At 71.1% G+C, this 55,484-nt stretch carries 51 protein-coding genes and 1 riboswitch (2 of these 52 running past the window's edge); of the genes, 8 read left to right on the top strand and 43 right to left on the bottom strand.

Annotated features, from left to right (window positions below; all coding sequences use genetic code 11):
- The 6 genes from ACX938_RS08785 to petA form a co-directional block, all read right to left on the bottom strand.
- Positions 1-885, bottom strand: partial view of a calcium/sodium antiporter gene (locus ACX938_RS08785; RefSeq protein WP_459430771.1) — the 5' portion only. 84 nt of this gene lie to the left of the window's left edge; only the first 885 of its 969 coding nucleotides appear in the window; it begins with the start codon at positions 883-885; its stop codon lies beyond the left edge, outside the window.
- Between the two features lie 3 nt (positions 886-888).
- Positions 889-1,056 (bottom strand): hypothetical protein, encoded by a 168-nt coding sequence (locus tag ACX938_RS08780; protein WP_232753957.1) that lies wholly within the window; start codon positions 1,054-1,056, stop codon positions 889-891.
- 1 nt (position 1,057) lies between these two features.
- Positions 1,058-1,852 carry a S49 family peptidase gene (locus ACX938_RS08775; RefSeq protein WP_459430770.1) on the bottom strand — a complete coding sequence of 265 codons (795 nt, stop codon included), beginning with the start codon at positions 1,850-1,852 and terminating at the stop codon, positions 1,058-1,060.
- A gap of 394 nt (positions 1,853-2,246) precedes the next feature.
- Entirely contained in the window at positions 2,247-3,041 is a 795-nt protein-coding gene (locus ACX938_RS08770; RefSeq protein WP_232753959.1) for a cytochrome c1, read from the bottom strand.
- A 19-nt stretch (positions 3,042-3,060) separates the two neighbouring features.
- Entirely contained in the window at positions 3,061-4,407 is a 1,347-nt protein-coding gene (locus ACX938_RS08765; protein ID WP_232753960.1) for a cytochrome b, read from the bottom strand.
- Between the two features lie 11 nt (positions 4,408-4,418).
- A complete protein-coding gene (gene petA, locus ACX938_RS08760) occupies positions 4,419-4,982 on the bottom strand; it encodes a ubiquinol-cytochrome c reductase iron-sulfur subunit (RefSeq protein WP_232753961.1) in 564 nt (187 codons plus the stop codon).
- A gap of 223 nt (positions 4,983-5,205) precedes the next feature.
- Here petA and ACX938_RS08755 point away from each other — a divergent pair, with 223 nt between their 5' ends.
- Entirely contained in the window at positions 5,206-5,865 is a 660-nt protein-coding gene (locus tag ACX938_RS08755) for an outer membrane protein (RefSeq protein ID WP_459430769.1), read from the top strand.
- A 109-nt stretch (positions 5,866-5,974) separates the two neighbouring features.
- Here the strand turns inward: ACX938_RS08755 and pssA are convergent, their stop codons facing one another.
- The 8 genes from pssA to ACX938_RS08715 all read right to left on the bottom strand — a co-directional run bounded on the left by pssA (position 5,975) and on the right by ACX938_RS08715 (position 13,724).
- Positions 5,975-6,730 (bottom strand): CDP-diacylglycerol--serine O-phosphatidyltransferase, encoded by a 756-nt coding sequence (gene pssA / locus ACX938_RS08750; protein WP_232753963.1) that lies wholly within the window; start codon positions 6,728-6,730, stop codon positions 5,975-5,977.
- Positions 6,727-7,398, bottom strand: coding sequence for a phosphatidylserine decarboxylase (locus ACX938_RS08745; RefSeq protein ID WP_459430768.1), 672 nt, complete (start codon positions 7,396-7,398; stop codon positions 6,727-6,729). The genes pssA and ACX938_RS08745 overlap by 4 nt, the downstream gene beginning before the upstream one ends.
- Positions 7,399-7,621: 223 nt before the next feature.
- On the bottom strand, positions 7,622-8,227 hold the full coding sequence (locus ACX938_RS08740) for a glutathione S-transferase (protein ID WP_459430786.1): 606 nt from the start codon (positions 8,225-8,227) through the stop codon (positions 7,622-7,624).
- 563 nt (positions 8,228-8,790) lie between these two features.
- Complete coding sequence (locus ACX938_RS08735) at positions 8,791-9,720, bottom strand: tyrosine recombinase XerC (RefSeq protein ID WP_459430767.1); 930 nt, start codon at positions 9,718-9,720, stop codon at positions 8,791-8,793.
- On the bottom strand, positions 9,717-10,427 hold the full coding sequence (locus tag ACX938_RS08730; protein ID WP_232753966.1) for a DUF484 family protein: 711 nt from the start codon (positions 10,425-10,427) through the stop codon (positions 9,717-9,719). Before ACX938_RS08730 ends, ACX938_RS08735 begins: the two co-directional genes overlap by 4 nt.
- A gap of 126 nt (positions 10,428-10,553) precedes the next feature.
- Positions 10,554-11,261 (bottom strand): thiamine ABC transporter ATP-binding protein, encoded by a 708-nt coding sequence (locus ACX938_RS08725; RefSeq protein WP_459430766.1) that lies wholly within the window; start codon positions 11,259-11,261, stop codon positions 10,554-10,556.
- Entirely contained in the window at positions 11,254-12,765 is a 1,512-nt protein-coding gene (locus tag ACX938_RS08720; protein WP_459430765.1) for an ABC transporter permease family protein, read from the bottom strand. The genes ACX938_RS08725 and ACX938_RS08720 overlap by 8 nt, the downstream gene beginning before the upstream one ends.
- On the bottom strand, positions 12,741-13,724 hold the full coding sequence (locus ACX938_RS08715; RefSeq protein WP_459430764.1) for a thiamine ABC transporter substrate-binding protein: 984 nt from the start codon (positions 13,722-13,724) through the stop codon (positions 12,741-12,743). Before ACX938_RS08715 ends, ACX938_RS08720 begins: the two co-directional genes overlap by 25 nt.
- Positions 13,725-13,768: 44 nt before the next feature.
- A riboswitch (TPP riboswitch) is annotated at positions 13,769-13,870 on the bottom strand.
- A 98-nt stretch (positions 13,871-13,968) separates the two neighbouring features.
- Between ACX938_RS08715 and aroC the strand changes: the two genes are divergently transcribed.
- A complete protein-coding gene (gene aroC / locus ACX938_RS08710) occupies positions 13,969-15,069 on the top strand; it encodes a chorismate synthase (protein WP_459430763.1) in 1,101 nt (366 codons plus the stop codon).
- 381 nt (positions 15,070-15,450) lie between these two features.
- Here aroC and ureG read toward each other — a convergent pair whose 3' ends face one another.
- The 11 genes from ureG to ACX938_RS08655 form a co-directional block, all read right to left on the bottom strand.
- Positions 15,451-16,095: an urease accessory protein UreG gene (gene ureG / locus ACX938_RS08705; protein ID WP_459430762.1), complete on the bottom strand. Its 645-nt coding sequence runs from the start codon at positions 16,093-16,095 to the stop codon at positions 15,451-15,453.
- Between the two features lie 14 nt (positions 16,096-16,109).
- A complete protein-coding gene (locus ACX938_RS08700; protein ID WP_459430761.1) occupies positions 16,110-16,742 on the bottom strand; it encodes an urease accessory protein UreF in 633 nt (210 codons plus the stop codon).
- On the bottom strand, positions 16,735-17,214 hold the full coding sequence (locus ACX938_RS08695; protein ID WP_459430760.1) for an urease accessory protein UreE: 480 nt from the start codon (positions 17,212-17,214) through the stop codon (positions 16,735-16,737). Before ACX938_RS08695 ends, ACX938_RS08700 begins: the two co-directional genes overlap by 8 nt.
- 263 nt (positions 17,215-17,477) lie before the next feature.
- On the bottom strand, positions 17,478-19,190 hold the full coding sequence (gene ureC, locus ACX938_RS08690; RefSeq protein ID WP_459430759.1) for an urease subunit alpha: 1,713 nt from the start codon (positions 19,188-19,190) through the stop codon (positions 17,478-17,480).
- Positions 19,191-19,377: 187 nt separating this feature from the next.
- A complete protein-coding gene (locus ACX938_RS08685; protein WP_459430758.1) occupies positions 19,378-19,695 on the bottom strand; it encodes a hypothetical protein in 318 nt (105 codons plus the stop codon).
- Positions 19,696-19,790: 95 nt separating this feature from the next.
- Positions 19,791-20,195, bottom strand: a complete 405-nt coding sequence (locus ACX938_RS08680; RefSeq protein ID WP_459430757.1) for a lysozyme inhibitor LprI family protein — start codon at positions 20,193-20,195, stop codon at positions 19,791-19,793.
- Complete coding sequence (locus ACX938_RS08675) at positions 20,196-20,501, bottom strand: urease subunit beta (RefSeq protein ID WP_459430756.1); 306 nt, start codon at positions 20,499-20,501, stop codon at positions 20,196-20,198.
- The gene (locus tag ACX938_RS08670; protein ID WP_459430755.1) at positions 20,498-20,707 is read right to left on the bottom strand and encodes a hypothetical protein; all 210 of its coding nucleotides are present in this window, start codon (positions 20,705-20,707) and stop codon (positions 20,498-20,500) included. The genes ACX938_RS08675 and ACX938_RS08670 overlap by 4 nt, the downstream gene beginning before the upstream one ends.
- 22 nt (positions 20,708-20,729) lie before the next feature.
- Complete coding sequence (locus tag ACX938_RS08665) at positions 20,730-21,032, bottom strand: urease subunit gamma (protein ID WP_232753979.1); 303 nt, start codon at positions 21,030-21,032, stop codon at positions 20,730-20,732.
- A gap of 4 nt (positions 21,033-21,036) precedes the next feature.
- Complete coding sequence (locus tag ACX938_RS08660; protein WP_459430754.1) at positions 21,037-21,876, bottom strand: urease accessory protein UreD; 840 nt, start codon at positions 21,874-21,876, stop codon at positions 21,037-21,039.
- 162 nt (positions 21,877-22,038) lie between these two features.
- Positions 22,039-22,515, bottom strand: a complete 477-nt coding sequence (locus ACX938_RS08655; protein ID WP_459430753.1) for an SAM-dependent methyltransferase — start codon at positions 22,513-22,515, stop codon at positions 22,039-22,041.
- Positions 22,516-22,860: 345 nt separating this feature from the next.
- On the opposite strand from ACX938_RS08655, the gene ACX938_RS08650 reads away from it, so the two are divergent.
- Positions 22,861-23,727, top strand: a complete 867-nt coding sequence (locus ACX938_RS08650; RefSeq protein ID WP_459430752.1) for a substrate-binding domain-containing protein — start codon at positions 22,861-22,863, stop codon at positions 23,725-23,727.
- A gap of 117 nt (positions 23,728-23,844) precedes the next feature.
- On the opposite strand, the gene ACX938_RS08645 is transcribed toward ACX938_RS08650, so the two are convergent.
- Genes ACX938_RS08645 through ACX938_RS08630 form a run of 4 tightly spaced genes read right to left on the bottom strand, consistent with a single transcriptional unit; the run spans position 23,845 to position 28,383 of the window.
- Positions 23,845-24,546, bottom strand: a complete 702-nt coding sequence (locus ACX938_RS08645; protein ID WP_459430751.1) for an ABC transporter ATP-binding protein — start codon at positions 24,544-24,546, stop codon at positions 23,845-23,847.
- A complete protein-coding gene (locus tag ACX938_RS08640) occupies positions 24,539-25,309 on the bottom strand; it encodes an ABC transporter ATP-binding protein (RefSeq protein ID WP_459430750.1) in 771 nt (256 codons plus the stop codon). Before ACX938_RS08640 ends, ACX938_RS08645 begins: the two co-directional genes overlap by 8 nt.
- Positions 25,306-27,144, bottom strand: coding sequence for an ABC transporter permease (locus ACX938_RS08635; RefSeq protein WP_459430749.1), 1,839 nt, complete (start codon positions 27,142-27,144; stop codon positions 25,306-25,308). The genes ACX938_RS08640 and ACX938_RS08635 overlap by 4 nt, the downstream gene beginning before the upstream one ends.
- A 33-nt stretch (positions 27,145-27,177) precedes the next feature.
- Positions 27,178-28,383, bottom strand: a complete 1,206-nt coding sequence (locus ACX938_RS08630; protein ID WP_459430748.1) for an ABC transporter substrate-binding protein — start codon at positions 28,381-28,383, stop codon at positions 27,178-27,180.
- A 165-nt stretch (positions 28,384-28,548) separates the two neighbouring features.
- On the opposite strand from ACX938_RS08630, the gene ACX938_RS08625 reads away from it, so the two are divergent.
- Entirely contained in the window at positions 28,549-29,508 is a 960-nt protein-coding gene (locus ACX938_RS08625; RefSeq protein ID WP_459430747.1) for an aldose epimerase family protein, read from the top strand.
- A gap of 801 nt (positions 29,509-30,309) precedes the next feature.
- On the opposite strand, the gene ACX938_RS08620 is transcribed toward ACX938_RS08625, so the two are convergent.
- Together ACX938_RS08620 and ACX938_RS08615 are read right to left on the bottom strand one after the other, a co-directional pair.
- Positions 30,310-31,701, bottom strand: coding sequence for an FAD-binding oxidoreductase (locus tag ACX938_RS08620; RefSeq protein WP_459430746.1), 1,392 nt, complete (start codon positions 31,699-31,701; stop codon positions 30,310-30,312).
- Between the two features lie 67 nt (positions 31,702-31,768).
- Positions 31,769-32,071 carry an SH3 domain-containing protein gene (locus tag ACX938_RS08615; RefSeq protein WP_232753987.1) on the bottom strand — a complete coding sequence of 101 codons (303 nt, stop codon included), beginning with the start codon at positions 32,069-32,071 and terminating at the stop codon, positions 31,769-31,771.
- A gap of 449 nt (positions 32,072-32,520) precedes the next feature.
- Here ACX938_RS08615 and ACX938_RS08610 point away from each other — a divergent pair, with 449 nt between their 5' ends.
- The gene (locus ACX938_RS08610; RefSeq protein WP_459430745.1) at positions 32,521-36,255 is read left to right on the top strand and encodes an efflux RND transporter periplasmic adaptor subunit; all 3,735 of its coding nucleotides are present in this window, start codon (positions 32,521-32,523) and stop codon (positions 36,253-36,255) included.
- 374 nt (positions 36,256-36,629) lie between these two features.
- Here ACX938_RS08610 and ACX938_RS08605 read toward each other — a convergent pair whose 3' ends face one another.
- The 8 genes from ACX938_RS08605 to ACX938_RS08570 form a co-directional block, all read right to left on the bottom strand.
- Positions 36,630-36,923, bottom strand: a complete 294-nt coding sequence (locus ACX938_RS08605; RefSeq protein ID WP_232753988.1) for an acyl carrier protein — start codon at positions 36,921-36,923, stop codon at positions 36,630-36,632.
- A 68-nt stretch (positions 36,924-36,991) separates the two neighbouring features.
- The gene (locus ACX938_RS08600; protein WP_459430744.1) at positions 36,992-37,888 is read right to left on the bottom strand and encodes a class I SAM-dependent methyltransferase; all 897 of its coding nucleotides are present in this window, start codon (positions 37,886-37,888) and stop codon (positions 36,992-36,994) included.
- A gap of 14 nt (positions 37,889-37,902) precedes the next feature.
- The gene (locus ACX938_RS08595; protein ID WP_459430743.1) at positions 37,903-38,799 is read right to left on the bottom strand and encodes a CE1 family esterase; all 897 of its coding nucleotides are present in this window, start codon (positions 38,797-38,799) and stop codon (positions 37,903-37,905) included.
- Between the two features lie 4 nt (positions 38,800-38,803).
- Positions 38,804-40,324 carry a hypothetical protein gene (locus ACX938_RS08590; protein ID WP_459430742.1) on the bottom strand — a complete coding sequence of 507 codons (1,521 nt, stop codon included), beginning with the start codon at positions 40,322-40,324 and terminating at the stop codon, positions 38,804-38,806.
- Between the two features lie 5 nt (positions 40,325-40,329).
- Positions 40,330-41,076, bottom strand: coding sequence for an SDR family oxidoreductase (locus ACX938_RS08585; protein ID WP_459430741.1), 747 nt, complete (start codon positions 41,074-41,076; stop codon positions 40,330-40,332).
- Positions 41,073-41,843, bottom strand: a complete 771-nt coding sequence (locus ACX938_RS08580) for an SDR family NAD(P)-dependent oxidoreductase (RefSeq protein ID WP_459430740.1) — start codon at positions 41,841-41,843, stop codon at positions 41,073-41,075. The genes ACX938_RS08585 and ACX938_RS08580 overlap by 4 nt, the downstream gene beginning before the upstream one ends.
- On the bottom strand, positions 41,840-42,820 hold the full coding sequence (locus ACX938_RS08575) for an alpha/beta fold hydrolase (protein ID WP_459430739.1): 981 nt from the start codon (positions 42,818-42,820) through the stop codon (positions 41,840-41,842). The genes ACX938_RS08580 and ACX938_RS08575 overlap by 4 nt, the downstream gene beginning before the upstream one ends.
- 12 nt (positions 42,821-42,832) lie before the next feature.
- Complete coding sequence (locus ACX938_RS08570) at positions 42,833-44,416, bottom strand: alkaline phosphatase family protein (protein ID WP_459430738.1); 1,584 nt, start codon at positions 44,414-44,416, stop codon at positions 42,833-42,835.
- Positions 44,417-44,580: 164 nt separating this feature from the next.
- Here ACX938_RS08570 and ACX938_RS08565 point away from each other — a divergent pair, with 164 nt between their 5' ends.
- From ACX938_RS08565 to ACX938_RS08555, 3 genes are all read left to right on the top strand, one after another.
- Positions 44,581-44,934 carry a hypothetical protein gene (locus ACX938_RS08565; RefSeq protein WP_459430737.1) on the top strand — a complete coding sequence of 118 codons (354 nt, stop codon included), beginning with the start codon at positions 44,581-44,583 and terminating at the stop codon, positions 44,932-44,934.
- Positions 44,935-45,049: 115 nt separating this feature from the next.
- Positions 45,050-45,949, top strand: coding sequence for a sulfotransferase family protein (locus ACX938_RS08560; RefSeq protein ID WP_459430736.1), 900 nt, complete (start codon positions 45,050-45,052; stop codon positions 45,947-45,949).
- 4 nt (positions 45,950-45,953) lie between these two features.
- Positions 45,954-47,354: a hypothetical protein gene (locus ACX938_RS08555; protein WP_459430735.1), complete on the top strand. Its 1,401-nt coding sequence runs from the start codon at positions 45,954-45,956 to the stop codon at positions 47,352-47,354.
- A 161-nt stretch (positions 47,355-47,515) separates the two neighbouring features.
- On the opposite strand, the gene ACX938_RS08550 is transcribed toward ACX938_RS08555, so the two are convergent.
- The 4 genes from ACX938_RS08550 to ACX938_RS08535 all read right to left on the bottom strand — a co-directional run.
- On the bottom strand, positions 47,516-48,379 hold the full coding sequence (locus ACX938_RS08550) for a sulfotransferase (protein ID WP_459430734.1): 864 nt from the start codon (positions 48,377-48,379) through the stop codon (positions 47,516-47,518).
- Positions 48,376-49,374, bottom strand: a complete 999-nt coding sequence (locus ACX938_RS08545) for a CE1 family esterase (protein WP_459430733.1) — start codon at positions 49,372-49,374, stop codon at positions 48,376-48,378. Before ACX938_RS08545 ends, ACX938_RS08550 begins: the two co-directional genes overlap by 4 nt.
- Before the next feature lie 193 nt (positions 49,375-49,567).
- Positions 49,568-54,583, bottom strand: coding sequence for a type I polyketide synthase (locus tag ACX938_RS08540; protein WP_459430732.1), 5,016 nt, complete (start codon positions 54,581-54,583; stop codon positions 49,568-49,570).
- Positions 54,580-55,484: the final stretch of an SDR family NAD(P)-dependent oxidoreductase gene (locus ACX938_RS08535; protein ID WP_459430731.1), read on the bottom strand. It continues 6,550 nt past the right edge of the window; 905 of the gene's 7,455 nt are visible here — the last part of the coding sequence; its start codon lies off the right edge, out of view; the stop codon is at positions 54,580-54,582. The genes ACX938_RS08540 and ACX938_RS08535 overlap by 4 nt, the downstream gene beginning before the upstream one ends.

The following is a 55,484-nucleotide window of genomic DNA, read 5'->3' as shown; positions in this document are numbered from 1 at the left end:
GACGAAGGGCGCGAGCAGCAGCGAGGCCCCGAGCATGACCCAGAGGTCGAAGCGCAGGAACTCGGCGTCGACCTCCATGGGGGCGATCAGGCTCGCCACGCCGATGATGGCCAGGAGGTTGAACATGTTCGAGCCGATGACATTGCCGAGCGCCACATCCGCCTGCCGCCGCAGCGCCGCCGAGACCGTGGTCGCGAGCTCCGGCAGCGAGGTGCCGAGCGCCACCAGCGTCAGCCCGATCACCGTGTCCGAGACTCCGAACCGCTGGGCGATCTCGCGGGCGCTGTCGACCAGCAAGTCGGCGCCCAGCGGCAGCCCCGCGAGGCCGAGCGCGAGGTAGAGGATGACCTTCCACCAGCGCATGTCCGGGTCGGCCTCCTCCAGCGCCTCGTCGGCTGCCGCAGCGGGCGCCTCGGCGCTGGCCAGGGCGCCGTTGCGCCGATGCTTCAAGCTGTCGCGGAAGTTGTCGGCCAGGATCACCGCCAGCACCGCCAGCAGCATGGCGCCCGAGACCCAGTCGAAGACCCCGCGCATCGCCAGGAGGATGAACAGCCCCGAGGCTCCGAGCATGATCACGTAGCTCTTGCGGGTGTCACATTCGGCGGTGTGCATCACCGCCAGGATCGCCGGCACGCCCAGCACCAGGAGCACGTTGGCGGTGTTCGAGCCCACCACGTTGCCGAGCGCGATGCCCGGCGCCCCGTCCAGCGCGGCGTTGATCGAGATCAGCAGCTCCGGCGCCGAGGTGCCGAAGGCCACGATCGTGAGCGAGACGATCAGCGCCGGCACGCCCAGCCGCAGCGCCAGGTTGACCGCGCCCTTGACCAGCGCGTCGCCGGCCAGGAGCAGGATCGCCAGACCCAGGAGTGCGGTGAGATAGACCATGGTTCAGCCCGTTCCCTTGCGGCAGGGACAGGGCCCCTTGCCGATCCGGTAGCGGCCGCAGCGGCGGCACTTGCGGTTTTCCAGAGTGCGGCGCCCCGGCATCCGGAGCTTGCCGAACATCGCCATCACGCCCATGGCGATCAGGAAGAGGAAGACGATCTTGACGATCACGTCAGAGGCCGAAGCGCGCGTAGGAGGCGCGTTCCTCGATCTCGGCCAGGGCCTGGCCGGTGAACTGCGCCCCGAGCCGTCCGATCAAGCCCTTCTTCTGGCCGTAGCGGCGGAAGCGCACTTCCTTGCCGTAGCGCGCCTTCATCACCGCCTCGAGGTGGCCGATGCCATCGGCCAGCCCGACGTCGACGGCGCTCTGGCCGAGCCAGATCTCGCCGGTGAAAAGCTCCGGCTCCTCGGCCAGCTTGGCGCCGCGGCGGGCCTTCACATGGGCGATGAAATTGCCGTGCAGCTCTTCGAGGATGCGATTCAGCCGGGCCACGTCCTCCTCGCTCTCGGGCCGGAAGGGGTCGAGCATGGACTTCGACTTGCCGGCGGTATGCACGCGCCGCTCGATGCCCTGGCGCTGCAGGAAGACATGCGCCCCGAAGCCCGCCGAGATCACCCCGATCGAGCCCAGGATCGAGCTGTCGTCGGCGTAGATCTCGTCGGCGGCGCTGGCGATCCAGTAGCCGCCGGATGCAGCGACGTCCTCGACGAAGGCGAAGACCGGGATCTCCTTCTCCTCGGCGAGCCGCCGGATGCGCGCGCCGATCAGCGCCGATTGCACCGGCGAGCCGCCGGGCGAGTTGATCTCCAGCGCGACCGCCTTGGGCTTGCCGCGGCTGAAGGCCTTGCCGAGCATGTCCGAGAGGGCGCGCTCCGACAGGCTCGACCGGCCCATGCCGATGGTGCCCTGCAGCCGCACGATGGAGACCGTGGGCGTCTTGCGGAAAAGCTGACGCAGTGACTTCATGGCTCAGGACTTAGAGGGCCGGGCATGGACAAACAAGGGGCGCCCCCCGCGCATCGCGCCGCAGCCCCCGGACGCCGCCCCTGCCGCCGCCACGTCACCCCGGCACGCCCCCGCGCTGCCAGGCCCAGATCCTCGGCAGAAACACCAGCCCACCCCCTCACAATCTCCAGCACACCCGTATCAAAACCGCCCACCCCCAGCCCCTTCATCTTGGCCCAAATACCTCGGGGGTGAATGCGGGCCCCAAAGGCCCGCAGAGGGGGCAGAGCCCCCTACGGGTCCGGGACGCCAAAGGCGGCCCGGACCCCACTGACATGCCGCAAAGCCCGCCTCGCACAGCAAAAAGCCCCGCCGGCGGACCGGCGGGGCTCACAACTCTCGGGACAGAAAACCCTCAGCGCGTCTGGCGCGCCTTGATCGGCTTCCAGATCCGCTTGTTGGTCAGGTACAGCAGCACCGACAGGATGGTCAGGAAGACCACGCCGACGAAGCCAGCCTGCTTGCGCGCCATCATCTTCGGCTCGGCGGTCCACATCAGGAAGGCGGCTACGTCCTTGGCCTCCTGCTCGAGCGTGGGCGCCACGTCGGGGTTGGCGTAGGCCACGTCATCGCCGTAGAGCGGCGGCGCCATGGAGATCCAGCCGCCCGGGAAGGCGGTGTTCTCGTAGAGCACCGTGCCCGCCTGTTCCTTCTGCTCGCCGGTGTAGCCGGTCAGCAGCGAGGCGATGTATTCCGCGCCGCCCATGCCCTTGACCAGCTGGTTGATGCCGGTGCCGTAGGGGCCGTGGAAGCCGGCGCGGGCCTTGGCCATGAGCGACAGGTCCGGCGCGCCGACGGCCTCGTTGACCGGGAAGTTGTCGGTCGGCTTGGCGTCGCGGTAGTCGTCGATCTCCTCGTCGTAGACCTGGAAGTTCTGCGCCGCATAGGCGCGCACCTGGGCGTCCGAATAGCCCGGTCCCGACTCGTCGCTGAGCGAGCGGATCGGCACGTATTGCAGCCCGTGGCAGCCCGAGCAGACCTGGGTGTAAACCTGCAGGCCGCGCTGCAGCTGCGCTTGGTCATAGGTGCCGAAGGGCCCCTCGAAGGAGAAGTCGTAGTCGATGACCTTGCCGTCCCCTCCGGCGGCGAATGCGCCGGAGGCGGTGAAGGTCAGAGCCGCGAGGGCCGTGATGGCGAATTTCTTGATCATCACTTGTTCCGATCCTTTCTCATTCCGCCGGAGCGACGTTGCCGTCGGAGCTGCCGGCGCCGGCCTTCGCCTTGTGGGCGTCGAAGTCGGCCTCGATGGTGTCGGGACGCGGCAGCGGTTTCTCGATCACGCCGAGCAGCGGCAGGATCACCAGGAAGTAGGCGAACCAATAGGCCGAGGCGATCAGCGAGAGCGAGGAGTAGGGCTCCTCGGCGGGCATGGCCCCGAGCCACATCAGCGCGAAGAAGTCGACCACCAGGAGCGCGAACCACCACTTGAACTGCGGGCGGTAGCGGCCCGAGCGGACGCTCGAGGTGTCGAGCCATGGCGCCAGCGCCATGACCGCGATGGCCCCGAACATCGCCAGCACGCCGAAGAACTTCGCGTCGATGATGCCGCCGGTCACGAAGGAGGCGATCTGGACCACCCAGACCTCCGAGGTGAAGGCGCGCAGGATCGCGTAGAAGGGCAGGAAGTACCATTCCGGCACGATGTGCGCGGGCGTCGCCAGCGGGTTGGCCTCGATGTAATTGTCGGGGTGACCGAGGTAGTTCGGCATGAAGCCGACGATGGCGAAGAAGACCGCCATGATCAGCGCCAGCGCGAAGAGGTCCTTGATCACGTAGTAGGGCCAGAACGGCACGGTGTCCTTCTCGGCCTCGGCCTTGGAGCCGCGGCGGACTTCGACGCCGGTCGGGTTGTTGTTGCCCGTGGTGTGGAAGGCCCAGATGTGCACGATCACCAGGCCCGCGATCAGGAAGGGCATGAGGTAGTGCAGCGAGAAGAAGCGCGTCAGCGTGTAGTTGCCCACCGCCGGCCCGCCGAGGAGCCAGGTCTGGATGGTCTCGCCGATGAAGGGGATCGCGCCGAAGAGGCCGGTGATCACCGTGGCGCCCCAGAAGGACATCTGGCCCCAGGGCAGCACGTAGCCCATGAAGGCGGTGCCCATCATCAACAGGTAGATCAGGATGCCGATGATCCAGGTCACCTCGCGCGGGGTCTTGTAGGAGCCGTAGTAGAGGCCCCGGAAGATATGCGCGTAGACCGCCACGAAGAACAGCGAGGCGCCGTTCTGGTGCAGGTAGCGCAGGGCCCAGCCGCCGTTGACGTTGCGCATGATGTGCTCGACCGAGGCGAAGGCCAGGTCGGCGTCCGGCGTGTAGTGCATGACCAGCGTGATGCCGGTGATGATCTGCAGCGCCAGGCAGAAGGTCAGGACGATGCCCCAGATCCACATCCAGTTGAGGTTCTTGGGCGTCGGGATCATCAGCGTGTCATAAAGCAGGCCGACGATCGGGAGGCGTTTGTGAAGCCACTTCTCGCCTCGGGATTTCGGTTCGTAATGGTCGTGCGGGATACCAGCCATCTTTCTCTCCCTTAACCCAGGACGATCGTCGTTTCGTCGGCGAACTCGGCGACCGGCACCGGCAGGTTGGTCGGCGCGGGGCCGCGACGGATGCGGCCGGAGGTGTCGTAATGCGAGCCGTGGCAGGGGCAGAACCAGCCGTTGAAGTCGCCCGCGCCGTCACCCAAGGGCACGCAGCCCAGGTGCGTGCAGACGCCCATCATCACGAGCCACTTGCCCTCTTCGTCGAGCGAGCGGTTCTCGTCGGTGGCGGGCTGCTCGCCGCGCAGGTTCTCGTTGCGGGCGACCTGGTCGACCAGCTCGGAGACCTCGACCGACCGCGCCGCCTCGATTTCCTCGGCGGTGCGGTTGCGGATGAAGACCGGCTTGCCCAGCCATTGCACGGTCAGCTGCGAGCCTTCCGAGACACCGCCCACGTCGACGCGGATCGAGGCCAGCGCGCGGACATCGGCCGAGGGATTCATCTGGTTCACCAGCGGCCAGACCGCGGCGCCGGCGGCCACGGTCCCCGCGCCCGCGGTGGCGTAATAAAGGAAATCTCTACGGGTGCCTGTGTGTTCTTCTGCGTGCGACACGAGGGTCTCTCCGTTCCTGCGCCGGCATGCCGGCAAATCTCGGATGCGCCGCGGGGTGGCCCGCAGCGGTCTGGAGGGCTAATTAGCGGTAGAAAAATCGAGCGTCCAGAACACAAACCCGGGAGATTCAAAAAAGCGCCGTTGTGTCGCGGTTGTCGCAGCCCTAACGGCCCCCTAACTCCGGCTGGTTGCACAGTCTCCTCCGACCAAGGCGCAGATCCCGATGAAGACACAAATTTTCCCCGCTGCGGTATGTGCCGCGGCCCTCGCCGCGACCGCCGGCTCCGCCCAGGCGGAAACCGAGGTCTCGATCTATTCCGGCATCCAGGGTGCTGCAGGCTCCACGCTGAAGGGCGACTACCCGTCAGGCGGCAGCTATGACCGCGACGTCGCCTGGGACGGCCGCAGCGGCGAGATGCCGCCCTATTACGGCATCCGCGGCACCTGGTGGCAGTCCGAGCGCCTGGGCTTCGGCGCCGAGTTCACCCACTCCAAGGTCTATCTCGACGGCTCCGACAAGTCGGCGCTCGGCTTCGACGGCTTCCAGCTCAGCGACGGGCTGAACGTGCTGACCGCCAATGCCATGGTGCGCTTTCCCGACCAGGCGCCGGGCGTGACGCCCTATTTCGGCGGCGGCATCGGCGTGACGCTGCCGCATGTCGACGCCGAGGTCGGCAGCTCGGACACCTTCGGCTACCAGTTCGGCGGCCCCGCCGTCCGGCTGACCGCGGGTGCGAGCTACGATGTCACCGAGACGGTGGCGCTTTTCGGCGAATACCAGTTCACCGCCTCCTGGAACGATCTCGACCTCGACAACGGCGGATCGGCCAAGACCCAGATCAACACCAACGCGGTGAACCTCGGGGTGGCGCTGAAGTTCTGAGCGGCGCGGCACGGCCCTTGGAGGAGGCGGCCGTGATGCGCTGAAAATACGAAGGGCCGCGCGGCAACGCGCGGCCCTTGTCATGTCTCGGGGAGCAATCCCCGCGTGCTCACCCGCGCGGCGCGCGGCGGCGCAGCGTCACCAGTTTCGCCAGGACCACCGCCACATAGGCCACGCAGACCGCCACCAGGCTGATCCAGGCGTAAAGCGCGAGAAGCGCGCCGACGACCACGAAGCCCACCAGGAAGACCTTCACGTTCCGGCGCGGCACCTTGGTGGTCTTGAAGGACCAGGTCGGCACCGGGCTCACCATCAGGAAGCCGATCCCCATGACGTAAAGCGCCAGCACCGGGTCGGGCAGCACCGGGCCGAGCCCGAAGGCGAAGGCCACGAACATCGGCAGCATCGCCAGCATCGCGCCCGCGGGCGAGGGCACGCCGATGAAATAGGCGTCCTCGCCGCCCTTGCCGCCGACCTCCTCCTTGCGCGCCACGTTGAAGCGCGCGAGCCGCAGGACGCAGCAGATCGCGTAGACAAGCACCGCCAGCCAGCCGAAGCCCGGCAGGTCCTCGAGCGCCCAGAGATAGAGCAGGAAGCCCGGCGCCACCCCGAAGTTCAGGAAATCGGCGAGGCTGTCGAGCTCGGCGCCCATCGGGCTGTCCGAGCCCAGCGCCCGGGCGATGCGCCCGTCGAGCCCGTCGAGCACCGCGGCCAGCAGGATCATCTGCACCGCCAGCTCCCAGCGCCCGTCGAGCCCGTAGCGCAAGGACGAGAGCCCCAGGCCGATCGCCGCCAGCGTCAGCATGTTGGGAATCAGCTGCACCAGCGTCAGCTTGTCCGAGCGGGGGCCCTCGCCGTCCTTCATGTGGTGCCGTCCGCGATCCGGGCGATCACCGTCTCGCCGGCGATCATGGTCTGGCCGAGGGCCACATCGGGTTCGGTGCCCTCGGGCAGGTAGATGTCGAGCCGCGAGCCGAAGCGGATCAGGCCGAAGCGCTCGCCCCGGCGCAGCGGCGCGCCTTCCTCGGTGAAGCAGAGGATGCGCCGCGCCACGAGCCCCGCGATCTGGGTCACGCCGAGGACCCGGCCGTCGGCCATCTCGATCATCAGGGAGTTGCGCTCGTTGTCCTCGGAGGCCTTGTCGAGCGAGGCATTGAGAAACTTGCCGGGCTTGTAGGCCACCCGCGTCACCCGCCCCGCGACGGGGGCACGGTTGATGTGGCAGTTGAAGACCGACATGAAGACCGAGACCCGCATCAGCGGCGCGTCCGAGAGGCCGAGCTCCGGCGGCGGCACCGCGCGTTCGATCAGCGAAACGGTGCCATCGGCGGGCGAGACCACGAGGCCGGGGCGCTCGGGCGTGACGCGCTCGGGGTCGCGGAAGAAGTAGTAGCACCAGACCGTCAGCCCGGCGCCGATCCAGCCCAGCGGCGTCCAGATCGCGTAGAGCACCAGCGCCAGGGCCGCGAAGGCCGCCACGAAGCGCCGGCCCTCGGGGTGCATGGGTTTCAGGAAGGTATCGCGCATCCGCATCGGACGGCCTTTCGGATCATGTCAGTGACCCGGTTCGGTAGCGCCGCCCGCGCGGCGATGCAAGCCCGGCGGGAGGAGGCGGGGCGCTGGTGGGGGGGGGGTGTGGTGCCGCTGGTTGGCTGGGGTGGCGTAGTGCCCTGGGCCGATACCCAACGGTCTGCGTCAGCGGGAACCGCGGCCGGAGGTTGCGGCCCCGCACTCGGCCCCGGCCAGCCCCCCGCGCTCAGCCCTCGGGCGCGGTCGCCTGCATCGAGGGCCGCGCCGCGAAGTCCTCGAACCAGGCCGCCAGCGCCGACCGCCCGGCGCGCCAGTTCCGCGCGTCCTGGCGCAGGTCGAGATAGCCCAGCGCGCAGCCCACCGCGATCTGGCCCGCGTCGAGCGGCCCCGCGAGGTGGCTCATCCAGCGCCCCTCCAGCGCATCGAGCGCACGGGTCACCTTGAGCCACTGCGCCTCGACCCAGTCGGTCGAATATTGCGCCTCGGTCCGGTGCCGGCCCTCGTAGGTCATCAGAAGCGTCGCATCGAGCATCCCGTCGCCGGTGGCCTCGAGGGTCAGCACCTCCCAGATCCGCGCCTCGGGATAGAGCCCCGCGCCCGCCTTGGCGTCGAGGTAGCGGCAGATCACCCGGCTGTCATAGAGCGTCGCCCCGTCCTCGCGCACCAGCGCCGGGATCTTGCCGAGCGGCGCCAGCGCCACGAGGTCGGGATCGGGATCCATCGGCGAGACCGGGCCCTCCACGGTCTCGACCGCATCGGCCATGCCGGTCTCCTCGAGCACCACCCGCACCTTGCGGACATACGGCGAGGGGCTGAGCTTGTAGAGCTTCATCATGGCGGCCTTCCCGGTCAGTTGTCAGTCGCGCCGAGCCTAGCGGCGGGACCGGGGGCTGCAAGGGGGGATCGGGGGGGGGGATGGGGGGGCGAGGGGTGGGTTCGTAGGTGGTGGGTGACTCGAGGTTGGAGAAGGTCGCGGACTTGAGTGGCGATAGGTGAGGGATGACCTGTGCTGGAGGCGCTGAGGTCTGCAGCAATCCGCAACAGCGCAGACGGCGGGCATGGCACGCGGTGTGCTGAGACGGGGCAAGAGGAGGGTCAGCCCGACCCAACCCATCGACGAGCCGCCCCCCGCCAACCGCACCACTAGCGTCCCCAGTCCAGCCCCGCCCATTCACCGCAACACGCCGCCCCGCCCAAAACCCCGCTCAATAGAGGGCGCGCGCCGGACCGGGGGCCGGCGCTGCTGCCCTCCGAGCTGCACACTTAATCCCCGCAAGTTCAGGGCTAGCGATGATCTAAGCGCGCCGCCCCAAGGAGCGCCGGCCCATCGGGCCGGTCCGGCGCGCGCCCGGCACCTTCGGTGCTATTCGGGCGCAAGAGGGCGCAAGCCCCCCGCTACCCCTTCGCCTTCGGATGCGCGGCGGCGTAGACCTTCATCAGGTGCACTTCGTCGACCGAGGTATAGGCCTGGGTCGTCGAGAGCGAGGCATGGCCCAGCAGCTCCTGGATCGCCCGCAGGTCTCCCCCGGCGGCCAGGAGATGCGTCGCGAAGCTGTGGCGCATGGCATGCGGCGTGGCGGAGGCGGGCAGGCCGAGCTGCATCCGGGCGGCCTCGGTCACCTGCTGGACGACGCGCGGGCTGAGCGGCCCGCCGCGGGCGCCGCGGAAGACGGCCTCGCCGGCGCCGATCTCGTAAGGACAGAGCTCCACGTAGCGCGCGACGGCACTCCGGGCGACGGGCAGGACGGGCACCACCCGCTCCTTGCCGCCCTTGCCGGTGATCCGCAGCCCCTCGCCCAGAGGCACATCGCGGCCCGTGAGCCCCAGCGCCTCGGAGATCCGCAGCCCCGAGCCGTAGAGCAGCGTCACCACCGCCACGTCGCGCGCGCCGATCCAGTCGGCCCGGCCCTGCTCGCCGACCTGCGCAAGCATCGCCCGCGCCGCCGGCGCATCGAGCGGACGCGGCAGCTTCTTCTGGAACTTCGGCGCCCGCGCGGAGAGCACCGCCGTCGGCTCGAAGCCCTCGCGCTCGGCAAGCCAGCGGTAGAAGGACTTCACCGCCGAGAGCTTGCGCGCCATGGAGCGCGCCCCGGCCCCGCCCTCGCGCAGATGCGCCATCCAGGCGCGCATCTCGCTGACCGTCACCTCGGAGAGCGCGCCCAGCCCCTGCGGGCCGCCGCGATGCGCGGTCATGAAGGCGATGAAATCCACCACGTCGGCGCGATAGGCGGTCTGGGTATGCGCCGCCTGGCCCTTGAGGGCCCGGGCGGTCTCGAGCCAGGTCTGAAGCGCCTCGCGCGCCTGCGCCGAAAGCGCGAGGCTCACTGCAACCAGCGCCGCATCGACCTCTCGAAGACCCCGGCGAAGAAGGCCAGGAGGTCGGTGCCGTGCTGCGGGGTGAACTGATGCGGGTCCTCGGCGCCCATGATCAACAGGCCCGGCAGGCGGCCCTCGCCGAAGTCGAGTTTCAGGCAGGCCTCGGAGCGGATCCAGTCGGAAAGCTCGCCGTAAAGATCCGGGGCCCCGGCCTCGAGCTGGCGCAGGGTGACCTGGCGGATCGGCGCGCCGCGGCCCTCGCCGATATAGGCGTCGATGAAGCCCGGCCGCGCCACGGTCAACACGCCGCCGAGCCGCGCGATGGCCGGGTCGTCGTCCACCGGCTCGGGGCTTTCCAGCACCAGCTTCATGCAGTCGACGCGCAGGATGTCCGCCACCTCGCCGCCGAGATCGCGCAGGAAGGGCTCGAAATCGGTGGGATCCAGAAGCCGCAGGATCGCCCGGTGGATCTGGTTGGTGCCGGCGAGGTTCTCATAGGCCGCGGCGATGACCGACCGATGGGTCTCCTCGAGCCGGTCGAGGCGCGCCTCGAGCCGCTCCATGGCGATGCCGCGCAGGTCGACGATGTTCGACCCCATGGCGCGCTCGTTGGCGGAGACCAGCGCGCGCATCAAATCCTGGTCTTCCAGAAGGAGGTCGGGACGCTCCAGCAGGGTGCTGCGGAGCGTCGGGTCGATCTTGGCCTGGCTCGTCATATCGCCTCTGTGATGTTGCGGTTCCTTGTGGCCGGAACCTGGGCAATCTTTTCCTCCGAAGGGGTCATTTCTGTCAACGCGGGATCGCCCGCTTGGGGCAGCTTTCGGCGGGGCGGGACTTTGAGGTCACGCCCCCCGGGGACCGAGGTAGGCGCTGAGGCTCTGAGGCGGATCTGCAAAAAGCGCGCCGGTCTCGCGGGGCGGGAAGGCCTGGCCCTCGGCCACCAGGATCGTCGCCTCGGCGAAGCGGCGGGCGTCCTCGGGGGCATGGCTCACCAGGAGCGTCAGCGCCGCGAGCCGGGCCGCGACCGCGCCCACCCGGTCGAGCATCTCGGCCTTGAGCGCGGGGCCCAGCGCCGCGAAGGGCTCGTCGAGAAGCAGGATCGGCCGGGCCTGCAGGAGCACCCGCGCCAGCGCCGCGCGCCCCGCCTGCCCGCCCGAGAGCTCTCCGGGCCGGCGGGTGCCGAAGCCCGCGAGGCCAACCTCGCGCAGCGCCTCGGCGACGCGGTCGCGCGCCTCGGGCGAGAGCCGCCCGCCGCCCGGCGCCAGGGCCAGCCCGAGGTTCCGCTCGAGGCTGAGATGCGGAAAGAGGTTCTGATCCTGAAAGAGCGTCGCCACCGGCCGCCGCGCCGGCGGGGCCTCGGTGATGTCGCCCCCCTGCCAGAGGATGCGGCCCGCCTGGGGCGCCCGGAACCCCGCGATCAGGTCGAGCAGCGTGGACTTCCCCGCGCCCGAGGGCCCTATGACCGCGACCCGCGCACCGGGCTCGAGCCTCAGCGAGGCCCGCAGGCGGTAGTCGCCTTCGCGGTAGTCGAGATCCCGCAGCTCAAGCATGGACGCGCCCTCCTCGGTCGAAGAGCCAGAAGATGGCGAGGCTCGCGCCCAGCAGCAAGAGCGCGGCACCTTGGGCGGCCTGCATCTGGTAGCTGCCCATGAGCCGGTAGACATGCAGGGGCAGCGTCGCCCGCTCGGGGTCGGCGAAAAGCGCGATCACCCCGAGATCGCCCATGGAGAGCGCCGCGCTGAGGCCCGCGGCGAAGCCCAGGGGCCGGCGCAGGCGCGGCAGGAAGACCCAGCGCAGCCAGGCCCAGGGCGTCAGCCCGAGCGCGGCTGAAAGCCGGCCAAAGTCGGCGCGGATCGCCTCGGCCTCGGGGCGCAGGATGCGCAGCGCGAAGGGCAGGCTCACCAGCGCGTTGATCAGCGCGGTGACCGGCAGCGCCAGCGTGAAGGGGTTCACGACAGGCCGCAGCAGCAGGAAAAGCCCGGTGCCCAGGACCAGGGGCGAGATGGCGATGCCCAGAAGGCCCAGCGCCTCGCCGCGCCGGGTCGCGAGCGGCAGCGCCCAGGCGAGACACAGCGCGGTCGAGGCCAGCGCGACGCTCAGCGAATGGCCGGCGGCGACCCAGGTCTCGGGGCCCAAGAGCGCCAGCCCCGGCAGCCCGCGCAGCGCCACCAGCGACAGCGGCGTCAGCAGGAACAGCGCCACCACACCGATCGCCAGCGCGTCGAGCGCGCGCTGCCCCCGGCCCTGCCCGTCCCAGCGTGGCACCACCCGGTCGAGCCCCGCGCCGAAGCCCGTCCCGCCCGAGAGCTTCAGCGCCACGAGCCCGGCGGCCGTCGCCAGCGCCAGCTGCAGCAGCGACAGCGCCGCCGCCCGGCCCAGGTCGAAATCGAAGCGCATGGCCTGGTAGATCGCCAGCTCCACGGTCGTGGCGCGCGGCCCGCCGCCGAGCGTCAGCGCCACCGCGAAGGAGGACAGGCAGATCACGAAGATCACCGCGAAGGCGCCGGGCAGGATGCGCGCCAGCATCGGCGCCTCGATGGTGCGGAAGACCGCCCAGGGCGTCAGCCCCAGCGCCGCGGCCAGCCGCAGACGCTCGGCCGGGACCGCGAGCCAGCCCTGCAGCAGGAGCCTGGTGGCCAGCGGCAGGTTGAAGAAGACATGCGCCAGCACCACCCCGTGCAGCCCGTAGATCGTCACCTCCGGCAGGCCCAGGGCGGCGAGCCCGCGGTTGACCAGGCCGTTGGCCCCGAAGGTCGCGATCAGCCCCAGGACCGCCACGATCACCGGCAGGATGAAGGGCGCGCCCAGAAGCGCCACCAGGAGCCCGCGCCCGGCAAAGCGCCGCCGCGCCAGCGCGCGGGCCACCGGCACCGCCGCCAGGACCGAGAACAGCCCCGACAGGAACGCCTGCAAAAGGGTGAAGCGCAGCGCCTGGCCGTCGCCGGGCGCGAAGCCGGAAAAGCCCCCCGCCCGCAGGGTCACCGCGCCGATGGGCACCAGCGTGAGCGCCAGCACCAGCGCGGCGGCGATCAGCGCGAGAGACCGGCGCGCCATGCCTCGACCGCGTCATCCTTGAGCGCGGCGGCCTCGTCCTCGGAGTAGAACAGCACCGTCTCGGGCAGCTCCAGCGCCTGGAAGCCCTCGGGCCACCCCTCGCGCTCGAGCGCGGCGGGGATCGACCAGTTGCCGGTGGCGATCATCTCCTGGAAGTCCTCGGAAAGGGTGAACTCCAGGAAGTCCCGCGCCAGCTCGGGCTCCTCGGTGACCGAGGTGACGGCCGAGAGCTCGACCATGAAGTAATGGCCCTCGGGGAAGATCGCCGCGGCGACGCTGTCGTCCTCTTCGGCGATCATGTGGTAGGCGGGCGAGGTGGTGTAGGAGAGCACCATGTCGGCCTCTCCGTCGGTGAAGAGCCCGTAGCTTTCCGACCAGCCCTTGGTCACCGTCAGCACGCTGTCTGAGAGCCGCGCCCAGGCCTCTTCGGCCTCATCGCCGTAGACCGACTGCACCCAGAGCGCCATGGCCAGCCCCGAGATCGAGGAGCGCGGGTCCTGGATCACCAGCGACAGATCCTCATCGGCGTCGAGCAGCGCCTCGAAGCTCTCGGGCGGGCTCTCGAGCCGGTCGCGGTCGTAGACGAAGGCGGTGTGGCTGTAGTTGAAGGGCAGGAAGGTGTCGTCCTGCCAGTCGATCGGCAGGGTCAGCGCCGAGAGGTCCTGCCCATGCGGCGCGAAAAGCCCCGAGGCCCGCGCCCGCTGGGTCACATCGGTGTTGAGCCCGAAGACCACATCGGCATCGGTGGCCTCGCCTTCGAGCAGGAGCCGGGGCAGAAGCTCGCCGGGCTTGAACTGCAGGTCGCAGTTGCAGCGGGTCTCGAACATCTCCTCGATGGCGGGTCCGGGGCCCCATTCGGAGACCACGTAGTCGCCCGCGTAGACGGTGAGCACCTTCTCCTGGGCGAGCGCCGCGCCCGCGGAAAGGGTGACCGCTGCAAAAGTCGTGAGGGCTTTCATCTTGCCGTCCTTCCATTTGCGGCGGATGGGCAAGATCGGGGGCCTTGGGCCCGGCAAACCTTCCCTCCGCCGGTGTTAACCGGGTCAGGTTCAACGGGTTCGCGCGTGGCGCATCTCAGCCCTACCGGGCACCCCGAGGTATCCCTTGAGGTAACGCCCGGCCCCCGGGCTGACAAGGCGAAACGGCTTGTTGGGGGCGCGGGGCTTGATTAGGACGGAGGCGCGTCTGTCGAGGATCCGCCCCATGAGCTTCAACACCTTCGGTCACCTTTTCCGCGTCACCACCTGGGGCGAAAGCCACGGGCCCGCGCTCGGCTGCACGGTGGACGGCTGCCCGCCGGGCGTGGCGATCGACGAGGCGGCGATCCAGCACTGGCTCGATCGGCGCAAGCCCGGCACCAGCCGCTACACCACCCAGCGCCGCGAGGCGGACGCGGTGCGCATCCTCTCGGGCGTCTTCGAGGGCCGCACCACCGGCACCCCGGTGCAGCTGATGATCGAGAACACCGACCAGCGCTCCAAGGACTACGGCGAGATCGCCGAGACCTTCCGCCCGGGCCATGCCGACATCACCTACTGGCAGAAATACGGCATCCGCGACCCGCGCGGCGGCGGGCGTTCCTCGGCGCGCGAGACCGCGGCCCGGGTGGCCGCCGGCGGGCTGGCCCGCGCGGTGCTCGCCGAGCTCGCGCCGGACCTCCGCATCCGCGGCTACATGGTGCAGATGGGCCCGCATGGCATCGAGGGTGCGCGCGAGATGGACGAGATCGAGAACAACCCCTTCTGGGTGCCCTCGGCGCAGACCGCCGAGAGCTGGGGCGCCTACCTCGACGGGCTGCGCAAGTCCGGCAATTCCTGCGGCGCGATGATCGAGGTCGCCGCCAGCGGCGTGCCCGCGGGCCTCGGCGCGCCGGTCTACGCGAAACTCGACACCGAGATCGCCGCGGCGCTCATGTCGATCAACGCGGTCAAGGGCGTGGAGATCGGCGAGGGCATGGGCGCCGCGGCACTGACCGGCGAGGCCAATGCCGACGAGATCTTCCTCGGCAACGACGGCGCGCCGGTCTATTCCTCGAACCACGCCGGCGGCATCCTCGGCGGCATCTCCACCGGCCAGGAGATCACCGCGCGCTTCGCGGTGAAGCCGACCTCCTCGATCCTGAAGCCGCGCGCCTCGATCACCAAGTCGGGCCAGCCGACCGAGGTGATCACCAAGGGCCGCCACGACCCCTGCGTCGGCATCCGCGCGGTGCCGGTGGGCGAGGCCATGCTGGCCTGCGTGCTGCTCGACCACATCCTGCTCGACCGCGCCCAGACCGGCGGCGCGCGCGGGGCGATCGGCTGAAGGCTTCTCCCGCGGCGCGGAGGGCGTTTTGGGAAAAACGACACGTTTTTCGGGGCTTGGTTGTGAGGGTCGGGCTTTTGTCCGGGGTGTCGGGCTGAGCTGGTTGGTTGGATTGGGGGGCTCTGCCCCCCGCCGGGCCTGCGGCCCGACCCCCCCGAGGTATTTTTGCCAAGCTGAAGGGCTGGGCGGGGCGCCTGGTGGGGCCGTGGTGCGTCGGGTGCGAGCCTGGGCTGTGGTTCTGGGCTTGGGACCTGGGAGGGGGCCGGGCCGGTGGGCTTTTGTTGGGGATCGATGCGAAGGCGCCCTTGGGGGGATTGCGCCTGGTGTGGGTGGGGCCGGGAGCGCGCCGGGGGGATGGCCCGGGACGCGCTCCGGCTTTGGTCAGGCGGGCGCTTCGGCGGGGGCGGGGGCTGTGGGCAGGCCGCCGATCTCGGTCAGGGCGCGGGCGACCTCCTCCACGCCTTCGGCGCGGCGCATCGCGGTGAAGAAGAACGGCCGCCCGGCGCGCATCCGCGTCGCGTCGCGCTCCATCACCTCGAGCGAGGCGCCGACATGCGGGGCGAGGTCGGTCTTGTTGATCACCAGGATATCCGAGCGGCAGATCGCCGGGCCGCCCTTGCGCGGGATCTCTTCGCCCGCGGCCACGTCGATCACGTAGATCGTCACATCGGCAAGCTCGGGCGAGAAGGTGGCCGAGAGGTTGTCGCCGCCGGATTCGATCAGCACCAGCTCGAGGTCGGGGAAGCTCTCCGTCAGCTCGGCGATGGCGGCGAGGTTGATCGAGGCATCCTCGCGGATCGCGGTATGCGGGCAGCCGCCGGTCTCCACCCCGCGGATCCGGTCGAGCGGCAGCACCTGTCGGCGCATCAGCTCCTCGGCGTCCTCCTGGGTGTAGATGTCGTTGGTCACCACCGCCATCGACAGGCGCGGGGCGAAATGCGCGCAGAGCGCGGCGGTCAGCGTGGTCTTGCCGGCGCCGACCGGGCCGCCGATGCCGACGCGCAGGGGGCCATTGGGAGAGGTCATATGCGGTCCTTTCGTCAGGAGCGGAAAAGCTTGGTCTCGAGCGCCTCGTGGCGCATGGCGGCGATGTCGAGCGCGGGCGCGAAGCCGCCGATCTCGTCGAGCGTGGCGGACTGCGCGGCCCGCGCGGTGGCGGCGATCCGGGGTGTGGCGCCCGCGATGGCGGCCTGACCTTCGCCCTGGCCCAGCGGCACGAGCCGCATGGCGGCCCCGGCATAGGTCTGGACGGCGGCCATGAGGCAGGCTTCGAGCGCCGCGCCGGGATCGAGCCGCAGCAGGTGCACCGCCCGCCCCGCGGCCACCGGATAGGCCATGTCGGGCAGGTCGAGCCCCCAGACCCGCCGCGCGGTCGCGGCGAAGGCGGCACCGGTCAGCGCGGTCTCGCGGCGGCGGTGGGCGGCGCCCGAGAGCGCGGCGGCCAGCTCGGCCAGCGGCGCCGGCTCCGCGCCTTCGGCGGCCCGGGCGAAGAGTACCGCGTCGCTCCAGCCCGCGCCGTGGCTCAACCAGTCGGCCAGCCAGGCCTCGAGGTCCGCGCCGGAGGTCAGCCGGGCCTCGGCGACCAGGGTCTCGAGCCCGTGGGAATAGGCGAAGCCGCCGGTCGGGAAGGCGGGCGAGAAGAGCTGGTGCAGGACCAGCCCGGCCTCAGGCATGGGCGTGATCCCCGGGGCCATGCGCGTGGGAGTGGTCGTGCCCATGGGTGCGGCCATGGCCATAGGCGCCGCCCTCGGGGGTGAAGGGCTCCTCCACCGCGCGGGTCTTGGCGCCGAGGCGGGCCAGGAGGTCGGCCATGACGTGATCGCGCTGGATCAGCAGGCGGTGGGTCTCGATCTGGCAAGGCGTGTGGCGGTTGCCGATGTGCCAGGCGAGCCGCACGAGGTCGGCCCCGGTGATCTCGAGGAGCGGCTCGGGCGCGGCGGCGATGGCGACCTCACCCGCCTCGGTCAGGAGCACCCCGCCGGCCTCGAGCGAGGTGGTCTGCGCGAGGTCCACGAGCAGCGCCCGCCCGTCATCGAGGCGGATCACCCGGCGGCGCAGGAAGCGGCCCTCGTAATCGAGGGTGACCCGCCCGATCGGGGCGGCATGGGCGTGGGCGTGGTAGGCGCGGGCGGTCAGATCGGTCATCGGGAGGCTCGGGTTGGGGGTTGGGATATGGGTTGGGGCGGTTGGCAAACGGTGGGGATCGGGACGGGACGGTTGGCAAACGGTGGGATCGGGACGGAACTGAGGGTGCGAGGCGGAACGGACGGTCAGGTGACGATCAGAGCGGGGCGGCGGTGTCGGGCTCGGATCGCGGCGGGTTGCGGATGGAACGGCGCGGCGGGCGGCGGATCGAAGCGGGACGGCGCGCGGGTCATCACGCATGCGCCCCCAACCCACGGCGCCGCTCAGAACAGGAAATACCGCTGCGCCATGGGCAGCTCGGCGGCGGGCTCGCAGGTCAGGAGCTGCCCGTCGGCGCGCACCTCGTAGGTCTCGGGGTCGACCTCGATCTTCGGCGTCGCGTCGTTGAGCAAGAGGTCGGACTTGCCGATGCCGCGGGTGCCGCGCACCGCGACCACCTCCTTGGCGAGGCCCAATGCGTCGCCCACCCCGCGGGCCTCGGCGGCGGCCGAGACGAAGGTCACCGCGGAGCGTTCGACCGACCGGCCGTAGGCGCCGAACATCGGGCGGGAATAGACCGGCTGCGGCGTCGGGATCGAGGCATTGGGGTCGCCCATCTGCGCCATGGCGATGGTGCCGCCCAGAAGCACCATGTCGGGCTTCACCCCGAAGAAGGCCGGCGACCAGAGGCAGAGGTCGGCGCGCTTGCCCTCCTCGATCGAGCCGATCTCGTGGCTGAGACCATGGGCGATGGCGGGGTTGATGGTGTATTTCGCCACGTAGCGGCGGACGCGCAGGTTGTCGTTCTCGCCCGTCTCTTCCGGCAGGCGCCCGCGCTGTTTCCTCATCTTGTCGGCGGTCTGCCAGGTGCGGATGATCACCTCGCCGACGCGGCCCATGGCCTGGCTGTCCGAAGCGATGATCGAGAAGGCCCCCATGTCGTGCAGGATGTCCTCGGCGGCGATGGTCTCGCGGCGGATGCGGCTTTCGGCGAAGGCCACGTCCTCGGGGACGCGCTTGTCGAGGTGATGGCAGACCATGAGCATGTCGAGATGCTCTTCCAGGGTGTTCACCGTGAAGGGCCGCGTGGGGTTGGTCGAGGAAGGGAGCACGTGTTCCTCGCCGCAGATGCGGATGATGTCGGGGGCATGGCCGCCGCCCGCGCCCTCGGTGTGGAAGGCATGGATGGTGCGGCCCTTCATGGCGGCCACGGTCTGTTCCACGAAACCCGATTCGTTCAGCGTGTCGGTGTGGATCATCACCTGGACGTCGTGATCCTCGGCGACGCTCAGGCAGGTGTCGATCGCCGCGGGCGTGGTGCCCCAGTCCTCGTGCAGCTTGAGCGCGCAGGCGCCGGCCTCGACCTGTTCGACCAGCGCGCCGGGCAGCGAGGCGTTGCCCTTGCCCGCGAAGGCGAGGTTCATCGGGAAGGCGTCGGCGGCCTGCAGCATGCGCCCGATGTGCCAGGGCCCGGGGGTGCAGGTGGTGGCCAGGGTGCCATGGGCGGGCCCGGTGCCGCCGCCGAGCATGGTGGTCAGGCCCGAGTGCAGCGCGTCCTCGATCTGCTGGGGACAGATGAAATGGATGTGGCTGTCGAAACCGCCGGCGGTCAGGATCCGTCCTTCACCCGCGATGACCTCGGTGCCGGGGCCCACGGTGATCTGCACGCCGGGCTGGGTGTCGGGGTTGCCGGCCTTGCCGATGCGCGCGATCCGCCCGTCGCGCAGCGCCACGTCGGCCTTGTAGATGCCGCTGTGGTCGAGGATCAGCGCATTGGTGATCACCGTGTCCGGGGCGCCCTCGGCGCGACTGGCCTGGGACTGGCCCATGCCGTCGCGGATCACCTTGCCGCCGCCGAATTTCACCTCTTCGCCATGCGGGCCGGTCAGGTCACGCTCGACCTCGATGATCAGGTCGGTGTCGGCGAGCCGCAGCTGGTCGCCGGTGGTGGGGCCGAACATGGCGGCGTGATCGGCGCGGGAGATGGTGGCGGGCATGGGCAGGGCCTTCCGTGAGAGACCCCGCGAGCCTTGCCCCGCGCCGGGGGGCTGTCAAACCGGAGGGCATTTTCGAAAAGCCCCCACCGGAACGGCAAACGCCTGGCAATATTGGAAAATATCGCCAGGCGCCTGATCGGTCGGGGCACCCCGCGCGAGGCGGTGTGCCCATTTTTTCAGCAGATGCTCAGACCGGCGTCGCGTGGGTGCGGCGCGGCGGCAGGCCGGGCGGCGTCGCGGGCTGGCGACGGCTGCCGCGGGGGCGGGCCGGGGTCAGCTCGACCAGCCGGGCGCGCTCCAGCGCCTCGGCGCGGGTGGCGCATGGCGCGGTCTCTTCCGACGCCTCCTTCGGCGGCTCCTTCACCGTCGGGCGGATTCCCCAGACCGCTTCCGCCGACGAGGCCGCCATGGCATCGAACATGATCTGCGACATCTTGATCTGCTGGCTCCAGATCGCCCCCGACCAGGCGAGCCAATTGCGCGTCGCATCCATCGCTGTGAACATCCGTCTTATCCTCCCTTTGACGGTGGTTCCCTTGGCGGAGGCGCGGATCGGCGCCCCCTGCCCCGCGCCGCCCGGGCTGGCGGCGCGCGGCGTTCTTATCCGCCGTCCAGGATCCCCCTGAGATCCTCGGTCCGGCGTTCGGTCAGCCGCGCGAGGCAGCCGAAGCGCAGAAGCGGCTGCATCGAGCCGCCGCGCGCCATGTAGCTTTCCGCCTCGCAGGCCGCGTCGCGGAAGGGGATCCAGGCGCGCTGCGCCTGGCGCATGGTCTCCTCGGCCGGGGCCGCCCCCTCGGGCAGATATTGGTCCCAGCGACGTAACTCGGCGATGACAGCGCGCCAGACGCGGTTCAGCTCGGCATCGGCGGCGTCATAGGCGCGCGCGGCACAGAGGTTCATGTCGCGCTGGGTCATGGCATTGGCGCAGTCCACCTCCTGGGCCGCGGCCCGTCCCGGCAGGAGCGCCGCGACAAACGCGGCCAGCCCAAGGCCCTCGCGACGCATCTAGAGCGGCCCCATGACCTGGGCGTTGAAGCCGAAGACCCGGCGCGCGCCGGCATAGGGGATCAGCCGCACCTCGCGGCGCTGGCCCGGCTCGAAGCGCACCGCGGTGCCCGCGGCGATGTCGAGCCTGTGGCCGCGCGCGGCGGCACGGTCGAAGTCGAGCGCGGGGTTGGCCTCGGCGAAATGGTAATGCGAGCCCACCTGCACCGGCCGGTCGCCGGTATTGGCGACCATGAGGGTGATCGGCGTGCGGCCCTCGTTCAGCGTCAGATCGCCGGCGGCGGTGAGGATCTCGCCGGGGATCATGGCCGCCCCCGGTCCCGGCGCGTGTCGCGGCGCGGGCGCGGCTGGCGCAGCTCGGTCCGGGCGAGCACCCCGGCCAGGGCCAGGACCGCCAGCGCGGCGGTCACCGCAAGCCAGCCCGCGCCGTCGTGAGGGTGCAGATGCGCGCCCTCATGGGCGAAGGCGGGACCGGCCAGAAGGGCCGCGGCGGGGATCAGAAGGTGACGCATCGTGGGGCTCCTTGCAGGCATACTAGCGGATCGGGTTGTGAACGGTGACAAGTTTTGTGCCGTCGGGGAAAGTTGCCTCGACCTGCACCTCGTGGATCATCTCGGGCACGCCCGCCATGCATTGCTCGGCGGTCAGGACCTCGGCGCCGGCCTGCATCATCTCGGCGACGCTGCGGCCGTCGCGGGCGCCCTCGACCACCGCGTCGGTGATCAGCGCGATGGCCTCGGGGTGGTTGAGTTTCACGCCGCGCGCGAGACGGCGGCGGGCCACCTCGGCGGCCATGGAGACAAGCAGCTTGTCCTTTTCGCGGGGGGTCAGGTTCATCGTGTCACAGCATCCAGGGTCGGGGAAGATCGGCCGCGCAGGCGTCGCGCAGCAAGGGCAGAAGGGTGTGGCGCAGCTCGAAGCCATCGGGCGCCAGAACGCGCGCGACCACCAGTCCAGGCAGGGGGGAGGAGATCCCCGCCGTGACCGGCAGCCGCGCCCGGAGCGCCGGGAGCTGCCCCTCGGCGCCCGGTGCCGCGATGACCAGGGTGGCCATCGCACGGGCTCCGTCGGCGACGCCGGGCTGGGCCAGGGCCGCGGCGGCATCGCCATTCAGCGCCAGGCGGTCGGCATGGATCAGCGCGCCGCCGCGGCGTATGTCGATGCGGTCGCGCAGGGCCAGGCGGCGGACCTCCTCGCCCATGGCCGCGCGTCCGAAGATCAGCGTCTCGACCCCGAGGAAGCGCGCGTCCTCGGCCATCTCGACGCTCAGGCGCCGGTCGAGCGCGGCGCCGTCGAAGAGGATCGTCTCCTGCGGCAGCCAGTCGAGCCGCGCGCCCGGCGCCAGCGTCAGCCGCGTCTCGACCCGGCCCGGCGCGGGACCTTGCGCGCGGTAGATCCGCTCCGCCGCCTGGCTGGTCAGCGTCAGATGCGCGCCGGGTTCGGCCCCGGCCTCGAGCGTGAAGGCGTCGCCCCCAGTGATCCCGCCCGCGGTGTTGAGCCAGGTCGCCGAGAGCGCCCCGCCCGCCCCATGCGGGAAGAGCAGCCGCAGCGAGCCCTCCTGCCGAAGCGCCGCGATCCGGCTCGCCCCTCCGCGCAGCCGCGCGGTGATCCGCGCCCGGCCACGGGCCCGCTGCCGGGCCGGTCCCGGGGCGTCATCTGCCAGATCGTAGGGAATCGTCACGCTCCAAAAGTCACCCCGAAAGCTGAGCGCGCCCGGCGCGGCGGTTGCAAGCGCGGGCACCCCGCCCGGGGGGCCTGTGGCAAATTCACAAGGACGCTGCACAAAAAACAGTCAGGGCGGGCGGATCGCCGGGGCGCGGGCGGGCCATGCCGCGCGTGGGGCTCAGCCCTCCACGCCGGGTTTCGGCGGGGCGGGCGGGCTGTAGGCGCAGGCCTCGGGCTTGATGTCGAGAAGCGGCGTGCCGTCGATGCAATCGAGCCCGCGGACCAGCAGCGCCGCCCCCTCGCGGCCCACCAGCCGCACCCGCGACAGGCCGATCGGATTGGGCCGCACCGGCGAGCGCAGCGAGAAGGTGCCGCGCAGCGCCCCGTCGGATTTCGGGCTTTGCGTGACCAGGTCGCGGCGCGAGCGGTCGAGCCAGTAAAGCACGTCGAGGGCTTGATAATTCTCCAACCCGTCAAGCGCCGGGGCCCAGATCTCGTCGACCTCGAGCCGGCAGAGCGGCCCGTCGGGCACACCCTGGCGCGGACAATCGGCGCGGGTGGCAAAGGGCGTCCGGCAGCGCCCGATGAAATAGAGCCCCGCCGAGGGCGCCTCGGGCAGTTCAGCCGTGGTTTCGCCGGGCCGGATCTCGGTCATCTCAGCGCCTTTTTTCTGCCATCTGTCCTGTCTAGCGTGATCGAAACGCCCCGGTCCATCCAGGATCGGACCGGCACCTGAACCGGACCCACAGTCCGAGCCCCGCGGCTAGATCAATTTCCGCGAATATGTCCTTGCATTTAAATACATTGACCTAACGGCAGCGCATCGGCTTGCTGCGCGCGATATCGGCGCATCAGGTTTCTTAGTGCCTTTGGTTAACGAGTTTCCCCCTTCCCTCCGCAGCGGGGGGAAGGGGGCATATCACAGACCCCTGCCCGCTTGCTCCGCGCCCCCCGCCGCCGCATAGTCCGCCCCGGAGCGATCAGGGGGATAGCGGCTCGGATGCCCGAATTTCTGACGGTGCGGGAACTCGCCGAACTACTGCGGATCAAGGAGCGGAAGGTCTACGACCTGGCCGCCTCGGGGGCCGTGCCCTGCGCCAAGGTCACCGGCAAGCTACTGTTTCCCGAGGATGAAGTGCGCGCCTGGATCGCCGGGGGTCGCTCGGGCCCCGCGCCCGAACGCCCGGCGCCGCCGCCGGTCTTCCTCGGCAGCCACGACCCGCTTCTGGAATGGGCGCTGCGGCAGTCGGGCGCCGGGCTCGCGACGCTTTTCGACGGCTCGGGCGCGGGGCTTCGGCGCTTCCTGCGCGGCGAGGGCCTGGCGGCGGGGCTGCATCTGCCGGGCCCCGGGGGCCGCTGGAACATCCCCGCCGTCGAGGCCGAGGCCGCCCGCACCGACGCAGTGCTGATCGCCTTCGCACGCCGCCAGCGCGGGCTGATCCTGCGCCCCGGCATGGCGAAGGGAACGCGCGGGCTCGAGGCCCTGCCCGACCTCTGGATCGCGCCCCGCCCCGAGACCACCGGCAGCGAGAAGCTCTTTGCCACGCTCCTGGCCGAGGCGGGCCTCGACCCCGCCCGGCTGATGCGCACCGGCACCGCCCAGAGCGAGGAGGACGCCGTCTTCGCGGTGAAGCACGAGGAGGCCGACACGACCTTCGGCCTCGAGGCGCTGGCGCGGACGCATGGGCTCGATTTCCTGCCGCTGGCCGAGGAGCGCTTCGACCTGCTGGTCGACCGCCGCGCCGCCTTCGAGCCGCCGCTGCAGGCGCTGTTCGAGGTGATGCGCTCCGAGGCCTTCCGCGCCCATGCCGGGCAGCTCGCGGGCTACGACGTCCGCGAGGCGGGCACGGTGCGCTGGAACGCGTGAGGGGTGGGGGGCGGAGGTCGGCGCTAGGGGGTAAGCCTTTGATTTAAATTCGGATCTAAGGCTCTCCCGCCACCCGTTGCGCCGGCTTTCAAAGCAGCCATCAACGCCAGCCCCCCCTCACACCGCCAGGTGCCGCGCCGTGACCTCGGGGGCGGCGTCGAGCTCCGCGAAGCTGCCCTCGAAGACCACCCGGCCGTGGTCGATCACCGCCACGCGGTCGGCCACGGCGCGGGCGAAGGGCAGCGCCTGTTCCGACAGAAGGATGCTCAGCCCCGCCCGCTTCAGCCGCAGGATCGCGCGGGCCATCTCGGTCACGATCACCGGGGCGATGCCCTCGGAGGGCTCGTCGAGCAAGAGGCAGGCGGGGTTGCCCATCAGCGTCCGGGCGATGGTCAGCATCTGCTGCTCCCCGCCCGAGAGCGCCTTGCCGCGCGCCTCGGCGCGTTCGGCAAGGTTCGGGAACAGCTCGAAAAGCGCCTCTTCCTGCCAGTGCGGCAGCCCCTCGCGCGGCTTCTGGCGACCGGTCTCGAGGTTCTCGCGCACCGTGAGCTGGGTGAAGATACGCCGCTCCTCGGGGACATAGCCGAGCCCGGCGCGGGCGACGCGATAGGCCGGCCAGCCGGTGATCTCCTGCCCGTTCAGCCTCACCGAACCGCGCGCCAAGGGCAGCATCTGCATCGCCGCCTTGAGCGTCGTGGTCTTGCCCGCGCCGTTGCGGCCCAGAAGCGCCACCACCTCGCCGCGGCCGAGCCGCAGCGACAGGCCCTGCAACACCTGCGCCTTGCCGTAGAAAACCTCTGCGCCCGCGATCTCAAGCATCGGCCAAGGCCTCCGGGTCGAGCCCGCCGCCGAGGTAGACCTCGCGGACGCGCGGGTCGGCGCGCACCGCCTCGGGCGCGCCCTCGGCGATCAGCGCGCCGCGGTCGAGCACCATGATCCGCTCGGCATGGCCGAAGACCACGTCCATGTCGTGCTCGGTGAAGAGGATCGTCATGCCGGTCTCGCGCGCGATGCGGGTCACGGTCTGCATGAGCTCGCCGCGCTCGCCCGCGGCCATGCCCGCGGTGGGCTCGTCCATGAGCAAAAGCCGCGGCTCGAGCGCCAGCGCGATGGCCAGCTCCAGCCGCTTCAGATCGCCATAGGCCAGGATCGCGGCGGGCCGCTCGGCGACCTCGGCCAGCCCCACCGTCTCGAGCAGCGCCTGCGCCTCGGCGCGGTAGAGCCGGGTGGCGAAGCCGCGCAGGCTCAACCCCCGGCGGCGGTGCGCCAGAAGCGCGGTCTGCACGTTCTCGATCACCCGCATCGAGGCCCAGGTGCCAGTGATCTGGAAGGTCCGCCCGACGCCGCGCCGGGCGATGCGCGCCGGGCTCAGCCCGGTGATCCGCCGCCCGTCGAAGCGCGCCTCGCCCGCGGTGGGGCGGGTCTCGCCCATGAGCATGCGGAAAAGCGTCGACTTGCCCGCGCCATTGGGCCCGATCAGCGCCTGGATGTCGCCGGGCGCAAGCGCGAAGCTCACCCCGTCGACCGCGCGCAGGGCGCCGTAGTGGCGCGACAGGCCCCGGACCTCGAGCAGCGCGCTCATGGCCGCGCCCGCGCCCAGAGCGCCCGCGCCGTGCCGACCAGCCCCTGCGGCGCCAGCGTCACGATGAAGAGCACCACCAGCCCCAGCGCCAGGCGCCAGTAGTCGAAGCGGGTCAGCCAGTCGACGCCGGCCTCGAAGACCGCGCCGCCGACCCAGCCGCCCGAGAGCGTCTTCACCCCGCCCAGGAACACCACGATCAGCGCGTCGAAGCTGCGGGCGATCTCGAGCTCGTTGGGAAAGACCGAGCCCTTGGCGAAGACGAAAAGCCCGCCCGCGAGCCCGGCCATGGCGCCCGCGAAGGTGAAGGCCGCCCATTGCAGCGCGCGGGTGTCGAATCCGGTGGCCGCCGCCCGGGGGGCGTTGTCGCGCGCCGCGCGCAGCGCGTAGCCGAAGGGCGCATGGGCGGCGTGGCGCAGGGTCAGGATGCCGCCGACCGAAAGCGCGAAGGACAGCAGGTAGAAGACGGTGTTGCTGTCGGCCCAGCGCGCGGGCCAGATGCCGATCAGCCCGTCCGAGCCGCCGGTCACCCCCGCCCATTGCCAGACCAGCGACCAGAGGAGCTGCGCGAAGGCCAGCGTCAGCATGGCGAAATAGACCCCGCTGGCGCGCAGCGCGACAAAGCCGATGCCCAGCGCCAGCCCGCCCGCGATGAGCGGCGCGAGCAGGAGCGCCAGCTCCATCGGCGCATCCGCGTGCCGCACCAGGAGCGCCGCGGCATAGGCCCCGCCGCCGTAGAAGGCCGCATGGCCGAAGCTCACCAGTCCCGCCTGGCCCAAGAGGAAGTGCAGCGAGGCGGCGAAGAGGCAGAAGATCGCGATGTCGGTGGCCAGGACCAGCGCGAAGGGCGAGCCGTAAAGCGGCAGTGCGGCCAGCGCGGCGAGCGCCAGCCCGACCGCGAGGCGCATCCTGCCTGACGCCGGGGCGATCGGGTCCTCGGGCGGGCCGACCTGGCCCAGCTCTCCGGCGACCTCCTCGCGGCCCAGCAGCCCGAAGGGCCGCCACATCAAGACCGCGACCATGACCACGAAGGTCAGCGCCAGGGTCGATTGCGGCAGGTAGCTCACCCCGAAGACCCCGACGACGGAGATCAGCACCGAGGCCAGATAGGCCCCGGGCAGCGAGCCCATGCCACCCACCACCACGACCACGAAGACCGAGGTCAGGATGGTGAAATCCATCAGGAGGTCCGCCCCGCCCTTGGGCAGTTGCAACGCGCCGCCAAGGCCCGCCAGCGCGCAGCCCAGCGCGAAGGTCGCGGTGAAGAGCCAGCGCTGGTTGACGCCCAGCGCGCCGACCATCTCGCGGTCCTGTGTGGCGGCGCGGACCAGGATGCCGAAGCGCGTCCGGGTGATCAGCGCCCAGAGGCCCAGCGCCACCAGCGGCGTCAGCGCGATCAGCGCGAGGTCGTATTTAGGCACCGGCTCGCCGAGGATGCGCACCACCCCGCGCAGCCCCGGGGCGCGCGGGCCCAGAAGGTCCTCGGGGCCCCAGATCATCAGCGCCAGGTCCTGCACGATCAGGATCACCCCGAAGGTGGCGACAAGCTGGAAGAGCTCGGGCGCGGCATAGACCCGGCGCAGGATCACGATCTCGACCAGCGCGCCGATCAGCCCGACGCCGAGCCCGGCGAGCAGGATCGCCCCCCAGAAGCCGAGGCTGCCCGGCAGCACCTGCATGAGGCTCCAGCCCAGGTAGGCCCCGAGCATGTAGAAGGAGCCATGGGCGAAGTTCACGATCCGGGTGACGCCGAAGATCAGCGACAGGCCCGAGGCGACCATGAAGAGCGCCCCGGCATTGGCAAGCCCGGTCAGGATCTGCGCGAGGATCAGGCCCATCGGGGGGTGTCCCTTCGGCCAGGAGGCGGGGGGTTACTCGGCGGCGCGGCGGCTCTTCACCTCGGCGTCCTCGGGCAGATAGGCCGCGCCGTCGCGGTAGGCCCAATCGACCATGACGCCCGCGCCCTCTTCAACCGCAGTGGTGCCGACGAAGGCGCCCATGGTCGACTGGTTGTCGATCTCGCGGTAGGTGACCTCGCCCACCGGGCCGGTGACGCTCAGACCTTCGAAGGCGGCGCGGATGGCCTCGGGCGCGAAGCTCTCGGCGCGCTCGAGCGCGGCGGCGACCGAGAGGCCGGTCATATAGCCCACCAGCGAGCCGTTCTTCGGGCTTTCCTCCCAGCGGGCGGTGTAATCCGCGACGAAGTCGGCGTTGGCGTCACCCTCGAAGGCATACCAGGGGTAGCCGGTGACCACCCAGCCCTCGGGGGCCTCGGCGCCCAGGGGCTCGAGGTATTCCGGCTCGCCCGAGAGCAGGCCGAAGACCGCGCGATCTTCGAAGAGGCCCCGGTCGGCGCCCTCGCGGACGAACTTGGCCAGGTCCGGGCCGAAGGTGACGTTGTAGATCGCATCGGGCTTGGCGCGCTCCAGCGCCTGCACCTCGGCGCCGGCGTCGATCTGGAAGAGCTGCGGCCATTGCTCGCCGACGAACTCGACCTCGGGCTTGAGCGAAGTCAGCACCTCCTTGAAGGCCGCGACCGCGTCCTTGCCGTAGGCGTAGTTCGGCGCGATGGTCGCGAAGCGCGTGGCCTCGGTCTTGGCGGCCTCCTCGGCGAGCATCGCCGCCTGCATGTAGGTCGAGGCGCGCAGCCGGAAGGTCCAGGGGTTGCCCTCGGACCAGACCAGCGCATCGGCCAGCGGCTCGGAGGCCAGGTAGACCCAGCCCTTGCGGTCGGCGAGCGAGGAAATCGCCAGCCCGACGTTCGACAGGATCGAGCCGGTGAGCATCACCGCGCCCTCGCGGGTCATCAGCTCCTCGGCGATGCGGATCGCCTCGCCGGGCTCGCCCTGGTCGTCGCGGTAGATCACCGCGATCTCGCGCCCTGCGATGCCGCCCGCCGCGTTGACCTCCTCGATGGCCATCTCGTAGCCCTTGCGATAGGGCTCGGCGAAGGCGGCCATGCGCTTGAAATGGTTGATCTCGCCGATCACGATCGGACCGTCATCCTGGGCGGCGGCGGGCAGAGCGAATGCGGCCAGCACGGCTGCGGACAGGGCGGTGAAGGTTCTGCGGAACACGGGGCGGTTCTCCTCTGGGGCCTCGGGCTGGATCGGTGGCCCGTGTTTACGGCGGTCATCGGCCCGGATGTAAAGCCCCAAAACGGCGTCAATTGCCCGCACGGGCTTTCCAAAAGGCGGCAGGGCTGCTTGTTTCGGAGCCATTGCACCCCGAGGAGACCCCCAGTGACCGCATCGACGCAGAAACTCGCCGACACGCCCGAGGGCCCCTTCTGGTGCATCGACATCGGCGCCGGGGCGCTCTCCGCGCGGATCGTGAACCGCGGCGCGGCGCTGACCGACCTGCGGCATGCGGGCGTCGCGCGGCCGCTGGTCCTGGGGCTCGCCGATCCCCTGGGCTATCTCACCGACCGCGAGTTCCTGGGCGCGGTGGTCGGCCGGGTCGCCAACCGCATCGCGGGCGCGCATGTGAGGCTCGAGGGCCGCGACTATCCGCTGGTGCCGAACGAGGGGCCCAACATGCTGCACGGCGGGCCGGGCGGCACCTGGGGGCGGCTCTGGCAGCTCGAGGAGGCCTCGGCCGAGGCGGTGACCCTGTCGCTGGTGCTCGAGGACGGCGACATGGGCTTTCCCGGGCGGTTGCACCTCGAGGCGCGCTATTCCTGCGCCGGCGAGCGGTTGAGCCTGGAGCTCACCGGCCGCGCCGAGGCGCCGACCTTCTGCAACCTGGCGAGCCATCTTTACTACCTGCGTCCGCCCGGCACCCGGCTGCAGGTCCCCGCCGAGCACTACCAGGCGGTCTCCGAGGGCATCCCCGTGGGCGACCCCGTGCCGGTCGAGGGCGGTTTCGACTTCCGCACCCCGGTGCCGCTCAGCGATCCGATCGACCACAACCTGTGCCTCGCCCGGCATCGCGGCCCCTGCCGCGAGGTCGCCCGTCTCCTGACGCCCGACGCCCGGCTGGTGCTCTCTTCGACCGAACCGGGGCTGCAGGTCTACGACGGCCGCCACCTCGACCTGCCCGGCGGCCACGCCGGCGCGCGCTACCGCGCGGGCGAGGCCGTGGCGCTCGAACCCCAGGCCTGGGTCGACGCCCCGAATCGCGCCTGGGCCGACCAGGTGCGCCTGGACCCGGGCGAGCGGTATCGGCAGGAGACGTTGGTCGAGGTGCTGCCGGGCGGGTGAGTGTGGCGGGCTTGGCTGGGTGGGCCGACTTGGTGCGTCTGGACCCGGGCCAGAGGTATCGGCAGAAGACGGTCGTCGAGCTGCTGCCAGGCGGGTGAGTGTGGGGCCGGGCTGTTGGGCAGAACAGGTGCGCCTGGACCCGGGCCAGAGGTATCGGCAGGAGACACTGGTTGAGATGCCGCCGGGCGGGTGAGTGTGGGAGCCTGGCTGGGTGGTTGCGGCTGGAAGCGCCACACCACAGCTTGCCCCGTCGCTCGGACCACGCCTCACCCCCAAAGCCTCCCCCAACACCCTCACACCCCATCCCACCAGAGGGCGCGCGCCGGACCGGGGGCCGGCGCTGCCGACCTCCGAACTAGGCGCTTAATCCCCACAAGGTCAGGACTAGGCGCATGCTAAGCACGCCAACCCAAGGAGCGCCGGCCCATCGGGCCGGTCCGGCGCGCGCCCGGCACCTTCGGTGCTATTCGGGCGCAAGAAGGGGATGAGTGGAAATTGGACGTGCTCAGTGAGCCGGGAATGTGCAGAATGCCGCGCGTGAAAGGAGACGTTGTAGGACCTCGAAGCACCGAGCCGCGTCCGGCCGTGGAGCAACGCTCCGAAACGGCACCGCTCAGAAAGGAGCCCTAAGCACCGTCCCGCAAAAGTTCAGTCAGGCGCAGGACGCAATGCCCCACGACCTTGGAGCCGAGAGAGACCGAAAAACCCGCGGGCATCGAACCGAGCCCGACCGGCTCAGGCCCCTTCCGCTCAAAGCACAGCCCAACACGAACACCCGATACAGCTCCTAAGCCGCCCCCCTCAAACCTCCACGATCTTCCCCGGGTTCATCAAATTCAACGGGTCCAGCGCCCGCTTGATGTCCGCCATCACGTCCAGCGCGTCGCCGTGTTCGTCGCGCATGTAGCGCATCTTGCCGCTGCCGATGCCGTGCTCGCCGGTCACCGTCCCGCCGAGCTCCAGCGCGATATGGCTGACCTTGGAGGCCAGGGCCCGGGCGGCGGCCAGCTCCTCGGCGTCCTCGGGGTCGACCAGGATCGACAGGTGGAAATTGCCGTCCCCGACATGGCCCACCAGCGGCGCCACGAGGCCCGCCTCGGCGATCAGCGCCTTGGTCCGGGCGATGGCCTCGGCCAGCGCCGAGATCGGCACGCAGCTGTCGGTGACCACGCCCTGGGCGCCGGGGCGCAGCGAGCGGGCGGCGTAATAGGCGGTGTGGCGCGCCTCCCAGAGGCGGGTGCGCTCCTCGGTGCGGGTCGCCCACTGGAAGTTCGCGGCGCCGTAGTCGGTGGCGATCTCGCGGAAGCTCTCGACCTGTTCGGCGACGCCCGCCTCGGTGCCGTGGAACTCGAGGAACAGATGCGGCCGCTCGGGCAGGCCCAGGTCGGGGTTGTAAAGCGCCATGCCGCGCATCTGCACCTCGTCCAGAAGCTCGATCCGCGCCATCGGCAGGCCCGACTGGATCGCCAGGATCACCGTGTCCACGGCCGCGGCGATGTCGGGGAAGTCGCAGGTCGCCGCCGAGATCCGCTCGGGCTGGCCCACGAGCCGCAGGGTCAGCTTGGTGATGATCCCGAGCGTGCCCTCGGAGCCCACGAAAAGATGCGTCAGGTCATAACCCGCCGAGGATTTCCGCGCCCGGGTGCCGGTCTCGATCACCCGCCCGTCGGCCAGCACCACCTCGAGCGCCAGGACGTTCTCGCGCATGGTGCCGTAGCGCACCGCGTTGGTGCCCGAGGCCCGGGTCGCGGCCATGCCGCCGAGCGTGGCATTGGCGCCGGGATCGACGGTGAACATCAGCCCCGTGGCGCGCAGCGCCTCGTTCAGCTCCTTGCGGGTGAGGCCGGGCTCGACCACCACGTCGAGGTCCTCTTCGTGGACCTCGAGGATGCGGGTCATGCGGCTGGTGTCGATCGAGATCCCGCCTTTCACCGGCACCACGTGGCCCTCGAGCGAGGAGCCGATGCCGAAGGGCACCACCGGGCAGCGGTGGGCATGGCAGGCGGCCATGATCCGGCTCACCTCCTCGGTGGTCTCGGGGAAGGCCACGGCGTCGGGCAGATGCGGGGTGGCATAGGCCTCGTCGCGGCTGTGCAGCTCGCGCACCGACTGCCCGGTCGAGAGCCGCTCTCCGAGCAGCTCCGACAGCTCCGCGATGAGCGCGCCCCAGGCGCCGCCCTGTCCGTCCATCATCTCTGGTCCTCCCTCTGCGGTCTCGGCGCAGAGCCTAGCAGCGCCGGGAGGCGAGGGAAACGGGGCCTCAGAGCCGGCGCAGGTAGCTCTGCGAGACGTAGCCCGTCATCTCCGGCGTGCGTTCGAGCGCCACCCGGCACCAGCGCACCCCGCCCTGCTGGTCGCAGTCGCGCACCTGCACCAGCGTGCCGTTCGGCAGGCCGGTATAGACGTCGAACCCGGTGCCCGGCCCGGCGCGCAGCTTCAGCATGTCGCCCTCCTCGACACCGTAGACCACGGAGAGCCCGCGCTCGCCCGCAAGGCCCGTGCCCGGCGCCTGGCAGCCCGCGAGGGCGGTAAGCGCAAGGGCGCTGAGGATGAGATTGCGCATGGGGTGGGTCTCCTGCTCTTTGCCGTCTTTTCCTTGGTGTAGCCGGTTGGTCGGCGGAACGGAACATGGGGTTGGTGGTGGCCGGGCGCACGGGCGGAGGGTCTGGCGATTTTGCGCGCGGATTTCGGGCTTCGGTGAGGGAATGCCGGAGCGGAGGTGGGCCGGGAATGACGGTCCGTTTCCCTCGGGCAGCTTGGCGCGCCTTTGACCCGCTCTCACCCCCGCCCCACCCCCGCCCCGACCGCAGGCGCGGCAGAAAGGACAACACCCCGCGCCCAAGCGCCCTGCCACCTTGCAGCGCGCTTTTGCAAAGCCCCGCGCCGCGGCTATACTTTCCGTGATTTTTCAAGGGCCGGGCCGTGAGAGGCCCCGCTTGGACCAGTGCGGAGCCCGGCGCGACGCGCGCATCGTCCCGGTGGATGCCGGGCGACAAGGGAAACAGGTGCCGCATGGCTCGCACGAACAGCCCCTTCGACACGGTGAAGCCCGACGCCGACTACGCCCGCCCGCGGCTGAAGTCGGGCGTGCGCCGCGCCGCCGATGCGCCGGCCCGGGGCCTCGCGCGTGGCGCGCGGGAGCCCGCGCTGGCGCTGCGCAACCCCGAGACCGGGCGCAGCATCCGGCTGAGCGGCCCCGAGGCGGCGCTGCTCGAACAGGCCGACGGGAGCCGCGATCTGGCCGCGCTGCACGCCTGCCAGCCCGAGGAGGGCGCGCTCGACCCCGAGGCCGTCATGGCCTTCTTCCGGCGGCTGAGCATCATGGGCTTCCTGGCCTCCGAGGCCGAGCGCGAGAGCCCCGAGCCGGCCGCGCGCCCGCTCCTCGAGCGGGGCGCCGCGCTGCGCGGTCGGGCGCCGCGAGGAAGTGCGGGCGGGCTTGCCGCGCGGACCGGGTCGGGCGGGGCGACGGCGGGGGCCGGGGCGGCTGAGCCCGGGGGCTCTGGTCCGTCCGAAGCGGCTGGCACGGGAAGCCGCCCGGCGCGGCTCGAGACCGCCAAGGCCAAGGCGCAGAAGACCATGGAGGCCCGCCGCCGCCACCAGGCGCGGAAGCAGGCGGAGGAAGAGGCGGCTTCGGCGGCCAAGCCTGCCGAGGACGATCAGCGGGCGGAGGTGCCGAGCGCGGAGCACGGCACTTCGGGGGAGACGACCCCGGTGTCGGATGCGGCGCCCGAGGCGGAGCAAAGCGCGCAGGCGAAAAAGGGCTCTGAGGCCGCGGCCAAAGCGGCACAGACCGGCGATGCGACGAAGGCGCAAACCGGCGGGGCGACGTCGCCGGATGAAGCTCCGCCTGCGACACCGGACGAGACCAGCGCCGCCTCCGAGACTAGTGACTCCACCCCGGCCAAACCACCTCGCGGGCGCGGGGCGGCGCGGTTGCGCGCGGTGCCGACCTCGCCTCGGCGGGAGAAGACCGAGGGGACGGAAAGCGCGGCAGTCTCGAAGCAGGCATCTGCCGAGACGGTGCGATCGGCCTCGCCAGTGACGCCCGTGGCCGGAACGGACGAGTCCGAAGCCCCCGCTGACCGATCCCATGGATCGGGCCGCAATCGGACGAGCGGCGCGGCGACGAATACGGACAGCCCGTCGCGCGGCGCGGGCAGCGCCCGGGGCGCTGGCGCGCCCGGGACCGGCATCGACGGATCGCGGGCCTCTGGCACTGGCCCAGGCCAGACCGGCACCAACGGTCCGCAGGCCACAGGCGCTGAGGCGCGTGGCACCGACGGCCCGAAAGCGACCGGCACGGCCCAACAGGCTCCCGCGCTCGATCCGCTTCAGACCGTCACCGCCACCCTGCGTCCGGCAAGCGCCGCCGAGGCGGCGGAGGATATCGAGGCGGATGTCGACGCGCTCACCGCGGAACTGGCCAATGACTTCGGCATGGATCTTGTCGGACGGCCCGGCGAAGGCGCCGGCGGAGAGCCCGCCGGGGGCCGGATGGGCGGCGAGGGGCAGCGGCTCCGCGCGCTTCTGGCGGCGCGGCAGGGCCAGGGCGGCATGGGCGGCGGCTTTGGCGGCGGCATGGGCGGTGGTCTCGGCGGCATGGGTGCGGGCATGGGCGGCGGCTTTGGCGGCGGCATGGGTGCGCGCGGCGGGCTTGGCGCGGGCATGGGTGGCATGGGCGGCGGGCTCGGTGCCATGGGCGGCCTCGGGGCCGGCATGGGTGCGGGCATGGGCGGCGGCTTCGGCGGCATGGGCGGCATGGCCGCCCAGCAGCCCGGCCCCGAGGAGGGCCCCGCGCGGCTGCCGCTCTTCAACCCGCAGGCGCTTCTGAAACTGCTCTACATCGCCTTCTACCCCGCCAAGTTCCTGTTCTGGGCCCTGGTGCCGCTGGTGCTGATCGCCGGCATGACGATCTTCCAGAACTGGGAGCCGCTGATCGCGGACATCTACGCCGCCCTCGGACAGGTCTCGCGGCTCTGGGTGCTGATCGGCGCGGCGGGCATCGTGAACCTGGTCTCGCGGCTCGCCCAGGGGGTGGCCATCGTCGCCCATGGCGGGCGGGTCTCGCGGCTGGGGGTGACGCTGATGCTCGGCATCCTGCCGCGCTTCTACGTCGACACCAGTGCGGTGCGGATGCTCGACCGGCGCGGCCAGCTCTGGGCCCATGGCGCGCCGCTCCTGGCGCGGCTCGCGACCTTCGGCTTCGGCATGCTGTTCTGGGCGGTGACCCGCGACAGCGGCACCTGGTTCGCCGACATGAGCCTGATCGCCGCCAAGATCGGCCTGATCGTCTTCGTGCTCTCGGCCCTGCCGCTGATCCCCGCCGAGGGCCAGCGCTGGATGGCGGTCTATTTCAACGACCCGCGGCTGATGCCGAAGACGCTGGCCGCGCTGCGCCATGTCTTCTTCCGCCGCCCGCTGCCGCCCTTCGTCGGGCGCGCCGACCTCGGGCCGCTGATCTTCTTCGGGCTGGCCACCGTGATCACCTCGGTCGCGGGGCTGACGGCGCTGGCGATCTACGCCGCCATCGCGCTCGAGCGCGAGCTGGGCGGCATGGGGGTGTCGATCTTCTTCGGCCTGGTCCTGGCCTTCGTGATCTGGCTCCTGGCGGTCAAGGCGACGCTCGGGCGGCGGATGGCGCAGATGAGCCCGCAGATGGCGGCCATGGCCGCCGAGACCGGCCCGCGGCCGCATCCCCTGGAAGCGACGACCGGGGCCCAGGCCTCGGGCGCTGCCAAGGTGGTCTGGGCACTGATCGGCGCGGGCCTCCTGGCGGTGGCCTTCCTGCCCTATACCTACGAGGCCGGCGGCCAGGTCGAGATCCTGCCCGCCTCGCGCGCCCAGGCGATTGCCCGGACCGAGGGCGAGGTGATCGAGCTCTTCGTGACCAAGGGCGAGTTGGTCGCGCCCGGCCAGCCGCTGGCGCAGCTCTCGAACTGGGAACAGCTCAGCCAGCGCGACGTGACCGCGACCGAGCTGGCCGCCGCCGAGGCGAAGCTCCAGCGCCTGCGCGCCGGGGCCAAGCCCGAGGAGGTCCGCGTGGCCGAGACCCGGCTCGACAGCGCCCGGGCGGCGCTGGCCTTCTCGGAGGCGGAGCTGGCGCGGTCCGAGGACCTGGCGGCGAAAGGCACGATCAGCGGCAAGGACCTCGAAAAGGCCCGCGCGGCGCATCAGAACGACCTGAGCGCGCTGGCCTCGGCCGAGGCGAACCTGGCGCTCGTCGAAAGCGGCGCCACCGCCGAGGAGCTGGCCATTGCCGAAGCCGACGTGCAGCGGCTGCGCATCCAGCTCGCCTTCCACGAGGCCGAGGTCGCCCGCACCCGGGTCGAGGCCCCTATGGCGGGCCGGGTGATCACCTCGGACCTGGAACTGCAGATCGGCAGCTTCCTGCGGGTCGGCGACCCTCTCTTGGAGATCGAGCGGACCGAGCGGATTTCGGCGGCGATCGACGTGCCGGAGTTCGACATCACCCTGATCGCCCCCGGCGACGCGGTGCGGATGAAGGTGCGCGGCTACCAGGAAGACGAGATCGAGGGCCGGGTCGCCGCCATCGCGCCGACCGCCGAGGACAAGGGCTACGGCCGGGTGGTGCGCGTCGACGCGGTCTTCGAGAACCCCGACGACTTCCTGCGCTCGGGCACCACGGGCTACGCCAAGATCGAAGGCACCGAGATGCGCGTCTGGGAGGCCTACCTGCGCAGCATCCAGCGGTTCTTCCAGATCGAGTTCTGGTCCTGGATCCCGTGAGCCGGGCGCAGGTGGCGGGCGGGCCGGGCTGACGGTCCGGCCCCGCGCGACGCTCTGGCACATCGAGGCGAGACTCGACGGCGGCCTTCCGCAAGCGCGCCCTCGGCCCATCACCCCCCTCTTCGATCAAAGCCGCGCCGACCAGCGAGTCCGGCCTTCGGTCAGGGGCAGGCCGCCCCGTACTACCGGGCCTCGGCAAGGGGCACACCGCCCCGCATTGTCGGGCCTCGGTCGGGGTCGCGCCGTCCCGCATTGCCGGGCCTCGGTCAGGGTCGCGCCGTCCCTCAGAGGCGGTCTTCGGCCATCGCCCCCCCCCGCAACGAAAAAGGCCCCGGCGCAACGCCGAGGCCCCAAGTCTCGCGAGCTCCGCGCCTTCAGACCGCCTGCAGCTCCTCGTGCAGGAAGGCGGCCACGTCCTTCACCGCCACGTCGTCCACATAGGCGCCGTCCTTGATGAAGAGCTTCTCGAAGGGCAGCCCCTTGCGGTCGAGCTTCTGCTCCAGCGCCACGCAAAGCTGCACCACGTCGATCGACTCGAACTCCAGGTCCTCGATCAGCGTGGTCTCGGGCTGGATGCCGCCCTCGATCTCGAGGCCCCAGTCCTCGACGGTGGTTTCAAGAACCGATGTGACGGTGCTCTCCAGCGCCTTCTGCGACGTGTCGGTCATGTGCAAATCCCTTGTCTGTCAATCTCCGGTCCCTGGGACGGGGCCGGTTCCGCTTCCCCAACGGCTCTTCAGCCGGCCTTCTTCGCCGTGACCTCAAGCCAATTGCGCGGAACTTCGGAGATCTCCAGGTTGGCGAAGGCGCGCGCAACACCGGCCTGCATGCACTCGCTTGCGATGTCGACAGGGTATCCACTCATCAATACCTCCGCGAGTCCACCATAGCCGCCGACAAGCTCCAGACCGCGCTGCGAGATGGCAACAGGTGTCTGCCGCGACATGGTCACCCTGAGCCCATGCGCCTCGACCGCCTCGGCCCAGCCGGCTTCAGAAACCCATTCGGTCTGCTGGAAGGCGCGCTTCACGGTGCCGCGCTTGCGGGGCACCGGCGGCTCGCCGCGCGTCTTGCGCTCGGCGTTGAGCTCGTTCATCGCCAGCACCGCCTCTTTCATCATCTCGGTGAAGACCATCTCGGTGCCTTCGACGAAGGTGCCGGCATAGAAGACCGAGTTGAAGACGAACTGCCCGCCGGGGCGCAGCACCCGGGCGACCTCGGCCAGGAAGGCCGGGCGGTCGGGCATCATGTGGATCGCGTTGCCGATCACCACGAGGTCGATCTCTCCGTCCGCGAAGGGCAGCTCCATGGCGCTGTCGACGCGCAGGTGCACCCCGCCCTGCCCGGCCTCGGCGGCGGCGCGCCAGGCCTCGAGGCTGTCGTGGAAGCGGGCGCCGTCCTCTTCGAGACCGCGGCGCGACAGCTCGATCTGCACCGGGTCGAGGTCGATGCCGCAGACCGCAAGCCCCGGCTTCCGCTCGAGCAGCATCCGCGACAGCAGCCCGGTGCCGCAGGCCAGGTCGGCGACCCGCGAGACCGCGCCGAGGTCCACCTCGGAGACAAGCTGACGGTTCACCGAGACGTAATGATTGTCCTGCGCGTAGGACTCGTAGGTCGTATCCACTTTCGTCATCAAATCCACCTCGTTCAGATTGAAGCCTTCCCCGTCGCCGCGAGCCTTTCGCGGTCGACATACCACATCACCGTGCGTGCGATCAGATCCTGCAGCGTCCCGGTGCGGAAATGCCGGGGGTCGCCGTCGAGCTGCCGGTGCCCCGCCCCTTCCAGCACCACGAGCCAGAGATCGGCCCCCGCCTCCCCGCCGTCCCAGAAGCTGATCCGCGCGTCGTGCCGTCCGACCCGGGCGCGGCTGCGCCGGGGCGGGGCCGTGATCCGGTTGCGCCGCTTCCAGAAGTCCACCGTCGCCTCGACGCCCAAGAGCCGGCCCGCGACCGAGAAACCGGCGATGTCGGGCACCTCGCCACCCTCCCAGGGGATCAGCGGGTCGTCGGTGGCCTGGATCAGCATCATCGGCACCGGCGGGCCGGGCGGCGCGCTCTGCGCCAGGGCCTCGGGCAGGGCCGAGACCACGGCGACGCCGATGGCCGGCGGCTCGGAAAGCGCGCAGCAGAGCCTTTGGCAGAACATCCCGCCGTTCGACACACCGATCAGCGCCAGCGGCACCTCGGCGCGGTTCAGCGCCTCTTTCTGGCGGGCGTGGATCACCTCGATGAAGCCGCGGTCGCCGGGCCAGCGGTCCTCGAGCGGGGGGCGGCCGTCGGACCAATGCCGCAGCGCCTGCGGGAAGGCGATGTCGTGGCCGTAGCTTTGCAGCGCCTCGGCCAGGCCCGAGCGCAGCACGAAGCCCTGGGCGGTGCCGTTGCCCCCGTGCAGCGCCAGCACCGTGGAGCAGGCCGGCGCGGTCTCGACCGGCATCTCGGGCAGCAGGAGCGCCCGGGCGCCCCAGCGGGTCTTGATGGAGACGCTGCGCGCGGCCCGGACCGGGGCGCCGGGGCTGCCGCCCCTTTTGCCGCGCGCCGCCACGGCCCTATCCCGCCCGGTCCACGGCGGGCCCCTGCCCGCGCCAGACCTCGAGCCCGCCCAGCGGGTTGTCCTCGTAGCGCCAGCCCTCGGGCGTGCCGTCCGGCACCGCGACGCGCGGGCCGAAGACATTGGCGGTGCCGACGAAAAGCCCCTCGGGCGTGGAGACCAGGTTCCGCACCCCCCAGTTGTAGGGATTGCCGAGCCCGCGCCGGGTGACCGGCAGCCAGTTCTCGCCGTCGGCGCTGCGCCACATGTCGGCGCCGCCGTCGTTCTCGATGATGCGCTCGGGGCTGACATGGGTCAGCAGCTCGCGCACCAGCCGCGGCGCCCCGTCGAGCTTGGCCCAGCGTAGGGTCACCGCCCAGTCGTAGGTGCCGCAGTAGAGCCAGCCGTCGTGTTCGGCGAGCGACCAGATGTAGCCGTTGAAGAAATGCCCGAAGCCCGCCTTCAGCCCGGAGAGCGGCGCGCGCCCGTCGCCGTCGCGGTCGCCGACCACCACCTCCCAACTGTCGTCGGGATGGATGCGCAGGATCTCGGCCGCGGCGGGGCCGATGCCGTTGACCCGGTCGAGCCCGCCGCCCTGGATGCCGGTGCCGACGTAGAGCGCGCCCTTGAAGGCGGTCATGCTGGCCACCGCCTGGTTCAGCGGTCCGCGCCCGGCGCCATGGCTCATCACCTTGCGCCAGCGGTAGGGAAACGGCCCGGCCTTGGGGTCGGCGGGGCTGCCGTCGGTCGCCCAGACCTGCAGCCCCTCGAGGTTCAGCGTCCCGGCGTAGAGCGTGTCGCCCGCCACCGCGAGGCTGAAGATCCCCATGTTGCCCGCGTCCTCGAAGCCCGGCGGGTTCACCGGCTGCCAGTCGCCGGCCTCGGGCGTGTCGGAGGCGAAGATCAGCGGCAGCCCCGCCGAGTTCTGCTGCCCGCCGTCGCTGCCCCGCCGCGCGGTCGGGGCGAAATGCATCCGCCCCTTGAAGGTGGTCAGGCTGCGGGTCACCGAAAAGGGCGGATCGGTGATGCCGTAAGGCGTGATCGGCTCGAAGCCCTGCCCGTCGGTCGAGCGCAGGATCAGCCCGCCCGGCGCCCGCCCCGGCGCCCAGGCCGAGACGTAAAGCGCCGGTTCGGTATCGCCCGGGCCCTGGTAGACCTCCATCGAGCGATAGCCGATCTCGCGCGGGACCGGGCGTCCGTCGAGCCCCTCGACCATGGGCGCGCGGAAGACCATCTCCCATTGGTCGGTGAGCGGGTCATAGGCCCAGATCTGCGAGCGCCGGTCGAGCTCGTAGAGCCCGTCGAGCGTCTCGGGGCATTCCACCGGCCAGACCTTCAAGGGCAGCGCCTTGAAGGCCGACTGGAAGCGCAGCATGCAGAGGTTCGACCGGGTGGTGCCGAGGTAGAGCCGCCCGCGGAACCAGGCCATGGAATGGGCGTAGTTGTTGTGTCCGTCGCCCAGCCCGCCGACCCCGACGCGGGTGAAGTCCCGGGCGTTGAGCCCGCGGTTCGGGAAGGGATCGGGCAGCGGCATGGTCATCGCGCTCAGGCCCCCTTGCCGCGTTTTCGGCGCTGCGGCACCGGGGCCACGACGGAGTTGAACAGGAACATCTCGCGCGGAAGCCGCACCAGGTAGTCGACGTATTCGGCGACGTGATCGGCGGACAGCATCGCCCGCGGTTTCAGCGCGGCGGTGCCCGACTGCGACCAGAGCCCGGTGTCCACCGCGTCGGGCAGCACCGTCTGCACCCGCACGCCCTCGCGCTGGACCTCTTCGGCGAGGCTTTCCGACAGACCCAGGATGCCGAACTTCGAGCTGGCGTAGGGCCCGTCGAAGGCCCGGCCCTGCTTGCCCGAGACCGAGGAGATATTGACGATATCGCCTTCCTTCTGGGCCAGCATGGCCGCCAGGACCGCGCGGTTCGACAGGAAGGTGCCGGTCAGGTTCACGTCGATGACGGTCTTCCATTCCTCGAAGCTGGTGTCGGCCACGGATTTCAGCGTGCCGCCGACCCGCAGGATGCCCGCCGCGGCGACCAGGATGTCGATCCGGCCGGTGGGCTCGAGCGCCAGCTCGGCCATGCGCGCCATGTCCGCCTCCGAGGTGATGTCGGCGGGGAAGACCCGCGCCGCCGCGCCGATCTCCTCGGCCACCGCGGCGAGCCCCTCGGCGTTGCGGTCGACCAGCAGGACCTGCGCGCCCCCCGCCGCGAGGCGGCGCGCCACGGCGGCGCCGATGCCGCCCGCGGCGCCGGTGACGATGGCGGATTTGCCGGTCAGGGGGATGCTCATGCGGAACCTCGCGCTTTGTGCCGCTGACGGCCCCGGCGGGGCATCGGCAGAAGATGGGGATCGGGGCAGGCCATGCGGCGGCCCAGCTCGGTCAGATCGGCCAGCGCCCGGGCGAAGCCCTCGGGGGTCATGCGCCCGCCGAAGGGCCCGTCGAGCAGCGTATCGGCGATCAGCGGCGTGTCGACGGAGCCCGGGAAGACCGTGCGGACGCGGATGCCCTCGGGGCCCAGCGCCTCGGCCAGCTCGCGGCCCAGGGCGGCGAGCGCGAATTTCGTCGCGCAATAGGCCGGGGCGAGCGGCGTGCCGCGCAGCCCCTGCGGCGTGGTGGAAGAGCCGATGTGCAGGATGTCGCCCTCGCCCGCCCTGCGCATCAGCGGCAGCACCGCCTGGTCGGCCAGGAAGACCCCGTGCAGGTTCACGTCGATGGCGCGCTGCCAGTCGGCGAGCGGCAGGTCGCGGGTGCGCGGCGGCGCGCCCGCCTCGGGGTCGCGGCCCACCACCGCCGAACAGACCAGCAGGTCGGCCCGCCCGATCTCGGTCAGCCGCGCGGCGAGCTGCGCCATCTGGTCCGCGTCGCCCACGTCGAGGCCCAGCGCCTCGTGGCCCGCGCCCGGCGCGACCTCTTCCAGCTCGGACAGCAGTTCCGCCCGCCGCGTCTCGGCGCGGCCGAGCCCGATGATCCGATGCCCGCGCCGGGCGTATTCCAGCGCCAGGGCCCGGCCGATGCCGCTGGTGGCCCCGGTCAACACGGCGACCGGCGCGCTCATCGCCAGCCCCTCCGGCGGATGGTGGCGCGCAGCGGCCGCTGGCGGCGCTTCGCGGCGGCGCGCAGGCGCAGCGCGGCGGGCTGGTCGCTGCCGCCGATGAAGGCCTGCAGCGCCATGGCGAAGACCCGCGGCTTCACGATCGGGAAGAAATGCCCTGCGCCGGGCACCACCACCCGGCGCGCGCCGGGCAAATGGTCGAGCAGGTATTCGGAGGTCGGCAGGCAGTGCGACTTGGCGCCATAGGCCAGAAGCACCGGCATCGGCAGCTCGGGCAGCGCAGGCACGTCGATCTGGGTCTCGTCCTGCATCTCGTCGCGGGCGGTGGTGGTGTCCAGGAGCGCCTGCCAGCGCTGCGCGCCGCGCGCCCCCATCTGCCGCGAGCGCAGGTTGATGCCGCGGCGCCGTGCCGGGCCCGCCCGCGCGGGCAGCTCGCCCGTGGCCAGCGCCGTGCCGCCGCGCTGGCCCAGTTCGGCCAGGAGCGTGAAGTCAATCTCGGCCTCTTCGGGCGGGAAGCGGGTCACCCCCTGCTCGGCGAGCTGCGCGCGCCACTCGGGCCAATGCGGCCAGTCGCAAAGCCGCATCGGCGGCTGGATCGCGCGCAGTTGCGTGTCGGCCACGGTCAAGCTGGCGAAGCGCTCGGGATGGCGCTGCGCGAGGACCAGCGCCACCCGGGCGCCGTGGCTGTGGCCCACCAGATGCGCCTGGCCGATGCCCGCCGCATCCATGACCGCCAGCATGTCGGCCGCCATCCGGTCGAGCCGGTAGCCCTCGGGCGGCATGGAGCTGGCCCCGTGGCCGCGCAGGTCCGGCAAGAGCAGCGCCCGCTCCTGGCCCAGGTAGCGCACCGCGCCGAGGAACCAGAAGGACAGGTTCGCCCCGAGCCCGTGGATCATCACCAGGGGCACCGGACCGGCCTCCGGGTCCGCACCGAGAAGCTGGTAGTTCAGCTTGACGTCGGGAAGCGTCAGGGCCGTCATCGGGCGCGTGCCTCAATCCATGTAGCCGAGCTTCTTCATCTGCCGGAGCAGGACCTCGCGCTCTTCGGCGCTGGGTTCCGGGCGCTCCTCGGCGGGTTGCGACGCAGCACTCCGGGCCTGGCCCGCCTTGGTGGCGGTGATGCCCGGGACCAGGGCCTCCTGCGGCACCCGCCCCTCGAGGTTCTTCGGCACCGGCAGCCCCAGTAGCGTCAGCATCAAGGGCGCGATGTCCAGAAGATTCAGCGGATCGACCTGTTCGTCCTGCCGGAAGGCGGGCCCCGCGCCGATGAAGATGCCCTCGGGGCGATGGGTGCCGTCGGCCAGGGCGCGCGGTTTGACCACCGCATCCGAGGAGATAATCGAGACGAAGCCGCCGTCGCGCAGCTTCAGGGTGATGTCCGGGCAGGGCTCGATGAAGGCGCGGCCGCGCATCTTGTTCATGTCGAGCCCGGCCAGCACCTTCTCGCCCTGGTCGTCGGTCCAGGCCAGGAGCTCCTCGCGCAGCTTCAGCGCGAACTCCATGTAGCGGTCGGGCGAAATGCCCGAGCCGTCGCCCGGGTCGGGCTTGATGAAGATCGCGTTGGAGGAGGGCGTCGGGCAGAAGGCCACCGTGCGCTTCCAGTCGATCATCGCCTGGTGGTCCTTGAGCTTGTCGGCGGCAAGCTGCGCCCGCCCGTCGCCCGCGCCGTCCTCGCGCCAGTGCAGGTAGCCGCGATCGGCGAGCCACTGGTTGATGTAGACGATCTCGGTCGTCGGCCCGAAGCCGTGGTCCGAGGTGATCAGCACGTTGGTCCCGGGGCCAGCGGCCTCGACCATGCGGCGGATGTTGTCGTCCATCCGGGCGTAGAACTCGGTCACCAGCCGGGTGATCTTCTCGGTCTGTTCTCCCGGTTCGCCGGCGTGGCACTCGGGATCGAGGTAGCGCCAGAAGAGGTGCTGGATCTTGTCCGGCCCGTCCAGCACGATGGCCGCGAGGTCGGTCGGATCCTCCTCGAGCAGCCGGCACATCACGTCGGTCCAGGCCTTGTCGCGGACGTTCTGCAGCTCGATCCATTCCTCGTGCTCGTCGGCCTCGAGGCCCTGGACCACCTTCTTCTCCTCGCCAATGTCCATGCCGAGGTCGCGGTAGTCGAAATCCTCCGAGGCGCGCAGACTGTCGAACAGCGCCGGCGGGTGGATGCCGCCGCGCAGGTGCTTCCAGGGCACGAAGCCCGAGGCCACGTGGCCGTCGAGCTCGGGCGCGGGGTAGAAACCGAAGAAGTTCAGCACCGTCGCGCGCTTGCCGCCGCGGTTGGCGATGGAAAACACCGTTTCCGCGTGATTGTCGCGGCGGTCGTTGATCTTCAGGAAAACGCCGCCATCTTCGAGGAAGGCCGGGCGCAGGAAGTCGTAGATGCCATGCGCCTCGGGGCTGACCCCGGTGGTCATCGAGGTCCAGGCCGGCGGCGTCAGCGGGTTCCGCGTCGACATCAGCTGGGCGATGGTCCCGGATTTGATCAATCCGGTCAGGAAGGGCAGATGGCCTTGCCGGGACAGAGGAGAGAGCAGGCTGAAAGTGGCCCCGTCGAGGCCGATCATCAAAACACGGTCAGACAAATAAACTTACTCCGAATACTGCCCCCTGCCGCCGATGCTGCGCGGCAACGCCCTGAAATTTAAAATCGGATCTCGGTCTTGGCGCAACCCTCTTTGAATGCAACTTCTTGCCTTCGGGCGCAGGACTTCGTAGCGCTCGGGGGCAACCTGGACAGCGCCACGCCATGACCGACACGGCCAAATCGCGGGACGACAGCGGCACCGACAAGGGCCTGAAGGACCTGTTGCGCGACCAGCAGGAGCGCCAGACCCGGCTGCGCCACGTGCAGGAGTTCATCTCCACCCCGGCCTTTCTCGACCTTTCCGAACTGGCCATCGAGGTCAGCGACGACGCCGAGGCGCTGGCCGGCCGCCGCCGCGACCTCGACTACCGCATCGAGGTGCTGCGCTCGGTGCTGGCGCTGCTCGAGGAAGAGCGCGCGCTGATGAACCGGGTGGAAAGCGCCTCGGACGCAGAGGCCGAGGGCGCCGACACCCCCGGCCCCGCGGATCTGACCGGCACCCGCGGCCGCCCCTGAGGCGCGCGCGCACCACTGCTTGCCGGGGCGTCAATTTTAATTGCCAGAGCAATGAAGCGGCGGCTATCCCTTTCGGGACAGGTCGTTTGTTTGTGTCATTCATCGCGGAGCGCCCATGCCCGAGCCCATTTTCCTGATCGCGCCCGGGCGGTCCTATACCTCGCTCATCGGCGGCATGATCGGCCAGCACCCGCAGGTCTACGGCATGCCCGAGATCAGCGTCTCGCACGCGGATACCATCGGCGGGGTGCTGCAGACGTTGAAGGGGCCGTTGGAATACGGTCTGGCGGGACTACTCAGGCTCCTCGCGCAGCTGCACGACGGCGAACAGACCGAGGAGACGGTCAACGCCGCCCGGCAGTGGCTCATGCAGCGCGCGCATTGGAGCATCGCCGAGCTTTTCGCCCATATCCAGGACCAGGTCGGCGACAAGGCGCTGTTCGACAAGAGCCCGCGAACCGTTACCAATTACGACAACATGGTGCGGCTTCTGCAGGTCTTTCCGAACGCCTCCTTTCTGCATCTCACGCGCCACCCGATCACCACCTGCAAGTCCGCGATGGCGCTGCGCAACAGCTTCGCGGATGCCAACAAGCCCAAGCGCCGGGCGCGCATCAACCTCGATCCCGAGAACACCTGGCGGCGCGCGCAGGACAACATCACGCGCTTTACCGCCACGCTTCCCCCGGGCCAGTGCCTGCGGGTCAAGGCCGAGATGATCCTTAGCGACCCGCCGAAATACCTCGCGCAAATCTGCGAATGGCTGGGGCTGTCCACCGAGCCCGATGCGCTCGAGGCGATGATGCACCCGGAAAACTCTCCCTATGCTTCAATCGGGCCACCTTCGGCGCTTTACGGCAACGACCCGAATTTCCTGAAAAACCCGGTGCTCGACATGTCGCGGCTGCAGAATATCGCCGAGCCTCCGCTCGACAGCCACCTGCCCTGGCGCGACGATGGTGGCGCTCTGGCGCCGGAGACAATCAGGCTCGCGCGCCAGTTTGGATATGGATAAGCACATGGACGGCGATACAGACCTGCAATTCGTGTCCGTCGCGCAAGGCGGGCTGGGCCACGAGGGCAGCACGCTGGCCCACGCCATGGCCTGGTTTCAGGATCACCTCTACCTCGGCACCACCGCTCCGCGAGGTGCCAGCCCGACCGACGCGGGCCGCATCCTGCGGTTCGATCCGAAGTCCGAGAGCTGGGAGACCGCCCACAGCGCCCCCGTGATCGAGACCAACGAGGAGATCCTGGCCCGGCTCGACGCGCAGAACGAAACCCTTGGGGGCAAGGATCTGGCCGGGCTGACCGGCGTCACCCATCCCACCGGGTTGGCGCGAGAATACGGCATTCGGGCGCTGCAGATCTTCAAGGGCAAGAGCGACCCGCATCCCTGTCTCTACGCGGGCACCATGTCGCTCTTCGGCGGTGGCATCCTGCGGTCCGAAGACGGGGTGAGCTTCGAGCCCGTGTTGGGGACTGGACGGCACGACGACCGCATCCTGTCCTTCCGCGGTCTGGTCGAGTTCAAGGGGCGGCTCTACACCGCGCCCGCCGGAACCGCCACGCGCGACAAGGCCGACCCGAACTTCGCCCCGGAAGCCATGGTCTATGTCTCCGACGACCCCGCCAAGGGCGCCGAAAGCTGGGCGCCGGTCTGCGAACCCGCCTTTGGCGATCCGGTCAACCGCTCGGTCTTCGCGCTGGGTGTCGCGCATGGCTACCTCTACGCAGGCACCGCCTCCTGGACGCGCGGCTTCCAGCTGTGGCGCACCGACGGCAAAGGCAAAGGGCTGCACAAATGGGAGCGGGTGCTGACGGACGGCGCCTATCGGTTCAACCACAACTTCTCGGTTGCCACGCTCTGCGCCTTCGACGGCGATATGTACGTGGGCTCGGGCATCTCCGGGCTGGGCTACGACAAAGCGCATGACGTGGGCCCCGCCACTGCCGAGCTGATCCGAGTGAAGCCGGACGGGTCCTGGGATCTCTTGGTCGGGGACCTGCGCTGCACGCCCGACGGGCTCAAGGTGCCGCTCAGCGCCATGGGACCGGGCTTCGACGATCCCTACAACTCGGTCATGTGGTCAATGACGGTGCACGAAGACGCGCTCTATGTCGGCACTCAGCAATGGGAGCCTTTCGACACGGCGCTCCACGGGGACGGATCGCCGCTGACGGGGGGGTACCAGCTCTGGCGGTCCCGCAACGGAAGCGACTGGGAGAAGGTGATCGACGCCGCGCTGGGGCGGGTCTCGGCGACCGGCCTGAGATCGATGCAATCGACGCCGGCGGGCCTGTTCCTGGGCACCAGCGTGCATCCGAAGCTCCTGCGCATCCTGAGCCGGAAATCCGGCGCGGTAACGCCCGCGCTGAATGCCGACAAGAACGGGTTCGAGGTGTTGCGTGGCAGCTAGAGGTGGTTTCGGGGATGTGGCTGCGGCTGGAGGTCCGGCAGCGGCGGCATCCCTGCTGACCCGAGACGGCCTAGGCTCGCGTTGCCGCATGCTTCGCAGACAGCCCTGCCCGCCCGCACCTCACCTATGAGACCCGCCTGCGCCCGGCCGGCCTCACACCCTCACGAATACCCATACTCCCGCGCCTTCTTCGGCAGCGCGTAGCGCGGGCCGTCCTCGGCGCGGGTCAGCTCGGCCAGGGGCGCGATGGGTTCGGCGAGGCTCGCGCCGTAGGGGCCGGGGCCGGCGAAGGGCGAAAGCTCGGGCTGCGCCATGGCGGCGAGGTCGGCGGGCTCGGCGGCCAGGTCCAGAACCTCGGCCAGGCGCGCCAGCTCGGTCCCGGGGGACGCGATCAGATCCTCGAGCTGCACCGAGACAACCCGGCTGCCGGGCATCGCGCCCGCCAGCGCGTCGATGGCCTCCTCGGCCTTGAGCCAAAGCCCGATCGGATCGGGCTGGCGCGGCTGGCCGGCGGCCCCGCCCGAGGCGCCCAGCAGCGTCGCCGCCGCGCCGCCGGCCTGGGCCATGACCACCCGCGCTTGGGCCCCGGGGTGACGGCGCAGGGTCACGATGTCGGCGCCCGGGTAGAGCGCCGCGATCCGATCCCGCGCGATCTCGCTGAAGAGCCCCGCGCCCTGCGGCAGGACCAGCCGCCGCGGCGCGAGCCGCTCGGCGAACCAATCGGCGAGCCGCGCGGTCGGCCAGTGCATCCGCTCCAGGAGCCAGCGCCGCGCCATCTCGACCGACTGCAGGCTCTGTTCGCCCGACAGGAGCAGCGCCAGCGCGCGCAGGGTGCCGCTCAGCTGCACCATGCGCGGGCCGGTCATCTCGAAGACCAGGTCGTAGATGGTCTTCTCGGTCTCGAGGTTCAGGACCGGCAGGTCGAAGGCTTGGCTGTTGCGCCCGAGCGCCGCCGCCAGCGTGCCGTGGCCGCTGCCCGGAGAGGCCGCGACCAGGATCGGCCGCGGCCGGCTCTCGCCGCTCATAGACCGTAGCGCGCGAAGAAGGAGAGCATGGCGTCGGTCGCCGCGACCTCGCGGCTGATGTTGCCCGCGATCCGGCCGCCGCTGCGGGTGCCGCCCGGCCAATTGTGGCCCGCCCCTTCGAGCACCCAGAACCGCAGCGCCGCGCCGCCCGCGCAATTGTAGGTGATGAGTTGCGCCTTGGTGCCGTCGTTGGCGTCGTCGCGCACCGAACCGCCCGAACCGCCGCCGCAATTGTTGACGCGGATCCAGAACTCCTGGGTCTCGATGGCCGAAAGCACCCGCCCGCCGGTGCCGATCCCGAGGATGGCGATATTGGCGATCTCGCCGCCCTGCCAGGGCATCAGCCGGTCGTCGGTGGCCTGGAAGAAGATCATCGGCTGGGCCCGCCCCGGCGCACAGCGCGAGGCAAGATCGGCGGGCATATTGGCGACCACGACGCCGTAACCCCGGAAGAGATCCGGCGCCTCGCAGGCGAGCCGCTGGGTGAACATGCCGCCGTTCGAGACGCCCGCGGCGAACATCCGCCCGGTGTCGAGCCCGAAGCGCGCACGCAGATCGGCGGCCACGGCGCGGGTGTAGCCCACGTCGTCGAAGCTCGACCGGGTGGTGGCGCGGCCGTCGTTCCACTGCTGGCCCGGGGAGTTGGGATAGACCGCTGCGAAGCCGTAGCTGCTGGCGAAGCGCGAAAGCAGCGCCGACTCCTGGGCGTTCCGGCCGTCCCCCTCGCCGCCGTGGAAGACCATGACCACGCCCCGGCCCGCGGAGACGGTCGCGGGGTCGATGTAATAGGACCGCTGGCTGCCCTGGTGCTGAATGGTGATCAGCTCGAGCCCGCTGGCGCTGGGACTGCCGCCCGCCTGCCGCTCGGCCCGGCGCTCGGCGATACGGTCGCGGATCGCCTCGCGGATCGGCCCGTCCTGCGCGGTGGCGGAGGTGGCCAGAAGCGCCAGGAGCAGCGCGCCCGAGGCAAGAGTTCTGCTAACCAAGGAAATCATCGTCAGTCCCTTCTTCAAACTGGGCTGCAGTGGAAGAGAAGCGCCACGGGACGCGCCCGGGCGGTGGAAAAAGAGTAGCAAGGCCCCATGAGGCTGTCCAATGCGGCGGGGCCCTGGTGACGCCGGTGGCGCAGGCTTGCCGGTGCGGGAGGACACACGAGTGTGCCGCCCGGCCCGCGCCGTCGCTCAGGCCTCACGCGGCCGAGCCCGCATCGGCGCCCGAACGGACGCTTAGCGCCAGCGCCATGACCAGCCCGCCGCTCTGCGCCAGCCGCACGGCGACCGCGCTGCCATCCGGTGTGCGGATCTCGGCCCGGCCGCCCGGTGCGTCGCAGGCGGTCAACACAAAAGCCCGCGGGCGCCCGGTCAGCCCCTCGCCCAAGAGTTTCGCAGCCGCCTCCTTGGCGCACCAGCCCGACAGGAGCCGGGGCGCCGCCTCGGGCTGCGCGGGATCGGTCACTCCAAGCAGCGCCAGCTCGGCCGGGGCGAAGGCGCCCTCGGCCAGAAGCTCGGGCGCCAGCCCCTGGGGCGTTTCCAGGTCGACGCCGAGCGGCAGGCCTGCGGGCCCGACGGCAGCCAGCGCCGCGCCGCCTGCATGGGCCAGGCTGACCTCGGGCATGGGCCCGGTGATGCCCAGCGCAGCGGGCCGGTCGGGCGCGATCCGGGGCCGCCCCTGGGCGTCCGAGACCACGGAAATATCCGCCGGCAGCAGAAGCACCCCCTGTTCGGCGGCGAACCAGCCGCGCGCGGCCTCCTTGAGCGCGATGCGCCCCATCAGCCAGTCGCGGCGGCGCTTGCCGGTCAGCCCGGCGAACTGCGCGCGCTCTTCCTCGGAAAGGACCGTCGCGGCGAGCACCCGGGCCCAGATCCCGCCGGCATCCTCGAGGAAGCCGCGCGGGAAGGCGGGCACCGACCAGAGCCGTAGCCCCTCGGGCAGATCGGGGAACAGCCCTGTCGCCTCCTGGCCATACCAGGCCTCACGCGGGCGGTAGCGCGCCTCGTAGAAGCGGTGCGGCACCTCGAAGAACCGGTCGCGCCAGCCGCGCACCGAGATCAGCCGCGCGCCGTCCGGTGCCAGAACGTCGAAATCCCCTTCGAGGAAGCGCGCGGCCTCGGGTGTGCCGACCGGGCGGTCGGCCTCGTCGCGGAAGCCGAGCCGGCCGCGCACCATTGCCCCCCGGGTGGCCTCGCGGCGGGCGTCGGGCAGGTCGATCCGGGCGATGCCCGAGGGGAAGGAGCTGAAATCCGTGCCCCAGCCCTGGGCGATCCAGAAGGCGGTCACATGCCCCACCTGGTCCAGGAGCGCGGGGTTGATCAGGAGGCCCTCGGGCGCCTCGTCATAGGCGAAGAAGGCGTCGAGCGGCATGTCACCGAGCTCAGCGTCGAGCCCGCCCGCGTCCCAGGCGGTCAGGCTCGCGACGCCCTGGAAGAGCGGGCCGTGGAACATGCCCGTGGTGTAGAGCGCCTCGTCGGTCCAGACCGGCGCATGCGGCTCGGCGAGATCCGGCAGCGGCAGTGGCAGATCGGCGGGGGACAGGACCGCCTCGGCCTCGAAAAGGAGCGCCGTGCCCTTGAGGAGCCGCACCGCCACGCGGTCGCCCCGAAGGTCGGCCTCGGTGGTGAGCACCGCCAGCCCCTCGTCGAAGGCCACCCAGTCGCGGGCGCGGACGTTCTCGAGCCTTGTGGCGACCTGGCCGGTCAGCACGGCGGCGGCCTCGAGCACCATCTCGAGGCTGACCGCCAGCGGAAGGACCGGCAGGCTCTGCAGTTCGGGCGCGCTGTCCGAGACGTGATCGGCGTAGAAGGTGTGCTGGGCAAGGAAAGGATCGGCCTTGGGGTCGAAGGCGCTGGTGGCGCGCAGATGCGCGCCGTCGCAGTCGACCTCGTGCAGGAGCGGCGGCACCCAATCGGCGGGCTCGTCACCGGGCGCCTGGGGCGCGGGGCGGGCGGCGACGGCGGCCTCGGTCACCGAGCCCGCGGTTTCGAGGAAACGCTGCATGACGTCGAAATGACCGGCAAGCAGGGCCTCGGCGGCCTGGCCCGCGGGCGGGGGCAGGGCAAGCGCGCCGTTGGATGCGGCGGTTTGCGACGCGCCGTCCACGGGTCCCGGCGGGGCGGTCTGGAAGGGGCCATCGGCGGGGGTGACACCACGCGGAGCGCTCGGGAAAGCCCCCATCCCCGGTGCAGCCCCCGGCGGCGCGGTCTGGAAGGGCCCATCCGCCGGAACACCGCCCGGCATCTGCGCCAAACCCTCTGCGCCCGGTGCCACGGCGCCCAGCGCGGCGGCGGCGTCCTGGCCGAGCGCGGCGGCGATCTCGCCCGCGACCTCCTCGGGCAGGCGCACCACGGCCAGCGTGTTGTCGATCACCCGGGGGCGGCGCTTCGGCGGATCCTCGGACAGGTCCAGCGGCGGCAGGTCGCGCCCGGCAAACAGCGCGCCCGCATCCAGCGCCCGACCGGCGCACCAGATCCGACCCAGAGCCTGCAAGAGGTGGCCGAGCCCGCCGCGCCGGCGGCTGTCGAGCGCCACGGCCTGCGCCTCGCGGTCCTTCAGCGTGTCCTCGATGAAGCCGGTGAGGTTGGACGAGGGCCCGATCTCCACGAAAAGCCGCACGCCGTCGGCGTAAAGCGCCTCGACCGTCTCGGTGAAGCGCACCCGCGCGGCCCATTGCCCGGCCGCCGCGGCGCGGATCGCGTCGGGGTCCTCGGGCATCGGCGCGGCGCTAGCGCAGGAATAGACCGGCAGGCGCGGCGGGGCGAAGTCCATCTCGGCGTAGACCCCGGCCACCTTCTCGGCGATCTCCGCGAAAAGCGGCGTGTGATAGGGCCGGTCGAAGGGCAAAAAGGCGGTCATCCCGCCCTCGGGGCGCAGCTCCTCGGCGACGGCCTCCATCCGGGCGCGGCTGCCGAAAAGCACCGCCTGGTGTTCGCAGTTGTCGAGCGCCAGATGCACCTCGGGGTCGGCCTCGGTCAGCGCCAGAAGCCGCGCGCGCGGCACGCCGCCGACGGTCAGAAGCGCCCCCTGCCCCGGGCCGCCCGCGGCCTCGATCTCCTGGTAGAGCCGGTTCAGAGAGCGGATGCGCCCGGCGAATGCCGCGCGGTCTTCCGCGCTGGCGGTCGCTCCGAAGACCCCGGCGGCGGCCAGCGCCGAATGCTCGCCCGAGGAATGGCCGACCACGAGGTCCGGCGACAGCCCCAGCCGCCCGGTCACCGCCATCAGCGCCTGAGCGGCGATGAAGACGCTCTCAGAGCCGAACTCCAGCCCGAAGAGCTTGTCGGCGAGATGCGTCCTGAGCTTGTCCGAGAGCGTCGTCGGCGGCGGGAAGACCGAGGCCGAAGGCGGCGTCTCGCGCGCCGGGAACAGCCCGTCCCAGAAGTCGAACCAGGCGCGGGCCTCGGGGAAGGCGGTCAGCACCTCGCCCAGCATGCCCTGGTATTGCGCCCCCTCGCCGGGGAAGACGAAGGCCATGCGGCCGCCGAGCGGCGCGTCGGAGGCGATCACCCCGGACTTGATGCGGAAGCTGCCCTTGCCGGCCTCGAAGCGCTCGGCCGCCTTGGCGAGCTTCTCCAGAAGATCGGTGCGGCTTTCGGCGATCACCGCGAGCCGGCAGGGGCCCTCTCCGGCCTCCCCGGCCCGGGTCGCGGCATAGGCCGCGATCTGCGCCAGCGAGGCGTCGTCGTGCAGACTCACGCGCTCCGCGAGGTGCCGGGCGGCAGCCGCCAGCGCAGGCAGATCCGGGGCGGCCAGCACCACCAGCTCGCGCGCCCAGTTGGCGGGCGTCGCCCCGAAGGCGCGCAAGGGTGCCTCTTCGGGCTCGGCCTCCTCGAGGACCGCGTGGGAATTGACCCCGCCGAAGCCGAAGGCATTGACCGCGGCGCGGCGTGGCGCGCCCGGCGGCGCGATCCAGGGACGGGTCTCGGTGTTGACGTAGATCGGCGTCTCCTCGATGCCGATGCCCGCGCGCACCTTGTCGCCCAGGGTCGGCGGCAGCGTCTTGTGATAGAGCGCCAGCGCCGTCTTGATCAGGCCGGCCGCCCCGGCGGCGGGGATGCAATGGCCGATCATCGATTTCACCGAGCCGATGGCCGTGGTCGGCAGCCCCGAGGGCGCCCGCGCGCCCAGCACATGCGAAAGCGCGCCGATCTCGGTGCGGTCGCCCAGCGGGATGCCGGTGCCATGCGCCTCGATCAGGCCGGGCGGGGTCTCGGCACTGCCCGCGTCCTCGATCGCGCGTTCGATGGCCAGGCGCTCGCCCTCGAGCCGAGGCGCGAGGAGGCCCGAGCCCTTGCCGTCGCTCGACTGGCCGGCGCCCTTGAGGATCGCGTAGATCCGGTCGCCCGCGGCCTCGGCCTCGGCGCGGCGCTTCAGGACCAGGAGGCCCAGCCCCTCGCCCAGAAGCGTGCCGTCCCCGCCCTCGGCGAAGGGGCGGACATGGCCCGCGCCCGACAGCGCGCCGAGCTGGTTGAAGACCATGTAGACCTCGGCCGGGATCGAGGCGTTGACCCCGCCGGCGATCATCATGTCCGAGCGTCCGGCGCGCAGCTCGATCATGGCGGCATTGACCGCCAGGATCGACGAGGAACATGCGGCGTCGAGGATGTAGTTCGGCCCGTTCAGGTTCAGCCGGTTGGCGATCCGCCCCGAGAGCACGTTGGGCACCAGCCCCGGCGCGATGTCGGCGTTGAAGGGCGGCAGGCGGCGGGCCATCTCGGCGCGCACCCGGTCGAGCGTCGCGGGGTCGGCCCAGGGCATGAGCTGGCCCAGCAGCTCGCGGGTCTGGTCGAGCACCACCCCGTGCTGCACCACCGCCGCGTTGCCGCGGTGCAGATAGGTCGAATGGCCGACGATGACGCCGGTGCGCTCGGCGTTGATCTGCCCCTGCCGCGCGTCCTCGAGCGCCGCCTGGGCGATGCGCAGGGCGACGAACTGGTCGGGCTCGCTGCCGTCCACCGAAGAGGGCATGACCCCGAGGTCGACGGGATCGGCGGCGAAAGCCTCGCCCAGGTAGCCGCCGCGCGCGGTGGGGATCTTCGAGGGCCCCTCGGCCCCGAGGTAGCGCGCCGCCTCCCAATCGGGCGGCGGGTCGCCGACGAAATCCAGCTTGGCGCAGATATTGGCCCAGTAGCGGTGGATGTCCGCGGCACCCGGGAACATGCCGGCCATGCCGACGATGGCGATGTCGCCCTGCCCCTTGGCGGGCCGCGTCATTCGGCGGCCTCGGCGCGCCGGTCGCCGACCACATCCGAGAGGATCTCGCCCTTGAAGCCCGCGAAGCGCGCGAGGCCGGCGTCCGAGGTGCATTCGAAGCCCTCGGCCAGGAAGACCGGCTGGTCGTCCTCATCGGCCACCACCGCGTCAAAAAGCACCTGCGGGGCCTGCGCCTCGGGGCGCATCCGCAGCACCATCCGGGCCGGGCGCCCGGCGCCGAGCGGCACCAGCCGCGCGATGGCATTGGGCAGCGCCGGGGCCTTGCGGGTGACCATGGACCAGACCCAGGCCAACTGCGCCACGGCGTCGAGAAGCCCCGGATCGACCAGCCAGCCGGTGCCCGGGCCGAAACTGCCCGGCGGGCTCGGGGCGACGCGGGCGGTCACACCGCCGGTGTCGAGCCCGAGGATCTCTTTCACCCGCTGGTATTCGGCGCCGTGGAACAGCATCTCGCGGTAGGCGCCCCGGGCGGTCAGCCCCGCAGGTCCGGCGCGGGTCATCAAGAGGTCATGGGCCAGCTCTTCGGCGCCATCGAGCGGGGCGGCGCCTATCGTCGGGCGCAGGATCGCCGAGGCGCGGTAATACCCGCGATGCGGGGCCTCGGCGGCCTTCATGTCGACCCGGGCGGCAAAGCCCGTGGGGTCGCCGTGTTCCGCCGAGGTGCCGACCAGCAGCACCTCGCGGTCGGCATCCTCGTCGAGCTTCAGCCCCGAGAGCACGCGCAGGTCCGAGAGCCCCGCCACCCGCCAGTCGGGCCAGATCGCGCGGGCGGCCTCGGCGCAGGTCTCGGCGGCGCAGGCCAGCGGCACAACCGGCGTGCCGCCGATGCGATGCGCGCCGATCCAGGGGTCCTGGGCCAGCGCGAAGCGCCGGGCGATTGCGGTGCCGCCGCGCGGCGCGG

The sequence above is a fragment of the Roseivivax sp. genome (assembly GCF_054552075.1).
This window is presented reverse-complemented; position numbering and strand designations above follow the sequence as displayed.

What these genes read in the sequence shown, in the direction of transcription:
- ACX938_RS08775 (WP_459430770.1), bottom strand. Translation starts at nt 1,852, where the DNA reads ATGAAGTCACTGCGTCAGCTTTTCCGCAAGACGCCCACGGTCTCCATC.
- ACX938_RS08770 (WP_232753959.1), bottom strand. Translation starts at nt 3,041, where the DNA reads ATGATCAAGAAATTCGCCATCACGGCCCTCGCGGCTCTGACCTTCACC.
- ACX938_RS08765 (WP_232753960.1), bottom strand. Translation starts at nt 4,407, where the DNA reads ATGGCTGGTATCCCGCACGACCATTACGAACCGAAATCCCGAGGCGAG.
- ACX938_RS08755 (WP_459430769.1), top strand. Translation starts at nt 5,206, where the DNA reads ATGAAGACACAAATTTTCCCCGCTGCGGTATGTGCCGCGGCCCTCGCC.
- pssA (WP_232753963.1), bottom strand. Translation starts at nt 6,730, where the DNA reads ATGAAGGACGGCGAGGGCCCCCGCTCGGACAAGCTGACGCTGGTGCAG.
- ACX938_RS08745 (WP_459430768.1), bottom strand. Translation starts at nt 7,398, where the DNA reads ATGCGGATGCGCGATACCTTCCTGAAACCCATGCACCCCGAGGGCCGG.
- ACX938_RS08740 (WP_459430786.1), bottom strand. Translation starts at nt 8,227, where the DNA reads ATGAAGCTCTACAAGCTCAGCCCCTCGCCGTATGTCCGCAAGGTGCGG.
- ACX938_RS08730 (WP_232753966.1), bottom strand. Translation starts at nt 10,427, where the DNA reads ATGACGAGCCAGGCCAAGATCGACCCGACGCTCCGCAGCACCCTGCTG.
- ACX938_RS08725 (WP_459430766.1), bottom strand. Translation starts at nt 11,261, where the DNA reads ATGCTTGAGCTGCGGGATCTCGACTACCGCGAAGGCGACTACCGCCTG.
- ACX938_RS08720 (WP_459430765.1), bottom strand. Translation starts at nt 12,765, where the DNA reads ATGGCGCGCCGGTCTCTCGCGCTGATCGCCGCCGCGCTGGTGCTGGCG.
- ACX938_RS08715 (WP_459430764.1), bottom strand. Translation starts at nt 13,724, where the DNA reads ATGAAAGCCCTCACGACTTTTGCAGCGGTCACCCTTTCCGCGGGCGCG.
- aroC (WP_459430763.1), top strand. Translation starts at nt 13,969, where the DNA reads ATGAGCTTCAACACCTTCGGTCACCTTTTCCGCGTCACCACCTGGGGC.
- ureG (WP_459430762.1), bottom strand. Translation starts at nt 16,095, where the DNA reads ATGACCTCTCCCAATGGCCCCCTGCGCGTCGGCATCGGCGGCCCGGTC.
- ACX938_RS08700 (WP_459430761.1), bottom strand. Translation starts at nt 16,742, where the DNA reads ATGCCTGAGGCCGGGCTGGTCCTGCACCAGCTCTTCTCGCCCGCCTTC.
- ACX938_RS08695 (WP_459430760.1), bottom strand. Translation starts at nt 17,214, where the DNA reads ATGACCGATCTGACCGCCCGCGCCTACCACGCCCACGCCCATGCCGCC.
- ureC (WP_459430759.1), bottom strand. Translation starts at nt 19,190, where the DNA reads ATGCCCGCCACCATCTCCCGCGCCGATCACGCCGCCATGTTCGGCCCC.
- ACX938_RS08685 (WP_459430758.1), bottom strand. Translation starts at nt 19,695, where the DNA reads ATGTTCACAGCGATGGATGCGACGCGCAATTGGCTCGCCTGGTCGGGG.
- ACX938_RS08680 (WP_459430757.1), bottom strand. Translation starts at nt 20,195, where the DNA reads ATGCGTCGCGAGGGCCTTGGGCTGGCCGCGTTTGTCGCGGCGCTCCTG.
- ACX938_RS08675 (WP_459430756.1), bottom strand. Translation starts at nt 20,501, where the DNA reads ATGATCCCCGGCGAGATCCTCACCGCCGCCGGCGATCTGACGCTGAAC.
- ACX938_RS08670 (WP_459430755.1), bottom strand. Translation starts at nt 20,707, where the DNA reads ATGCGTCACCTTCTGATCCCCGCCGCGGCCCTTCTGGCCGGTCCCGCC.
- ACX938_RS08665 (WP_232753979.1), bottom strand. Translation starts at nt 21,032, where the DNA reads ATGAACCTGACCCCCCGCGAAAAGGACAAGCTGCTTGTCTCCATGGCC.
- ACX938_RS08655 (WP_459430753.1), bottom strand. Translation starts at nt 22,515, where the DNA reads ATGACCGAGATCCGGCCCGGCGAAACCACGGCTGAACTGCCCGAGGCG.
- ACX938_RS08650 (WP_459430752.1), top strand. Translation starts at nt 22,861, where the DNA reads ATGCCCGAATTTCTGACGGTGCGGGAACTCGCCGAACTACTGCGGATC.
- ACX938_RS08645 (WP_459430751.1), bottom strand. Translation starts at nt 24,546, where the DNA reads ATGCTTGAGATCGCGGGCGCAGAGGTTTTCTACGGCAAGGCGCAGGTG.
- ACX938_RS08640 (WP_459430750.1), bottom strand. Translation starts at nt 25,309, where the DNA reads ATGAGCGCGCTGCTCGAGGTCCGGGGCCTGTCGCGCCACTACGGCGCC.
- ACX938_RS08635 (WP_459430749.1), bottom strand. Translation starts at nt 27,144, where the DNA reads ATGGGCCTGATCCTCGCGCAGATCCTGACCGGGCTTGCCAATGCCGGG.
- ACX938_RS08620 (WP_459430746.1), bottom strand. Translation starts at nt 31,701, where the DNA reads ATGATGGACGGACAGGGCGGCGCCTGGGGCGCGCTCATCGCGGAGCTG.
- ACX938_RS08615 (WP_232753987.1), bottom strand. Translation starts at nt 32,071, where the DNA reads ATGCGCAATCTCATCCTCAGCGCCCTTGCGCTTACCGCCCTCGCGGGC.
- ACX938_RS08610 (WP_459430745.1), top strand. Translation starts at nt 32,521, where the DNA reads ATGGCTCGCACGAACAGCCCCTTCGACACGGTGAAGCCCGACGCCGAC.
- ACX938_RS08605 (WP_232753988.1), bottom strand. Translation starts at nt 36,923, where the DNA reads ATGACCGACACGTCGCAGAAGGCGCTGGAGAGCACCGTCACATCGGTT.
- ACX938_RS08600 (WP_459430744.1), bottom strand. Translation starts at nt 37,888, where the DNA reads ATGACGAAAGTGGATACGACCTACGAGTCCTACGCGCAGGACAATCAT.
- ACX938_RS08590 (WP_459430742.1), bottom strand. Translation starts at nt 40,324, where the DNA reads ATGACCATGCCGCTGCCCGATCCCTTCCCGAACCGCGGGCTCAACGCC.
- ACX938_RS08585 (WP_459430741.1), bottom strand. Translation starts at nt 41,076, where the DNA reads ATGAGCATCCCCCTGACCGGCAAATCCGCCATCGTCACCGGCGCCGCG.
- ACX938_RS08580 (WP_459430740.1), bottom strand. Translation starts at nt 41,843, where the DNA reads ATGAGCGCGCCGGTCGCCGTGTTGACCGGGGCCACCAGCGGCATCGGC.
- ACX938_RS08575 (WP_459430739.1), bottom strand. Translation starts at nt 42,820, where the DNA reads ATGACGGCCCTGACGCTTCCCGACGTCAAGCTGAACTACCAGCTTCTC.
- ACX938_RS08565 (WP_459430737.1), top strand. Translation starts at nt 44,581, where the DNA reads ATGACCGACACGGCCAAATCGCGGGACGACAGCGGCACCGACAAGGGC.
- ACX938_RS08560 (WP_459430736.1), top strand. Translation starts at nt 45,050, where the DNA reads ATGCCCGAGCCCATTTTCCTGATCGCGCCCGGGCGGTCCTATACCTCG.
- ACX938_RS08555 (WP_459430735.1), top strand. Translation starts at nt 45,954, where the DNA reads ATGGACGGCGATACAGACCTGCAATTCGTGTCCGTCGCGCAAGGCGGG.
- ACX938_RS08550 (WP_459430734.1), bottom strand. Translation starts at nt 48,379, where the DNA reads ATGAGCGGCGAGAGCCGGCCGCGGCCGATCCTGGTCGCGGCCTCTCCG.
- ACX938_RS08545 (WP_459430733.1), bottom strand. Translation starts at nt 49,374, where the DNA reads ATGATTTCCTTGGTTAGCAGAACTCTTGCCTCGGGCGCGCTGCTCCTG.
- ACX938_RS08540 (WP_459430732.1), bottom strand. Translation starts at nt 54,583, where the DNA reads ATGACGCGGCCCGCCAAGGGGCAGGGCGACATCGCCATCGTCGGCATG.